We start from the raw sequence: 57,671 nt of genomic DNA, 5'->3' as shown, positions 1-57,671 counted from the left end.
TGCCAACAAGACACTCCCGATAATTAACACAATTAAACTCCGACGGCGGCGTTGTCGATTCAAATTAGTTTTCATCAGCCGTCATCTCCGATCGTAGACTTTCTTCATGGGCAGCGTGCAAAATGGCTTCCGATAGCCGCATAAATGGCATATAGATAGCCACGGACAACGCGAGACAGACTAACCCAATGACCAAGGCCACCCAGTTACCATCCGTCCCGATAAAAGCAATTAGTGGTCCGGGCGTCCCAATCGGTACCGGATAGACCATCGGCGGCATCCAATGCCAACTAATCGCCAGCGCCGCTACCGCCATATTAAGTAATGGCGCACAAATAAACGGTATCAAATAAATCGGATTATACAAAACGGGTAACCCAGTCAGCATTGGTCCATTGGCATTAAATAGCGCTGGTAACATGCTCCACCGGGCGACCACGTGATAATTATGATTATGACTAGCCACATAAATCGCAATTACTAGGGCCAGTAACATCCCCGTCCCGCCAAAGGTACCAAACGCATCGTATAACGTGTTAGCCGTAAACGGATACGGCACGTGATAGGCTGAATGTTGGCTCAAGGCGGTATTTAAATTAGTTGTCATCGCCGGACTATTGGTCACTAGCCGTTGTTGGTAAGGTCCCGCTAGCCCAAACAATTCTAACAAGAGAGTCAACGCCGCCATGCCAAACGTCAACCACAAGCTGTGGCTCGTCGTGGCAATTTTTTGAAACTGCGCCCAGGATTCTTCCGAGTAACTCATAACAGACAAGTAATGCATCCCAATACTAATAACTAACGCGGTGAGCATTGTCATCAGCATCGGTAACAACGAATGAAACGTCCGGTCCAAAATTTCAGCGGCATGCGTCTTTTGAACGATATTGGTTGGTTTACTAAATAGTTGAAAATACCAGCCGGTCAAACTACCGATAATGATCCCCCCGGTTAGTCCATTCGTTCCGAGTAAGAGCGCATTAAACAAGCCATTTTGTGCTTGGTCAGTATACTGATAAGCAATTAACAATAGCGCGATGGCGCCCGTTAATCCCGACAACTGGTCATCACGATGATGTAACTTGGCATGATACTTAGCCGCTCCAAACGCGGCAATAATAGCGACACTATCTAACGTTAAGTTCGTCAAATTATCAAACGGATAATGCAAATATCGATAGTACGGTACCCACTTTGATAAGTGAAAAATACTGGCTAAAAAACCGGTCTTCGTCAACACGGTTTGTTCAATAATGGCACTAAACGACCCGATTAAGACGAACGGGAAAGTTAACATCACCGTTCGCTGAATGACCCGATAAAAATTCGTCTGCCGCAGCCGTAAAAGTGTCGGCACCAGCCGGTTAATAATCTGTTGTTCGCTAAGCCCCATGTGAAAGCCTCCAATGAAAAAATCGCCTTTTTTTCATTATAAATCGTTTAACGCGTCACTGGCTATCTAAGACGTTTTTTTTCACTAAAAAGAGTTAGTAAATAAACCTCCAAAGGCTTTTTGCATCTCCGAATTTTTATGGCTGAAACGTGGTACAAACGGGGGCTTTCTAGGCGATGCTCGGTCGCAAAAAAAAACACCGTTCCAATGAACGGTGTCCTTAACAACTAATATAACCGAATCGAGCCACTGGTCGTCCGCCCAATAATTTTATACGGTGCAGTTTGACCGACTTGGCCGGTCTGATACCCATCCGCAGTATGGCCGGATACGCCATTTTTCGGCGCACTGACATGCCCACTGTGCGCTTCTAATTCATATTGGTAACTCGCATCTTCGGGAACGGCGACCTTAATCGTGCCGCTCTTGGCGTTCAAATTAATATTACCGTCAATCGCTGCAAAGCCTAACTTCAAGGCCCCAGTCTTAGCCGTCCAACTCCCCCCACCACGTAAGGCGTTACCTTGAATGGTGCCACTCGTGGCCGAAACGGTGAATTGGCCAGCTTGGACGCGTGATAACCGAATGCGGCCACTCTTCACGAGCATACCAAGCTGGTCGGTGACGCGGCCATCGTTATAAGCGAAATTACCAGAAGTAATATCGGCACTCATGGCTTGCGCTTGCACATTAGCCACACGACAATCACCACTGACAATCCGTAAATTAACCACTTGCAACTTAGTTAAACCGGCAACTAATAAGGCCCCAGAGCGATTTTCCACCGTCAAATTACCGGCGTACACACTCGGAATTAAGATCTGCACGTGGACGCGTAATGGAATCAAGAACGGAAACTTACCTTGATCAATCGCCAACGTATCGCCTTGTTGAGTAATTTGTGCATGATAAGTCGTATTATTGTGGTTCATATATTCGCGGACAATAATTTCGTCATTCGCACCACGAGTTGGCATGATTTTCACCCGTGCAGACCGATAGGCGACGGTGACATGTTGCAACGCGGCAACATCAAAATGTTGTTCATTGACTAAATTCAAACTGTCGTGGTATTCACCAGCTAAGTTTAACGTTGGAAAAGTCGGTTCAAAGTCCGGCATCGACACTGGTTTGCCGTTAATATTGATGCCGTCTTCATTAAAGACCACGTTGCCGAGTTTAAACCCATTGGCATCGGCCTTGATGGCGCCATGATTAATCGAAACACCGTCCGCGTTAGCTGTAAAGGCGTCGCCACCTTTTAAATAAACGCCAGACCGGTCAATTTTGAGGGTTTCACCATCGTCGACTTTAAAACTATCGTCATCCATCGAGACGCGGTGTTCATGTAAATGTTGGTCGTTCCCATTTTCCTGTTGAACTTGCGCGATTAACGCATTAATATCACCAAAATCACTGAAAGCTTCGGCCACCGCTGCTTCAGCGTCGAGGCCACTAGCATGTTTATCGTTAGCCGCTTCATTTAAGTCAGTCGCTAATTCCGTTTTCAACTCCGCTAAGGCGGGGGTATCGGGTTGGTTTTTAAAGTATGAGCTCAGCCGCATCGCAACGAGCTGTTCAATTTTTTCAGACATCGGCATCGATCCTTCCTAATATCAAATCATCAATGACATGTTTCGCAAAATTCCATTCTTGGATATTATGGTCCAAGGTCGCTTGGCCTTGGGGCGTAATTTGATAATACTTACGGCGCCCACCTTGCGTTTCACTGCCCCAATAACTAGCAATATCCCCATTTTTCTCTAACCGGCGAAAGACCGTATAGAGCGTGGCTTCATTGATATCATAAGCCGCATGACTCAGTTGCTTAATTGTTTTGGCAATCGCATAACCGTAACTGTCGCCTTGATTCAAAATGTTCAAGACGATGGTCGTCGTATGGCCGCGAATGGTTTCTTTGGAAATCTCCGGTTGCATGTTCCCACCTCACTAACTACTTTGTATCACACAGTACTTTGTGGTTGCTAATAATATAACACCGATTACTATGTGTGTCAAAGTAATATGTCTGACAACACAAAAAAAGTCGGTCACTGCGCCGCCGGGGCGTAAGTGACCAACTTTTTTTGATTAACTAACGGTTATCGCCAACGAATTTTACTTAAGATTCGATGACCCAACCCATTTTGTAAGACGATAAAGACGGGATAAGCACTCAGCATCAATGGCAAATAAACTAAGGCTAAATGCCAATTCAATAAATTGACCAGCGAGAAAATCGACCCGCCAAACAAGAACGTCACTGCAAACAGGCTGGCCATCACACTGACTAAACCAATCTTAAAGCGATTGAGCGGCCGGGCCGCAATCAATAAGGCATTCAGGCTAATAATCCCCGTCAACAAAACGCTCAATGTCGACGTTTGCGTGAAATCGAGGTTAAATTCCGTTCCTAATAAGTCGATGACTAAAATATACCCCACGACACAAATGGCGGCGGGCACGGCAATTTCCATAACTTGTTTCATAAAACGTCCGGTAATGCGCGTATAGTCTGGTTGCAACGCTAAGAAAAACGTTGGAATGCCGACCGTTAACGTCGAAATTGGCGTTAACTGAATTGGTTCGAACGGATAGCTGTGACTCATAAAGATGAAAATTAACGTCAAAGCGACTGAATACATCGTTTTGATTAAATACAAAGCCGCGACGCGTTCAATGTTATTGATGACACGCCGACCTTCATTCAATACTTGGATCATCGCATCAAAGTTGGAGTCCAACAAAACGAAGTCCGCCAAACTCTTAGTCGCTTCACTCCCGCTAGCCATCGCAATACTGCAATCGGCTTGGCGTAACGCCAACAAATCGTTGACCCCATCGCCGGTCATCGCCACGGTATGGTCGGCGCGTTGATAAGCTTTAATCAAGTGCTCTTTTTGTTGCGGCGTTACCCGACCAAAAACATTGTAAGTTGCGACCAAGTGGTCATAATCGGGTTGCGGCCCTACTTGACTCATATCAACTAATTTTTCAGCACCAGCAATCCCGGCACGTTGGGCAATGCTCGCGACCGTCACGGGATTGTCACCCGAAATCACCTTTAACGCGACATCTTGATTGGCAAAAAAGCCAAACGTCGCCTGCGCATTAGGGCGCAACTCGTCAGTAATCAAAATAAGCCCGAGTGCTTCCGGATTGGTCGGTTTGGGCGTTGTTAACTGGTCAACTTTAGCCATCAGCAAGACCCGATACCCTTGTTGTGCTAACCCTTGAATTTGTTGTTTCACCGCCGACGGGACGGTTTCAAAAATAAATTCTGGCGCGCCCATCACATAAGCGCCGTCAGCTAGCCGGGCGCCACTCCATTTACGGCTTGATGAAAAAGGTAATACTTCATCACTGGTCACATCCGGATGACCGAGACCATTCGCTAACGCTTGGGCAGTCTCGTTATCATCATTAATAGCGGCGGCCAACTGCGTTAATTGGGCCGTAACTTTCGTGGCGTCGTGTTGACCACATGGTTCAATCCTTTCAAACTTGAGTTGCCCACTCGTGATGGTCCCCGTTTTATCCAAACACAGCACATCGACGCGCGCCAACGCTTCAATCGCCGGCAATTCACGGACCAACACCCGATGCCGGCCTAATGTGAATGCTCCAGCAGCTAAGGCGACCGACGTCAACAATACCAGTCCTTCCGGAATCATCCCGACCATCGCCGCCACCGTGCCTAAGATGGCGCGCTGTTCACCTTGACCACGCATCAGCGTTGACACAAACAGGGCCAAGCCCAAAGGAATAATCGTAAAAGTTAAGATTTTAATGATTCGATTGATAATCGTTAATAACTGACTCGCCGTTCGTCGTTTGGTTTTCGCGGACTTAGCGAGTTGTTTAATAAAGCTACCATGACCGACTTGGGTGGCTTGCACCATGGCGTGACCGCCCAAAATGACACTCCCAGAAATCAGCGCATCACCGGTATTTTTCATAATTGGTTCGGATTCACCGGTAATTTGTGATTCATCGACTTCCAGCCCACTCGTTTCGCGAATTAACCCGTCCACCGGCAACTGATCACCGCGCGTAATCGTCATCACATCATCTTGAACGATTTCATCTTGAGCGACCGCCGTCGTTTGCCCAGCCCGAATCACGTTCGTCTTAGCGGCCGATAAGATCGTCAATTTGTCGACCTGACGTTTGGCACGAATTTCTTGAAAAATCCCAATCGCTGTATTCATGACCACGACGAACAAGAACAACATGTTTTTATAACTACCGGTCACAAACACCAACGCCGCTAAAATGATATTAATTAAGTTGAATAAAGTTAATAAGTTATCACGAAAAATTTGTTTAATACTCCGCGTCAATGGCGGTAAAGCTTCATTTTTTTGTCCGGCCGCCACGCGGTCTTGGACTTCTTCAGCACTAAGCCCCTGTTTAATTGGTGGTAAATAGCGTTCGGTCATCGTAGCGCCCCCATACTTCTAAACTTTAATTCCATTGTAATCGATTTGCGCTAATTGTTTCGATAATTTAGCTTGAAAATTAGGATTCCTTTATGAAAATTACATATTTGGCCAAATTCGCATCAAAAAAGACGTTTGGATTCAGTTTCCAAACGTCCACAATATTATTTATTCTCGAAACTGGCTAAAATCGTTGCATTCGTAATCATCCGCACATTTTCCGCCTCCGGATGCGCCGCTAACCAGTTTTCATGCCGGTTAACTAACTGCTCCGCATAGTTACGGGCCCACCGCCCATTGGCTTGCGCTTCCGCGGGTAAACTCGCGTACGCTGACATGACTTGACCGCGTAAGTAAGCCGCATCAAATTGCCAGTCACTTGCCAGCCGTTGCGCCACAATATCGGCGACGTCCGCTGGTGTATAGTCCGCAAAGTCGATGACATAGGGAATCCGCGAGCGTAAGCCGGGATTGGCAGCCAAAAAGTCATTCATCGGCGCGCCATAACCCGCAAAAATAACGATTAAATTATCGCGGTCATTTTCTAACGCTGGCAACAACGTTTCCAGCACTTGTTGGCCATAATCGGTCGTCCCAGTACTCGTTAATTGATAAGCTTCATCAATAAACAACACACCACCGTGGGCTTGTTGTAAAACAGTCTGCGTCTTTTCTTCCGTTTGACCTACGAAGTTTCCGACTAAGTCCGCGCGAGTCGCTTCGACGACGGTGGCTTTGCTAAGCAAGCCGAGGTTATAGAAAATCTGGCTAATTAGCCGCGCCACCGTGGTTTTACCGGTCCCGGGATTCCCCGTAAACACCATGTGATAGCTTTGCCCGCGCATATCCGGCAACTGCCCAGCTAACCGTTGCTGCAACTGACAGCGGGCCACCAAATCATGTACGAATTGTTTGACGGTCGTCAACCCCACTAACTGATCAAGCGCGGTCAACAACTGGGTTAAATCTTGAGCTTGCGTCGGCGCATCTTGACCAATCAATTGATCAATTTGCTGATTGGTAATTTGCGTCATATCAAAGTCCGCCGGGGCATTCGCAAAATCATCGGCCACCACTTGTAATAGTTGGTCGTTGAAATTACGAATCCAACGCCCATTACTATGGTCCGCCGCATGCGTGTATAATTTAGCGACATTTTCAGTATAATAATCCGCATCAAAATTAAATTGGTTCGTCTTTAATTGTTGCACCCCAATTTGCGCAATTTCCGCCGGAGCATAGTCTTCAAAGTTAAAGACATTGGGAATCCGCGACACGAGCCCCGGATTCATGTTCAACATATTTTGCATCTGCTTCGGATAACCAGCAAAAATAATCATTAAGTCTTGGCGATGGTCTTCCATAAATTTCAAAATGGTATCTAATGCTTCTTGCCCCCAGTTAGTCGAATCACCAGCTTCATACAGTGAATAAGCTTCATCGATAAATAAGACGCCGCCCAACGCTTTTTTCAAAACAGTTTCGGTTTTAGTGGCGGTGCCGCCGACATATTGGGCAACCAAATCTTGGCGCGAAACTTCGACAAACGTCGGCGCACTCAAAATACCTTGTTGATACATGATTTGTCCAACTAAGCGTGCCACCGTGGTTTTCCCGGTACCCGGATTGCCTAAATACAGCGAATGGTACGTTGAACTGACGGCATTTAGCCCCGATTGTACCCGTTGTTGGTTAAACTTCGTTAAATTGATAAATTTCTTAACTGACGCCTTCAACCCTGTCAAACCAATCATCCCGTCCAGCTCAGCTAACGCTGCTTTGTCAGTAACTGGCTGGTTGGGTGCCGTAGTCACGACGGGCTTAGGCGCAGTCGGTGCGGCACTGTCGGCTAGTTGGGCTTGTAACGTTGCTAACCAGTCCGCATCAACGCGATCATCGCTGGCTGGGGTTACGGGTGGCGTGACCGGTTGTTGAACGGGAGTAATCGGTGCCCCCTTAGTCTGAGCATTAGGCAACGTGACATCCTCATCAGCCGCTTTTACCACGTCAACCCGGTGGTCATCATCCAAATTCGTCCCCACCACGATCACCTGGCCACCATCGACCCGGACAATACTCTTCGTATTTTTAAACATCACATAGTCCGCAGTAAATAAACCTTCATGCCCGACAAATAAAGTTGGTAAATCGGCATTAACATCGGTAAAGACACAATTTTCGCCACACAAACTACTGTCATCATCCACAATTGTCGCCTGATTTAAAACAACGGTGTCATAATCCAGACTCGTTTGGCCGGTCACCATCAAATTTTGAATCGACGACTGGTTCAAGGACATTTGCGTCCCCGCGGTCGCCGACAGGCCAGTGCCATGGTGATAGTCGTGCATAATAAATGAATCGGTAATGGTTCCAATCGTGCCTTGTAACCACACCGATGGCTGATCAGACTGCTCATTGGCGACCCAAACATCTTTTAAATTAACAACCGATTGATAACCACCGACAATCGCACTTGTGGCGTGCAAATTCGTGATGGCTAAATTTTCTAAGTTCAAATGCCCGCCAGCAGCCACTTTAATCGCCATATCGAGAGTCACGTCCGTTAATTCACTCCCGGTGCCTTGCATCGTCAAGTTTTCCACGAATACATAATCCATATCCGTCAGTGAATAGTAACCCGGTGCTAGTTTCAAAAATGGCATTTCATCAGAATCGGCTTGAGCCGCCATTGCTTTGGCAATCGCATCGGCCAAGGACAATTGCCCTGGCCCGACATGATAGGTTTTCGTCATGTTCTTTCCCCGTTTCCCCGTCAGCTTCCCCGCTGCGATAAATAAGTATAATTATAGCATGCGACTAGCCTCAAAAAGCGGTTAAAAAAGCCGTTACCAGCAAATGGCAACGGCTAATCGTACATATTTGAATCAGCAATGCAATTTAGTTGTAACTTAGTAATGAAGTCCGCCTGACAAGTGGCGCTAGTTTAGCTGCATTTCGCCGGATTTATCCCACCGACATCTTTAGGTGCTTGCTTAAAGTCGATGATTAACGGCTAATTTTTGATGCGAACAACCACCATCAAAAATATTCAATCACAATTTCATATACTGACGTTATTTTGAAACCGAGCTGCGGCAATAACCACTACTAGTCTTTAGTCAAATGCGTCTGATCGATGGCTAATTGCATCGTCTTTGTGAACCGTTCGTCTAATTCTTCGTCATTCAACTTGAAAAAGCCGCCGACTTCTTGAATAATGAAGCCGAATAAAGCGGAACGGTATAACGTGTTTTCAACCCGGGAACTGTCGTCTAATTGCAATGGCTTGAACATGTCTTGGTACAATTGGACCATTGCTTTACGCGTCCGGGGAATCTTTAAGTTGTCATTTAAATCCAAAATGACCGGCGTTAAGCCGCGATGATTTTCACAAGCCGCCCGGAATTCCTGGGCGAAAGTCATCAGGGCTTCATCACCCGTCAAGTTCGCCATCTTTTCATTCATCCGGTCCGAAATACTTTGCACAAACTGAATGCCGACTTGATCTAACAAGTCACTTAAACTATCAACATAGTTGTAAATGGACTGTGGCCGCACATCTAAGACGAGCGCCAAGTCGCGGATTGTTAGACCATTAATCCCTTTCGTTTCAATCAGTTGGTTAGCGGTTGCTAAGACCTTCGCTTGCGTTAACGTTCTTCTTTTAACCATGTTAGTCCTCACTCTCGAATTGATTCGACTTTTATTATAACTCATTTCGAAAAAAATTTGGGTTAAACGTCGTTAAACAGTTTAATTTTTACATAAATAGGATTATAATGCTACTAAACTGATTGAAACAGTTTAAAACATTTCAGAATGAGGGGTCACAATGGTTGATACAAACGGTAAGCGTTACAGTCAGCTCTGGTTAACAATCACGTTAATCTTAGGGACATTTTGTACCGCCCTTACCACTAATATGTTGGTCACGTCATATCCGACGTTGATGACCAAGTTTTCAATTTCTAGTTCGACCGTCCAATGGTTAACGACCGGCGCATTATTGGTTATGGGAATTATGATTCCGGTAAGTGCGTGGTTATTAAATAATTTCAGTTTGCGGAGTGTTTATACGACCGCCCTGAGTTGTTTCCTAATCGGCTTAATCATTAGTTATACGGCACAAAATTTTCAGTTAATTCTTATTGGTCGCTTAGTTCAAGCGGTCGGGATTGGGATTACTTTTCCGACGATTCAGACGGTCTTGCTAGTTATTTATCCACCTGAAAAGCGCGGTGCGATGATGGGTCTCGGTGGTATCGTCATCGGTTTGGCACCGGCACTTGGACCGACCGTATCTGGTTGGATTTTGGATAATGCTAGTTGGCGCGACTTATTTGGCATGATGATTCCACCCGTGGTTATCGTTTTAATGATGTCCATAATCTTCGTGCGCCCCGTCATTCCGATGAAAAAATCGCCAATCGACGCCTGGGCTATTGCGTGGTCGACGATTGGGTTTGGGACCTTGCTTTATGGCTTCTCCTCCGTTGGTCAACACGGCTGGGGGTCCAGCATTGTCATTATTAGTATTATTGTTGGTTTAATTTTTATCGGGTTATTCGTTCGCCGCGAATGGCCACAAAAAGAACCGTTGCTCAATATTCGTTTGTTAAAAATCCCATCATTTACGATTGCTTCAATGATTACGGCGCTCGCTAATACTGCCATGATTGGGATTCAAGTCGTATTACCGATGTATTTGCAAGACGTCCGCGGTTTAAGCCCATTAAATTCTGGCTTAATGATTTTACCGGGAGCCCTCCTATATGGGGTCATCAGTTTAATTAGTGGGCGCGCCTATGACAAAATTGGTGGCCGACGGTTAGCCTTAATGGGAATGTTCTTACTCACTTTAGGCACATTGCCATTTACGATGCTCACCATCCACACGCCATACACTTATATCATTATGGAATACGTGGTCTTAATGAGCGGGGTCGCGCTGGTCGCGATGCCATTAACTGCCGCCAGTTCAGTTGACTTACATGGCTTGCAACTAAGTCACGGGACCGCCATTAACTCCACGATGCGCCAAATCATGACGTCGATGGGGACTGCCATTTTAGGGAGCGTCCTCACAAATGTAACTAACAGTGGCAAACCGGCCAAGGCGCTCTTAACTTCCGCGCCCCTCGCCTACCGTGACCAGACGTATAGTGCCGCCATTACCGGTTTCCATGCGGCGTTCTTAGTCGCCACGGAGCTCGGGATTATCGGGTTAATATTTGCTTGCATGGTCAAAAAAACGCAGAAAGCCGGTGACGTCCAATGATCTTAGTCATCTTAACAATTGGGTTAATCGTGTTTATCGTCGGCTTTTTAGCCTTAAACACCGCCTGGCAACGGTTAAGCGTTGGTACGCTCGGCCTCATCATCTTAGTCTTTGCGGCAGTCATGATGATTGGTAATGACAAGTGGCACTGGGGCATGCATCAAACTACCACCACTAAAACGGAAACGTTAACCTCCGCCGTCAAAAACAATTACGTTGATTTATTATTGTATGAACCCGTCAAAAAATCTAACACGGAAAAAGTTTATGTTTATCGCACGACTGACAGTAGTAAGCGTCAAAATACGGCGGTCAGTTTGAAGGCGCATAACACGGTTAAGACGGCCAACGTCACTCAGGCCAAGTTAACGATCAAAACGACGCGTTGGACATATGACAGCAGTGCTTGGCGTTGGTTGTATTCACACACTGGCAAGCACACGACGCTCGTCAAAACGGAGAACACCTTTACGATTCCAAAGAGCTGGGCCACATTAAGTGTGAGCCAAGCACAGTGGCTGCAAAAGCAAGCTAAGCTACTCAGTGTCAAAGCGAAAACCGAAATGACCGCCACCGTCACGGCCCAAGTCAAAAAAGCCCAGACCGCTGACCCGAACATGACTGCAGCGGAGGTCAAGGCGCTCACTAAATCCGTTGAACAAAAAGTAGCCGCCCAAGCGAAGCAAGCACAGCCCGCTTTAATTGCGAAGTTGGTTAAGCAAGCGCAGGCGCGGTCGATTCATTAATTATCAGCAACCATTCCAATAAAATAAGCGTTATGAGAATAATAATAGCTTCTCATAACGCTTATTTTGTGTGCTATTTTTCAAATTCAAATCATTGCGGTCTAAACTATTTTCGCCTACATTAGACACACAGAGAGGAGCTTTCCAAATGAACACTAATCATGAAACCGATGCGTTAACTGTGAACATTGATCCCCAACTAAAAACTAGCGCTGACCAAATTCTGACCCAAGTTGGCATTTCGTTAGACACGGCCATCAACTTGTTCTTACGCCAACTCGTAATTGAAGGCCAGCTACCATTTGTGCCGCAACCCAAGTCTTTTGATGAACTATCGACTGCTGAAATGAACGCCATCATTCAACAAGGTATGACCGAAATTGCTGCCGGAAAAACTTATTCAGTCGCTGAAATTAGAGCCCAACTCCATCAAGAAGATTAATTTAACACTATTAAAAACCAATCACGTTCTGACACTGTTATTTCTTTGTCCACATAGTGTCTATAAATTTAGTTCCAATTACCAATATGCTTCGCCGCTTATATCGTACCTTTCACATTTTTCAATACGCGATTTAAAATATCTTGAGGTACCCGTTCATAAAACTTAAAATGTCGCTCCACGTAATCCACTGATCTAATTTGTTCAACGTAGATTGTGCCATCAGTCATCGTTCGATCATCCAATTTTACATGCATCGGGTGCTCGTATTTTCCGTGTGATATGGGTAACACCCAAGCAAATGGTGACGTATCAGAAAGTACTTGTTGACTGATCACTAATGCTGGCCGCCAACCATGCTGTTCATGTCCTCGCGTCGGACTGAAATTTCCAATCACAATATCACCTTGATGTGGAATATACTTATGTCCCACGTTATTGTTTGCTACCATATTTCTTTACCGAAAGATTCGCCGTCCGACCAATCTTTTAAATCATCCGGTTTTTCATACGTTTCGGGTGTACCTTGATAAACCGCATATTTTTCAGCCAGAGTCGGTTCATTCATTGTCTCTAAAACAATCGCCGTCCGACCATGAATTTGTTGGGTACTGACTTGTAACATGTCACCAACTTCGATATCGGCTTCTTGCAATATCGCCTTATTCAGAATAATCCCATTGCTATTGTCCCAAGGACTGACGCGAGTAGTATTAATTTTAGTTTCCATGTGATTCCTCCTCATAAATGCAGGTATAGTATATACATTTGTTTAACCATCGTCAATAAAAGACGCCCTGCTCATTTCGCGATTCTTTCAGATTACAATTAGTGACACACGAACCACTAAAAAATAGGCCTACAAGTGCTGTATTCCGCCACTTGTAGGCCTATCAGTTATTATTGAATTGTACTATCAATACTTTAAATAATTTTCATTTTGATGATATCGATTGATTGTGAAATTCACCGCTTAGTCGCGTTCCAACACCGTCACGGATTCAATATGTGGCGTTTGTGGGAATTGGTCGACTGGTTGTACCGGTGCGCTAATGTGGTAGCCGTGTTCGCCGAAGCGTTGCACGTCCCGCACTAACGTTGAGGGGTTACAACTGATATAAACGACCCGCTTAGGCCCCATGGCAGCGGCACTTTCGATAAAGGCTTCATCTAAACCTTTACGTGGTGGATCAACGACAACGACATCCGGTTTGATACCGTCTTCCTGCCATTGCGCCATGACTTTTTCAGCGCTACCTAAGACAAAATTAGCATTCTTGATGTTATTCTTGTCGGCATTTTGCTTGGCATTATCCACGGCGGCCGGCACGATTTCCACACCATAAACTTGCTTAGCATGTTGCGCCATCGTGAGTGAAATCGTCCCGATACCGGAATAAGCATCAATCACCGTTTCATTCCCGGTCAAACCAGCTTGGTTAATGGCCATTTGGTATAACTTTTCAGTTTGTTGCGGGTTAACTTGGTAGAACGATTGCGCTGAAATCGCAAACGTTAAGCCGAGTAATTGATCATCGATAGTGCTCTTACCAGCTAACACGTTGTTATCTGGTCCTAAGATGACGTTGGTGCGCTTTTGGTTGACGTTTTGAATGATGCTGACAACTTCTGGTAAAGCGGCTTGAATCTCTTGTACGACGACATCCGCCATTGGCAAATGTTTCGTCCGTGTAACGATCACCACCATCATTTCATGGCTGTAGTAACCGCGCCGCACCATAATTGTCCGAATCGTCCCACTGTGATGGAATTCATCATAAGCAGCTTCATGGTATTTCCGTAAAATATCGCGAATCACCACGATGGCCTTGTCGATTTCAGGATCTTGGATGTAATAATCTTCAATTGGCATTAATTGATGACTATTCTTCTTGTAAAACCCGGTCGTTAATTGACCTTGCACTTGGCGTACCGGTACTTGCGCCTTATTACGGTATTGAGTTGGGTTATCCATCCCAATCGTTGGTAAAACTTCGACGTCATCCATATGCACTTTGGCAAATAATTCGGCGATTTGGTGTTGTTTGAACTTTAATTGTTCGCTATATTCTAAGTGTTGCAAAGGAGCAATCCCCGTTTGGCGGTAAACGCGGCCTTTGGGGTTAACCCGATGGGGACTCACTTGATGAATTTGTTCAACTTCACCGAACGCGAAGTTTTTCGTCGTCTTGGTGACCTTAACGGCAATCTTTTCTTCTGGGAGCGCGTTTTCGATAAAAATTGGGTAATTATCGACTTTGGCAACACCCATCCCTTGATAAGTTAAGTCCATGATATCAACATCTAAGACTTCGCCTTTATGAACTGGTAAATCTACTTTCATTAAAAATCCTCTATTTACTTTCTTTGACTAATTCACTAAAATAACCGCTCACCATTGTAGCGGTAAACGGTTATTAAAGCAAGCTATACAGTTTTATCGTTCTCGTCATCAGTATCCGGTAATTGGTCGACCGCCGACACAAATTGGCGTTCGGCGTCTTGCACTTCCGGATCCGTATCGGTAATGGCGGCTTCCGGAATGCGATCCGTATCCGCAAACATTTCGATATGTTGTTTCAAGTTTCTAAACGTCATGGGCGCATCGCCACCATATTCGCCATCGATGTTAATCATCAAGCGGTCCGCATCGGACTTAGCGACGACTTTGTGGGTCTTGGCATAGATGATGCTGGGGTCATTGATGTGTTTACCGCCGTTTAAGACTAAGGTCATCAAATGCAAGATTTTAGCTAGATTTCCTGTCTTCACGATAATCATCGTAAACTTGCCATCATCCAACGACGCGTCTGGTACTAATTGTTCGAAGCCCCCAACTGAATTCGTCAAGGCTAAGAAGAACATCGAAGCTTTACCCGTAAAATGCCCGCCATCATACTTCAAATCCATTTCAACCGGTTTAACCCGGGGTAACAATTCGGCCCCTTTAGCTAAATAAGCCGCATAGCCGAAAATTGATTTTAATTGTGATGGCACATCATACGTTAATTCCGTCAACAGCCCGCCAGCCGCAATATTAATAAAATATTGTTCGCCAGCTTGACCAATGTCCATTTTAACGGTTTGATTTTTCAAAACGACTTTCGCCGCTGCGACCGGATCATTGCGTGGCACCCGTAGTGCCCGAGCATAATCATTGGTCGTCCCAGCTGGGATAATGGCCATCTTGGGCCGCCGTTTCAAACCGGCAATCCCATTAACTACTTGATTGATGGTCCCATCACCACCAGCTGCTACAATCAATTCAAACCCATCTTTGGCACACCGCCGCGCCTCATCTGCAGCCGAATTAGGCGCTGGGGTGGTGGCATAGGCACTAGTTTCGTACCCTGCTTTTTCAAAAATGCCAAGAATTTCGACCAAGTCGTGGGCCAAAGCCTCACGACCGGAAGTCGGGTTATAAATAAGTCGTGCCCGTTTACGCATGTTACTTTTTCCTCCGCGTCTAACGGTAATTCGTGCATGGTGCTCGGTTACTTTAGTTGGCCGACATGCTGATTTCGGCGATTGATTTGTTAATTGCCGAAACGTGCTTTGGTGGGGCAGCGGCCTGCGGTTACCAGGGTTGCTACCGGATGCCAAAACCGCATCAGGCAGCAACCCCGGTAATCCTCAGCAGCTGTTCGCCCCACCACGCACTCTTTAAATTACCGTGCTTGTAATGATGTCATCAATAATTTGTTAACCACTTTCGGGTTAGCTTGGCCGTGCGTTTGCTTCATGATTTGACCAACCAAGAAACCAACGGCGCGGTCCTTCCCGTTTTTGAAGTCTTCAATTGATTGTTGGTTGTTGTCTAAGACGCCATCAATAATTGGTTGTAACTTCGCTGGGTCGGATAATTGGACTAAGCCCTTATCGTTGACCCATTGCACAGGTTCAGTCCCCTTCATGATTGCTTTGAAGACTTTCTTCGCGATTTTACTTGAAATCGTTTCATCAGAAATCATCTTAATCATGCTGGCTAAGTTCTTAGGCGTCAAGTCGGTGGCTAATAAACCGACTTTGTTTTCGTTCAAGTAGGCGTTAACGTCCCCTTGTAAGTAGTTCGACGCTAACTTAGGATCAGCGCCTTCTGCAACCGTCGCATCAAAGAAGTCGGCCATTTCCATCGTTTGGGTCAAGACGCCCGCATCATATGGGGTCAAACCGAATTCGTTGATGTAACGTTTGCGACGGGAACCGGGCATTTCCGGAATCGTGGCCTTAACGTCGTTGATCCAGTCGTCTGAGATTTCAACCACTGGGACATCTGGTTCTGGGAAGTAGCGGTAATCGTCGCTACCTTCCTTGACCCGCATCAAGATTGTCTTCCCGGTCGTTTCATCAAAACGACGGGTTTCTTGTTGCACTTGGCCACCTGACATCAACACTTGTTGTTGCCGTTGTTCTTCATATTCCAAAGATTTACGGACATAGTTGAAGGAGTTCAAGTTCTTCATTTCGGTCTTAACACCGTACTTGTCAGAACCGGCTGGGCGAATCGAAATGTTAACGTCGACCCGCATCGAACCTTCTTCCATCTTAACGTCAGACACACCCGTAAATTGGATACGTTGACGTAACGCTTCACAGTAAGCATAAGCTTCAGCTGGTGAGGCAATGTCTGGTTTTGAGACAATTTCAATTAACGGCGTCCCTTGCCGGTTTAAATCGACATAGGAATAGTCGCTTTCATGGGTGTTTTTCCCCGCATCTTCTTCGATGTGGAGTTCTTCAATCCCAATTTTCTTAGTCTGACCATCCACTTCAATTTCCAACCAGCCATCATGGCCAATTGGCGTTTCATGTTGCGTAATTTGATAAGCTTTCGGGTTATCCGGATAGAAGTAGTTCTTCCGGTCAAAACTCATCACATGCGCAATGTCCGCATGTAACGCGGTAGCGGCTTTAATCCCAGCTTCGACCACGCCTTTATTGGCAGATGGTAAAACCCCTGGATACCCCCAGTCAATCACGTTCGTGTTGGCATTTGGTTCCGCACCAAATTGTACCGGTGACGGACTAAAGATTTTCGAATTCGTTTTTAATTCAACGTGGACTTCAAGCCCAATGGTCGTCACAAAATTCATTAGTTCGCACCTCCTAAATCTGGGGTTGCTTGATGAAAGTCGGTCGCTTGTTCAAAGGCGTAACCGGCTTTATAAATGGTACTTTCATCAAAGGACTTCCCAATTAATTGCAACCCAACTGGCATGCCATCCGCAAACCCAGCTGGAATGGACATCCCTGGCAACCCAGCTAAGTTCACTGGAATCGTCAAGACATCGTTCATATACATCGTAACTGGGTCCGAGATTTCGTCACCAATCTTGAATGCTGGCGTTGGTGCCGTTGGTCCAATAATTAAGTCATAATCTTCAAAGACCTTATTGAAATCATTAATAATCAATGTCCGAACTTGCCCAGCTTTACGGAAGTAAGCATCGTAATAACCAGCCGAAAGGGCAAACGTCCCTAACATGATCCGGCGCTTAACTTCATCACCAAACCCTTCGGAACGGCTGCGCACATAAACGTCTTCCAAGTTCTTAACGTCTTGGGCCCGGAAACCGTAACGAATCCCATCAAACCGTTGTAAGTTTGAAGAAGCTTCCGAACTGGCGATGATGTAATAAGCAGAAACGCCGAGTTTGCTATGTGGCAAGCTGACTTCTTCAACGGTCGCTCCTAAATCTTCAAACTGCTTAACGGCCGCCGTAATGATTTCACGGACTTTAGGGTCAATCCCATCATCCATGTATTCTTTTGGCAAGGCAATCTTCATGCCCTTGATGTCGCCAGTTAAACCAGCAGTGAAGTCAGGTACTTCGCGTTTGGAAGAAGTCCCATCATTGACATCATTACCAGCAATCAAGTTCAACGCGGCGGCATTATCCTTAACCGTGCGCGTCATCGGGCCGATTTGGTCCAATGATGACCCAAAGGCAATTAAGCCCCACCGCGAAACGCGGCCATAGGTTGGCTTCATGCCGACAATCCCGTTAAAAGAAGCTGGTTGGCGAATCGAACCACCGGTATCGGAACCAAAAGCTACGGGTACTTGACCAGAAGCAACCGCGGCCGCCGAACCACCGGAAGAACCACCGGGCACCCGACTAACGTCCCAAGGGTTTTTAGTAACTTTAAACGCGGAGTTTTCCGTCGAACCACCCATGGCAAATTCATCCATGTTGGTCTTCCCAACGATGACCAAGTCATTTTGGTTCATCTTGTCCACAACCGTGGCATTATATACTGGCACGAAATTTTCCAGCATTTTCGAAGCAGCCGTCGTGGTTAAGTCTTTGGTCACGATGTTATCTTTGACCCCCACAGGAATCCCAGCCAATAAGTTATCGGCATTGATGCCTTTAGCGTCAATGGCTGCTGCCGTTTTAAGCGCCGCGTCTTCGTTTAAGCCGAGAAAGGCGTCCACTTTAGCATCGGTCTTGCTCATATTTTCAAAGGTGGCTTTGGCTAATTCCGCAGCACTAATCTTCTTAGCGACTAAATCAGCATGTAAGCTGGTCAAATCTTGGTTGAAAAAGTCCATTATTCGCCGTCCCCACTTTCATCAATAATTGCTGGCACTTTAATTAAGCCATTCGCCGTTTCAGGGGCGTTAGCTAACAATGCTTCACGATCGTTACTCTTGACCGCCACATCGTCACGTAAAGCGTTGCGTCGATCACTCACTTGGGAGGTCACGGGCACATCCGTCGTATCCACGGCATCTAATTCTTCGAACATCCCAATAATCTTTTCGAGTTGTCCGGTAAACATGTCGAGTTGGTCCGGCGTGAATTCAAGCTTAGCCAGTCCCGCCACATGCGCAACTTGGTCAGCAGTAATCCGTTCTTCAGCCATCAAATCTCCTTCTTTCTATCAAACTAACTTAAATATTATTTTACTCGTATTAACGGGGTAATAACAGTATTTTTCCGTTTTCCCACGAAAGCCAGATGTTGAAAACGATTTATCGTTCAGCATCTGGCTATTTGGCGTTTGCTTAGCAAACTATGATTCTAATTTAGTCGTCACCTTGGTCGCTAAAGACGTGCGTGTAATACGAACTGCCTTTCGCCGTCCGCGCTAAGAAACTTTGAATCGTTCCGTCGGCGCCTTTGACCGTGATTTCAACTGGGACCCCTGATGGCAAGTAGCGTTTAGCCGCGGTTGCCAAGTATTGGGTAAAGCTAATAATTTCGGTTTCACTATAGAACTTAGTCGTAATGTTAACGCTCAATTTCTTCAAAGACTTGTTTTGATAATGCGCATTGGCCGTTACCCCTGACAAGTTCGGGAAGAAGTTTTGAACGTGGGACTTGAATGAACTAAAGTCCGATTCGTCATTACTGTTGGCACCGGAGTTCTTGGATTCCGATGTCGCTGGGAAGACATAACTTTGCCAGTTCAAGGACTTCCAGTCAGAACTAGAGAAGGACGTTGAACCATTCTTAGAAACGGCATAAGCAATCATGTTCCCACCAACTAAGCTATCGTTAGATGATTGTTTGTATAATGCTAAAACGATTGGCACATTCTTCAAAGCTGACTTTTGACGCATCCGTTGTAAGACGGTATTGGCCATCTTCTTCCCTTCAGCCGTCAAGGTCGTCGTTGAGATATCCGTTTCATACGTGGCCCCATAAGTAACTTTCGTATAATAATCCACGGAGTTCAAGCCTAACCCAACAGTCACCCCACCAAGCGATAATTTGCTACCGCTTTGAATCATATAGTCTTGTTCTTCCAATTGTTGTAAGTAAATCGGATTCCGGGTCGTACTCCCAGTCTTCCCATTACTTTGCGGATTCAAACCAGTCTTATTCGATTTCGAATAACGACCTAACCAGTTTTCCACCGTTGACGTACTCAAATATTGGCCTTCTTGGAACACGTACTTGCTCGTGGAGAAGACTTTTTGTGAGACATCCAATAATTGGGTTTCAAAACTCTTCAAGTTCATGACGTTATCATTTTGGGAAACATTGACCCCACGTGATTTGCTCGTCCGATAACGGCCGTTTTTAATGACCCCTTGATAAAATTCTGAATCAGTTGAACCCGTTGTGGTCGTCGTCTTCGACCCAGTCGTCGTCGTGGTGCTCGAACTACTTGACCCAAATGACGAACTCTTTAAGTTACCGCACGCGGCTAAAGCAATGGCCGTGACGGCAACTAAACCAATCGTGCGTATGCGTTTTAAATTCACGCTTGTGCATCCTCCCTCATTGTCGTGCTGAACCGGGCTTCATCCCATACTTCAATGTCCAGCTGTTGTGCTTTTTGCAACTTACTACCAGCATCGGCCCCCGCCACTACGAGGTCCGTTTTTTTCGAAACACTCCCCGTAACCGTGGCACCGTGGTTTTGTAACCATTCGGTGGCCGCGGGGCGCGTGAAGCTTTGCAACTTACCCGTTAAAACAACGCGTTTACCGGCAAAGAAGCTATCACTATCCATGGTGGCCGCTTCACTGGGTCCTTGATACGTTGTATTAACTTGAACGGCTTGCAATTCCTTGATCAACGTTTGCACGTCGTCACTGGCAAAATATTGCACGACCGCATTGGCAATAATATCGCCCATCGAATCAATCGCCGCGATTTCACTTTGATCCGCAGCCATTAAGGCTTCAATGGTGCCAAAATGCTGGGCAATCAGGCGCGCGACTTTGGCGCCGACGTGCCGGATTCCGAGACCGAACAATAAACGTTCAAGTGAATTATTGCGACTACGGTCGATTGCTGTCAAGAGATTTTCAGCAGATTTATCTTTTATTTTATCTAATGCTAATAATTGTTCAGTGGTCAGCCGATATAAATCAGCCACATCACTCACCAAATGATTGGCATATAATTGCGCAATCAATTTCGGACCTAAGCCGTCAATATTCATGGCGTTCCGCGAGGCAAAATGGACTAAGCCTTCTTGCACTTGCGCCGGACACTTCGGATTAATACACCGCAAGGCCACTTCGTCTTCTAAATGCACTAAGTCGGCGCCACAAGAAGGACAAGTGGTCGGAATCGGTAACACTTCCGCATCCGCGGGCCGTTTTTTCAAATCAACCGCTGAAATTTCGGGAATAATATCACCCGCCTTATGCAACAAGACGGTATCGCCAATCCGCACATCTTTAGCCGCCACATAATCTGGATTATGCAAGGATGCCCGCGCGACGGTCGTTCCGGCTAATTGGACCGGATCCATGACCGCCGTTGGGGTGACGACCCCCGTGCGGCCCACCGTCCATTCAACTTCCCGTAAAACGGTCGGTTGTTCATCCGGTGGGAACTTGAAGGCAATTGCCCAGCGCGGTACTTTGACTGTCGCCCCGAGGTCTCGTTGCATCGGTAATGAGTTGGCTTTAATAACGATACCATCAATCCCGTATGCTAAGTCAGACCGTTTAGCCGCGTACTTATCGATGTAGTCATACACGTCTTGCATCGAATGGGCCACTTGGAAATCCGGATTGATATTAAACCCTAAGTCCGCGAATTCTTCGAGCATTTCACTTTGGGTCCGGGCCGTCAGTGGTTCGTAGTCGGCCACGTTATACATGAACGTGCTCAATTGGCGTTCTTCCGTGACTTTCGGATCAAGTTGCCGTAACGAACCGGCTGCCGCATTCCGAGGATTAGCAAACACGCTTTCCCCAGCGGCTTCGCGTCGTTCGTTTAAGGCTGCAAACGCGGCTTTGGGCATATAGCACTCACCACGAACCTCGACAGTCAACGGCTTCGTCAATTGATGGGGAATCGACTTAATGGTTTCGATATTTTTAGTAATATCTTCCCCAACCGTCCCGTTCCCCCGGGTTGAGCCTTGCACTAACTGACCGTTTTCATAACGTAACGATAAGGCGAGGCCATCAATCTTCAATTCACAGTTATAGTCGACCGTTTCGGCCTCAATGTTGCCTAACAATCGGTCATTAAATTCTTGTAATTCTGCTTGCGAGAAGACGTCACCCAACGACAACATCGGAATCGGATGTTGCACTTTCGTAAAACCGGCTTTGACCGTCCCACCGACTAGTTGGGTGGGTGAATCTGGCGTTACGATTGCTGGAAAGGCCGTTTCTAAGGCTACTAAGCGCGCGTATTGACGGTCGTAGATATCATCTTCCACATTTGGCGCATCATTATCGTAATAATCTTGCCGCCACTGGTTTAGCGTTGGCCGCAATTGGGCCGCTTCGCTAGCGGCTTGTTGCGCTGATAATTCTGAAATCGGCTGATCAGCCATGACCAAATTCCTCCTCTAACCGTTTAGTCGGTTACTTTTTCAATCGGGGCAAATGCCGCTAATAACCGCTTAATACCTTCTGATTTGAACGCAATATCTAATTCTGCATCTTCGCCGGCACCGGTGACTTTAACGACCGTCCCCGTGCCCCACTTGCGATGCTTAACTTTATCACCAATCGACCAGCTATTTTTATCCGCACCGGTCCCACTCGCCTTTTTGACCGTGGCGCGCGTCCCGATTGGATTTTTCTTGTAACGCGGGGTCATCGCACTTTGAGTCCGACGATCAAATGGCGTACTTGGACCACCGGCAGCTTGACCATCCAAAGTGTTTTCGTTCTTAATCAAACTTTGGTCAATTTCTTCAACGAAGCGTGACGCTGGGTTGTTTTGCCGCCGACCGTATAACATCCGCGAATACGCATTAGTGAGATACAGCTTCTTTTCGGCCCGCGTAATCCCAACATAGGCTAAGCGACGTTCTTCTTCAAGTTCATCTTCATCCATCATCGCCCGCGACAATGGGAAGATGCCGTCTTCCATCCCAATCATGAAGACCACTGGGAATTCCAATCCTTTGGCGGCATGCAGCGTCATCAACGTGACCGCTTGCGGTTCTTCTTCGACGTTATCGACGTCGGAAACTAACGCTAAGTCGGCCAAAAAATCGACATACTTGTCACTGTCTTCTTCTTCGGGTTCATAACTATCATCGAATTGTTTGGTAACCGATAAGAATTCCTCGATGTTTTCAATCCGCGCCTGCGCTTCTAGAGCCTGCGTTTGCTTGGCGTTCTTCAAGGCCTTCATATAACCGGTGCGATTCAAGATTTCTTGCGTCAAATCGGTCACGGATAAGTATTCCCGCATCGCCCGTAATTCATTAATCGTGGCAGCGAATTGACTCAAGCCACCCTTAGCACGCGTGGAAATGCCGTTAGCCATATCAACATTGGTCGCAGCTTCCAACATGGAATACCCCGCTTCATCAGCGAAGGCCCGTAACTTATCGACACTAGTTTGACCGATGCCTCGTTTGGGTTCATTGACGACCCGTTCAAAGTTCATCGAGTCTTGGTCATTAACGATTAACGTTAAGTAAGCCAAAACATCTCGAATTTCTTTACGGTCGTAGAACTTGTTACCACCGACCATCGTGTAAGGCACGTTAGCCTTCACGAGTGATTCTTCCATAACCCGGGATTGGGCGTTGGTCCGATACAAGATGGCAAAGTCACCGTAATTGAAGTTGTTTTGTTGCATCTCTTCTTGAATCTTGGCGATAACGAAATGGGTTTCATCACTTTCACTTTGACCACGATAATACGAAATCTTTTCGCCTTCGTTATTTTCCGTCCATAACTTTTTCGGACGGCGGATCGAGTTGTTATCAATCACTTTGTTAGCAGCTGCCAAGATGGTCTTAGTCGAGCGGTAGTTTTGTTCCAACATGACCGTATCAGCTTGCGGATAATCTTTTTCAAAGTCCAAGATGTTTTCCATATTGGCACCCCGCCAGCCATAAATTGACTGGTCAGCATCCCCGACAACACATAAGTTCTTATATTGGTCAGCCAATAAATTAACTAAGGTGTATTGGGCGTTATTAGTATCTTGATATTCATCCACATGAATGTAGTGGAATTTATTTTGATACCAAGCTAACGTTTCCGGGTCTTTTTTGAACAATTGAATCGTCAACATGATCAAGTCATCAAAATCAACGGCTTGGTCTGCGGCGAGTTCACGTTGATATTGGGTGTATACGTCAGCCACAACACTTTCAAACGGGCTAGCCGCCGACTCTTTATACATTGCTGGCGTCTGCAAATCATTCTTCGCATTCGAGATGGCGGATAAGAGTGACCGGGGATCGAACTTTTTCGAATCAATATTTTGTTCGTTCAAGATCCGTTTAACTAACGTCCGTTGTTCACTCGTCCCGGCAATCGTAAAGGCCCGGTTATAACCAATCTTTTCAATGTCGCGTCGTAAAATCCGGACACACAACGCATGGAACGTCGAGACCCACACATCGCGGGCATCTTCGCCCAATAAGTTGCCAACCCGTTCACGCATTTCGCGCGCAGCCTTGTTCGTAAACGTGATTGCTAACACGTTCCAGGGATTAACCCCTTTTTCTTCAATCAAATATGCTACCCGGTGCGTCAAAACTCGGGTCTTCCCAGAGCCGGCCCCGGCCATAATTAGTAGCGGTCCTTCTGTGTCTAATACGGCTTCTTGTTGCTTGTCATTCATTCCTGCCAGTAGGCTTTCCTTCGACACGCTGTTCGCCACCCTTTCTAAAATCAGTCACTCAATATTATAGCAAATTTCATAGTTGGTTTCACGCCGGTTAGCTTGCGAAACCACCGGCCTGACACCCCATTTTAATTGCGCCACCACCCGTCATCCGAGTGGGTCGTTATCATTTTACCAAAAAGCCATCGCAAACACACGTTCGCATCGTTAAAAGTGGAAAATTTTTGCTAAGTTTTTATTAACTAAAATGGCCTCACAAAAATAGCCGCGGGACAGCACGGTCGCCACGACTATTTGCACTTATTTAAAATTATTTCGTGATTTTGACACTAGTTTGCGTCACTATCCGGGTTGTCCTCAATTGGGGCAACCGGATTGAGCCGCCAAAGCGCCGTATCATCAATCTGATCCAAGGCTTCTTTGACTGTATCAGCTTCAACCAACACGTGGCCGGCGATCGGTGCTTTTTCCGCTTGGAGCATCGTGCGGTGATAGAAGTTAAAGTACCAGTTCGGCTTGAGTTGCCATTGCGTCTTGACGCCCGTCACTTGAGCCGGCGTAAAGTAGACCGCGACAACGGGCAGCAATTGCTTAACGGGGGTCAACGGTAAGCCCGCAATCGCCCGCAAGTGTTGTTCTGCCATACTAATATTCGTGGCCCGGTCAAAGACATACCCGGCTTGATGCATCGCGGGGACAATCCGTTTAACATACAAGTTACCACTCTGGGTCAAGAAGAAGGCGACTTCAAAGACCCCGGTATAAATTAAATTATCACTAATTTGTTTCGTAATTCGTAAAATTTCATCACTAACCGCTTGGTCGATTTGCGCTGGGGCAATCGTCGCCATTAATTCATGATTGCGATACCGATTTTCGACGATTGGAAAAAATTCCGTAGCGTTGTCATTTTTAGCGACGATTACGGATAATTCCTTATCGAATGGAATTAACGATTCGAGTAAGTAGGTCCCCCAGTCTAACAAATCAGCCGCTTTGACGATATCCGTCTGCGTCTTGATTTCTAACTGACGATTTTGGCCGAGACCTTTTTGAATTGGCTTCAAAATACTTGGGTAACCAATCGAACCGATTGATTGATAGACATCATCCAAACTCACAATGGTCGCGGAAGGCGCCACGTTTAAGTTGAGTTGGCTAAAGAAGGCCCGTTCGAGGGAACGGTCTTGCATAATTTCTAAGGCGTCGGCGCCTTGCGGGACCCGCGTCTTGCTTGCAATAAAGTTCACGACTGACGCGTCGATCGTTTCTGATTCATAAGTCACGACGTCACAGCGTTCCGCAAAATTTTGTAACTGTTGTTGATCATTGAGGGCTCCGACAACACGAAAATCTGCCAGTTCCATGGTCTCCGTATTTTCGTTATCACCGTAAACCCCGACATTAATGCCAGCATTGCGCGCGGCAATTACTAAGGCGACCCCATTAGTACTGTTACCAATGATGCCGAGAGTACCACCTGGATTTAAAACCGAGTTGTCCACATCCGTCCCTACTTTCTTGTCAATAATAAAAATTAAACGATTTTCCGGATTACTTATCCGATAATAATCATACGTTGTGCACGACTTGCATGCAAGTGTGACTTACTTTTTACGCCGCGCATTCCGGCGCTTAACATGTTTTATCCAAAAACCACCAGAAATATAGCGTGGTTCGTAAGCAATGACGAACGCGTTCGGCGCTTCGGTTTTTATCAAATCATATAAGTGCCGTTCGTTTTTACGGGGGGCTAAAATTTCTAGCTCCAGGCGTTCGCCTTCCAAACCATAGGCCACATGTTGCGTGACCCCAAACCCATTGCTCCGCAAAACGCCTGGTAAGGTCGACTTCGGATCCGGCAAAATCACCGAGATCATCGTATAACCTAGCGCCATCTTATCTTCTAAGACCATCCCAACGTACACACCGACCCCATAACCAAGCGCGTAAACTACTAGATTAATGGGCTTATCTAACCGATTTAATACTAGCGACAGCCCGAGCACATAGATGGTTATTTCCACGACACTTGTAATTGCCGCAAAATACCGATACCCACGCATCACTAATAAAAAGCGCAACGTATTTAATGTAATATAGGCAAAATTAATCACAAATATGAGAACTAACATCTTAATTTGCATGGCCCCGCCAGCTTTCTTTTTTAGTCCGTTTGTTCTGACGCAAAGTGGACCCGGTCATCGTCAAATGAGGTGATTTGTGCCAAGGATTCTAGCCGGACACCACGGTCGGCAATTAATTGGTGACCCGTCTGGAAGACTTTTTCAATCACAATACCGACACCCGCAATTTCACATTTTGCTTGGTCAGCGATGTCGAATAAGCCTTGCACTGCTTGGCCATTCGCCAAAAAGTCGTCGATAATTAATACTTTATCATCTGCATCCAAAAATTTCTTGGAAATCGAAATATGATTGGACGTTTTTTTTGTGTAAGAATAAACTTCCGCAGTATATAAGTCGTCAATTAACGTCACCGACTTGTGTTTACGAGCAAAAACCACGGGAACGTGGAGCTGTAACCCGGTCATCACCGCGGGGGCAATCCCGGATGATTCGACCGTCAAAATCTTAGTCACGCCGGTTTCACGGAATAAATGCGCAAATTCTGACCCCATGGCAAACATTAAATCGGGGTCAATTTGATGGTTTAAAAAGCCATCGACCTTCAATACTTCGCCAGGTAAGACCCGACCATCTTTTAAAATACGTTCTTCAAGTTCTCGCATAGTGTCCTCCTGATAATTGCTTCGTTAACATCCAAATACTTACTTTCTATCATACCGTTGTAAGTCATATTTTTGAATGATATTAATTAATTTTTGCGCATAACTTGGATCTGTCGCATATCCAGCGGCCTGCAACGCCTTAGCGGCCGTTCGATAATTTTTGGCCGCAATCACGGCCGCATAATGGTTACTATCCCAAGTAGTGCCATTTGCTAGCGTTTTAGCATGCCCGACAATTGAGGCCTGCCACGAGTCGTAAACGACAAAGCGTTGTTTCACTTTTTGATATTTACCATCGTAATATTCACTCGTCAGCATCATTTTGCCACGTTGATTGGCACTCGCTTTCACACCAAACAAATTATTATTTTGGCGCGCATTGGCACTTTGGCCCCAGTCTGATTCCAAAATCGCCTGACTTAACGTAATGCTCGCTAACACGTGATATTTGGTCTGCATTTGCTGGGCGGCGGGGGCCACTTTTTTGATAAACCCGCTATGCGTATTGACCGTGGTCGGTGGGACGGCTTTGGCAGTCCGGGGCCAGTTGCGTTGGATGACCCACACTAAGCCCGCCATTAAAGCGAACACGACGACCACATTGAGCCATTGAATACGCCCATTGCGCGTCATGAACCCTTTACTTACCGCTTTTTTACGCCGCGTCCGGCGCCGCTTTTTGGCCATGGAATCCCCACTTTCCTAATCGAGTTGCTCTTATTCTACCGACTTTTTGCCTAAAATAAAACGGTAAGAACCATCATTTTCCACAACTTTTTGCTAAAATAAAAATAGTTCCGCTATTTAGCGTTAAAAGGAGTGTTTTTGCATGACGAAACCTAATCGTTGGGCAATTGTCGGTCTCGGCAATATCGCCCATAGCTTTGTTAAATATTTTGACCAACCTGATGGTGAAATTTATGCCGTCTGCTCACGCTCACAAGCTAAGGCCGATGCCTTTGCGAAAGAACATGATATTCCAAAAGCCTATGGTGATTTAGACACCATGCTAGCTGATCCTGAAATCAACATCGTCTATGTGGCCACGCCACACAACTTCCACTTGGACACGATTGTCCCCGCGTTACGCGCCGGCAAACACGTTTTAAGTGAAAAGGCGATTACGATGTCCAGTACTGAATTAAATATCGCTCGTGAGGAAGCGCGGGCGCGGCATTTGGTATTGGCCGAAGCCATGACCCTGTATCACATGCCGTTATATGCCAAGCTCCATGAATTGGCAGCCGAACGTGAATTAGGCGACTTGAAGATGGTCCAGGCGAGTTTTGGGAGTTTCAAAGAACCCGATGCTACGAACCGCTTCTTCAATCCTAAATTAGCTGGTGGCGCCTTACTTGATATTGGCGTTTACGCGCTGGCCTTTGTTCGCGAATTTTTGACCGCCAAACCTTACATCACCGGCACCACGATGCATCGCTTCGCAAGTGGCGTGGATGAAGCTGAAACGATTACGTTACGCAATGCGAACGATGAATTGGCCACCGTCGCCTTGACGTTCCGCGCTAAAATGCCCAAACAAGGGATTGTGGCTTACGAAAACGGCTACTTCACCATTGACACGTACCCCCGCGCTGACCAAGCGCTATTCACCGACAGCGCCGGTCACACCGAGATTATCAAGGCCGGTGACGCTAAGAACGCTATGAACTATGAAATTGCCGATATGCAACAAATGGTCGCCGGTCAATTGCCGAATACGAGCATCGTCAAAACCGCCGATGTTATGGATGTCATGACGGCCGCCCGGCAACAATGGGACTATCGCTATCCCTTCGAAAATTAACTAACCAGGCTGAGTTAATCAGGCTGGCAACCTAAAAAGCAGCTGCTCCCAATTGAGGGAACCAGCTGCTTTTTTAATTTCGCTATGGCCCTAATGAAATACTAGTCCTAAGCCCATGAAAACGATAAACGACAAACAAATGATTGTAGCGTTTTTGATAGCTAAGATGAAAGTCTCCCGTTTAACTTGTTTTTGTAAAAATAGGTGGGTATTTTTTAGCACTGGAATCACACTGATTAACGTCAACAAGCTGAATTTTGGTAAGACCCCCAACCAAACCGCGACCATTAAACAAACGTAACCGGCAATGTAGCTCCAGGCAAAGACTTGTAACATCACTGGTTTACCTAAATAATATAAAATCGTGTGGCGTCCCAATGCGATATCTTCGTCCATGTCACAAATATTGTTGGCTAGCATAATGTTGGCAATCGCGAAGATGGCCAATCCCGAGGCAATTAACACTTCGCCAGTATTTTGCCACGTGATGGGCACCCGGTCGAAAGTGTTGATGTACACCGAAATCCAAAAGATCATAAACCCCATCGTAAAACCGGAGAAGAATTCGCCAAATGGCCCACTGGAAATGGGTTTGGGTCCGCCGGCATAAAAATAGCCAACCGCATACGAGTAGATTCCCATCCATAGTAATGGTAACCCCGTTTTCGTGACTAACCACAAACCAATCACCAGCGAAACGCCGGCCAAGCCAAACGTCAACAACCGTGCTTGGCTGATTGAAATTTGGTTGACGCCGACGACATTGGTTTCTTCCAAAAATTCTTGGTTATCGTGATTGCGCGGCGCGTGAATAAAATCTTGGTAATTATCATTGGCATTAGTCGCCATGTGAAATAAAGATGACGCAATAAAGAACAATAGCAAATAACCTAAATGTAATTGGTGATAATTATAGACCGCGTACAAACTACCGAGCACAAACGGCAAGACACTCGCAATCAACGACTTGATTTCCACAAATTCCAGAAAAACTTTCGGTTTCAAAAAATAACTCCCCCTTTTTGTTTGACAAGCTTTCGAGTTATTTGTACCTTTAAATTAATTGTATTTTAGTTTTCGCCAGCCTGCAAGTTGAACCACTGCACAATTGGCTGGGTTCACTAAAATGATTTTAGGCATAACGGGGTGAAATGCGATGATTCAAACGATTTGGCAACCAGATACACCGGTCCACGCGCAATTGGCAGCGCTTAAACCATACTTAATGGCCAACGTCAAAATAGATAACGCGGCCATCAATGACCGGGTCCATCAGCTGTTAGCGGCCGGTGGCAAGTTTTTACGCCCCGGTTTCTTCTACTTGTTTAGCCAATTCGGGGCAGAACAAGATCCAGTGCGCTTACAGGCGGGGGCGGCCGCGATGGAACTTTTGCACGTCGCGACTTTGATTCATGATGACGTCATTGACGAAGCTAAGGAACGCCGCCACGTCACGACGATTCATCAAGATTACGGCCAACGCAACGCGATTTACGCTGGCGACTTGTTATTTACGTGTTACTTCGACCAAGTCTTAATTGCGGCGAAAACGCCGGCTGACGTGAAAGTCAACACCGCGGCGATGCGCGCAATTTTGCAAGGCGAACTCGATCAAATGGCCCACAACTTTAAACCCACGACGACTTTAAGTGACTACTTAAATGTCGCTGCGGGCAAAACCGCCTGCTTGTTCAGTTTAAGCTGTGAGCAAGGCGCCCATTTAGCCGGAGCTTCCGCCGAAATCGCGAAGTTAGCGCGGCAAATTGGCAATCGGATGGGTTTAGCTTATCAGATGTTAGACGACATTCTCGACTATACCGGTGACGAAGAAATCACCCATAAGCCGGTCTTGACCGACTTAAAGGATGGCGTTTATTCATTACCACTGATTTATGCACTCCAAAGCGACCCCACCTTAGCCAAGCTATTACCGATGCCCGGTATGGTGATTTCTAACGCGGAGTTGCTCAACATCCGCGACCAAGTCATTGCCTTAGGCGGCGTGACCAAAGCCCAACAACTAGCCACTGATTACACGCAACAAGCCTTAACCCTCATCAACCGGCTCCCAGCCGGCAGCACGCAACAAACGTTACGCAGCTTAGTGACCCAATTATTAGTTCGCAATCATTAATTATTTTCAGCCCGCGGTGCGCTACTGCGGGCTTTTTTGTGGTTGTTACCGCAGTTGGTTGACTGTAATTCCATCGTCCAGGGACAATTCCATTACGGTCAACCAACTGCTTAATTCAGCTTAAGTACAACTGAATGCCCAGCAAAAAATGAACTAATGCTGCTTATCAGATTATTAACTAGCATTAGTTTATCTTCCCCGAATGTAGGAAAGTTGCAAATTCCACTAATATTTATGCGTTATAAACATTCAGTGCAGCATAACCAATATTAATATTTCACAAACTAGGATGGCTTAACCGTTGGCAACTACGCCCCCACCAATGGTACAACACAGCGAGTAACCTGAAATTACCCGTAACAACAAAATCGACTCCGCTACAACGTACAACGATACGTAGCGGAGCCGATTTTTATAACCGTTAATTTAGTTGTGGGTCAATAGTAATGTAAACCACCGATATCTTGGAAAATTCCATCTCAGAATTGGCTATTGAGACAATGCAATGAGCACCTTACCTAACATCTAGCAAAAATGATAGTACCAAGAAATTGGCATCATCCCATTTTGATTAAAGCACCAGTTTAGTTGGGCGTCAGCGGCAACAGTTAACAACTAATCTTCTTGTCCTTGGTCCAAATCGTATAACCGTTTGAACCGCGGCGCCGTGGCGTAGAGGTCTTGCGGCGTGCCGGCCATGTCGAATTGACCGTCTTCTAGGAAGCGGACTTGGTCGACGTTGTTGATGCCGGCCAAATGGTGCGTGACCCAGAGGATCGTCTTGTCGTTTAGAACGCGGAAGACCGTTTGTAACAGGTGTGCTTCCGTAATGGGGTCCAAACTAACAGTGGGTTCGTCCAAAATAATAATGGGTGCATCTTGTAACAAAATGCGGGCTAACGCAATCCGTTGGCGCTCACCACCAGAAAAACGCGCGCCACCTTCTTCAACGACCGTTTCATAACCATCCGGCAATGCCGTGATTAACGGTTCCAGTTCAACGGCCTTTAACGCTGCTTTGACTTGGTCGTCGGTGGCTTCTTCGTTCCCCATCCGGACATTATTCATAATCGACGTATTAAACAAGTATGGTTGTTGGTCCAGAACGCCGAATAACTGGGCCCGTTCATTTTGTAACCGGCTGACGGGCACGTCATTTAACTGGACCGTACCGTTAGTTGGCTGTAAGTCACCGAGAATGAGTTTTAACAGCGTACTCTTCCCCGTTCCCGATGGTCCTAATAATGCGAGCTTTTCGCCAGCTTGCAAGGTCAAATTCAATTGCTTAAAGATTTGGCGACTCGTGTCGGTATATTGGAAATCCAAATCAGCGACCCGCAGCACGTTAAAGTCTTCGGTCAACACCGTTTGGTCCGTTTCATCGGTCGGCGTCGTATCGAGGTCATTGACACGTTTGATAGAACGTTGGTAACTAGGCCATTCACTGACCCCTTGGCTGACGGACTGAAACGCATCAACTAATGGAAAAACCGATAAGACAAAGGCCGCAATCCAGTTGGCACTAGCTTTGTCACTCGTCCAATAAAAGCTACTCCATACGAGTAACGCCAAACAAATCACGCCAAAGATAATTTGAATGGTAAAATCACGCCACCACTGAAATTGATGGTCGCGCCGGCGCAACTTGGCAATTGCGTCGATTGGCTGGTCTTGACGGTCGGTGAAGTCTTTTTGCCGACCGGAAATTAACCAATCCCCTAAACCCATGACGGCATCGGTCAGCTGGGTATAAAACGTCTGTTGAATTTGCCGACTTTGCGTTTCACGCGCGCCGTTAATCAACACCGACCACAGTGGCATTACAATCACCACTAAGCCTAGCATCAATAACATCAACAGCCCAAACCACCAACTAAAGTAACCGAGCGCCAGGATAATAATCAAGTACATCAGTAACGCTATAACTGTGGGAAAAACCGTCCGCAAATACAAGTTTTCAATATGGTCGATATCATCGGCTAAAATGCTTAAGACATCCCCCGTTTGAAAATTTTGCCGAATCGCGACCGCGTGTTTTTCCACTGCTTGATACAGTTTCTTCCGAAAATCAGAAACGATGCGTAAGACCCAGTTGTGACTCGTAATCCGTTCCGCATATCGGAATGCTGGGCGGCCAATCCCAAAGGCTCGCGTCAGGACAATCGGTACGTAAATCATCAAAATGTTGTAAGGATGCCGGGCGGCTTTACTAATCAAATAGCCGGAGTTAAACATCAACGCTGACCCACAGAAAAAGGTCATCAAGCCTAAAAACAAGGTCAACGCGAGTAACTTTTTATATTTACGCAAGTAAGGCATGACCCAAGTATCGTGTTTAAATGTGCCAAAAAAGTCTTTCATTAGATTGCACCTACCATTTCATCACGTAACCGAACGTAGGCACCATTGTGGGCTGCCAGTTCGGCCGGCGTGCCTTGTTCCACGATTTGACCGTGGTCCATCACGAGCACGTAATCCATCTGATTGATCCAGTGGAGCCGGTGGGTCGCAAAGAAGACTAAGTGATCATCTAAAACGGGCAAAATCGTTTGTTTCAATTCGGCTTCCGTTTCGATATCCAAATGAGCGGTCGGTTCGTCGAATAATAAGATTTTCCGCGAGTCATCCAGAAAGGCCCGCGCTAACGCGATTCGTTGCGCTTGGCCCCCGGATACGCCGCGGGACCCTTCCCCAATCTTCGTATTCAAGCCATCCGGTAACGTCTGAATCCAGGCCGTTAAACCAGCTTTTTCAGCAGCTTGGCCAATCGCACTCAAGCCCGCCTCAGGTTGATAAAACGCGATATTTTCCGCTAAGGTCGCATGGAACAAGTACGGATTTTGCGGAATATAAAAGTAACTTTGTTGCCACGCCTGTTGGCTCAAATGTGAGACGGTTTGACCATTGACCGCAATCGTCCCATCGTCCACGGCCGGCGACAAAAAGCCCCCTAGCAAGTTAATTAGGGTGGATTTACCAGAACCAGAGGCCCCGATAATGCCAATCCGTTGGTACCCGTGCGCCGTAATATTTAAGTCTTTAAGCGCAAGCTGATTGCCATCATAACTGAAATTAACGTTGGTCAGTTGTAAGTCACTATCGGCTCGCCAGTTGAGCGGTTGTTCACCTAATTGTAGTCGCTCCGTTGGTACCGGCAGCGCTAACATTTTTTGGACATCGGCAAACGCATTTTTACCATTTAAAGTCGCATGGTAATCATTGGCAAATGTCCGCAACGGTAAGAAGTAATCTGGTGAAAGCACTAAAATCACTAATGCCGGTAATAATCCAATCGTCCCGTCAACTAAGCCGAAGCCAAGAAAAACCGCAACCACGGCAATCGACAAAGTCGTAAAGAAGTCCAGAGCAAATGTCGAGAGCATCGCGATCTTAATGACTGCCATCGTTTGTTTACGATAACCTTCGCTGACTTGATAAACATTTTCAGCGTAGCGTTTACTCAGTCCTAATTGCTTCAACGTCGGTAAGCCCCGTAACGTATCGACAAAATGATTGGACATGCGTTGATAACCCACATATTGCCGGTCAGCCTTAGCTTGCGCCGCATAGCCTAAAATAATCATGAAAACGATGATTAAAGGAAAAATAGCTAATAAGAATAACGCTTCGCGCCACCGCAAAAATGCGATATAAATTAAAATGACCCACGGAATAACCATCATATCAATGACTTTAATGACGACGAACATGAGGTAAGTCTGAACTTTATCGATACCTTCTAAGGCCGTCGTTACGACATTCCCGGTCCCGGTCTTGGCGACATAACTGGGCCCGAGTTGATACAACTTTTGCATCACTTGGCGGCGCATATCGCCCGATGTTTTTTCGACGATCGGATACATCAACCGATTCTTGACGACGACTAATAGTTGCCGCCCTACCCAGGCTAAGGCAAACAACAACATTGGTCGCACAATCGTGTTTAACGCGTGTAAATGCCATAACCCGACAATGGCGACCGATAAATAATATGCTTGGGCAATAATACACAAGCCTTCAATGACTGCTAAAATGCTCAGCCAAACGGCCAATTTACGCATGCCCGGTAATTTGAATAAAGCCGGATCAAACATGCAACCGTCCCCTCCCTGTTAAAAATTAAACTAAAACGGGCCGTGACTCTGGCACTCGGCCAAGTCACGACCCGTTTTGTGCTATTAAATTTATTGTACCACCACGTTAACTAATTAGGGGTGGTAACGTGTCTTTTTTACGACGCCAAGCGTTTGTAAAAGACCCAATAGCTCCAAATGAAGTAGATTAACATAATTGGTAAGACGGATAACGAAATGACCGTCATCAAATGTAACGTGTATGGTGAATTGGACGCATTCTTAATTAAGATGCTGTTAGCCGCATTGTTGGCCACCATAACCCGTGGGAACAAGCCATTGAACAACAAGACGACGACATCGATTAAGGACAAGCCACTGCTAATGAATGAGAGCCATTCATGATTACCATAGACGCCCCAAGTTGCCAAAACAGTTAAGACTACTAAGGCAACGACCAAAATTGTGGTCGAAACTGGTTTCTTGGTGAAGAAATCCGTGTTGAAGAACAACAAGATAGCAAAGACGACTTCGCCGGCAAACAAGACCCAATATAATGGTTTCGCCCATTGTAAGGCGCGGGCCCGTAACGTTCCGGTGGTCTTTAGACGAATAAAGTTCAAGCCGTGTAAGTAGCAGAGTAACGTCACTGCAACCCCACCAACGATTGAGAACAAGTTAACGTAATCCGTGAAATGTGCCGTCATATCGCCGTTCGCGTTAATCGGCATCCCTTTGACCATGGCGGTAAACATCATTCCAAATAAGAACGCGGCGAAGAAACTCCCTAAGGCAGCCGCCCATTCCCAGAAGTTACGACCACTTTCGCTTTCCATCCGACTACGGAATTCAAACGAGACGCCCCGCATAATCAAGGCCACTAAGATCAATAACAAGATGAGATAAAAACCAGAGAACAAGCTCGCGTACCACATTGGAAACGAGGCGAACATCGCGCCACCAGCCGTGATTAACCACACTTCATTGGCATCCCAGTGCGGGCCAATCGTATGAATCACAACATCGCGTTCTTGCCGCGTTTGCGCCAAACTCTTGATGGTCATCCCCACCCCGAAGTCAAAGCCTTCGAGGAAGAAGAAACCGCTAAATAACACGCCAACTAACACAAACCATAAAAATTGTAAGTTACTCATGACTGAACGCCCCCTTACCGTAAGGGTCATATGGTGCATCGTCGGTGGCTTGTAATAAGTCGTCCGGACCATGATGCAAGGCACGCCGTGATAAGACAATCATGACGACCCCTAAACCACTGAATAAGCAGAAGTAAACAATATTTGAAATGAGTAACGACGCGACACTGACGTTTGGTGAAACGGCATCGGCAATCGTTAATAACCCATAAACGACCCATGGGTAACGGCCTAATTCAGTAATGAACCAGCCGGCAGTATTAGCAGCAAATGGCAGGAAGGTACAAATCCCTAAGACCCATAAGAACCACCGTTGTCGGATAATCAAATCAGAACTAGCCCGGTTGAAGATCAACCCTACAATGGCAATCAAGGCGAACAGGCCACCAGAAATTGCCATGACCCGGAAACTCCAGAACAAGGTCTTAGCTGGGACGTAGTAATTCATATCTTTACAAAACTTCTTATCGTATTTGGCATGTAATTCTTTGTTCAAGGTATTTTGACCCTTAACGTTCCCTGATAACTTGTGATAACTCAAAATATCCAAGACGTATGGGACATCAATGGACCAATTGCTCTTGTGATTCTTCGTATCCATACTCTCAATCACCGACCAAGCCGCCGGTGAACCGGAGTCTTTGTATAACCCTTCAGTCGCGGCAAACTTCATTGGTTGTTCTTTAATGATGTAACGCGTTTGTAAGTCCCCCATGCCAACAACACCGATGGTTGCTAATAAACCAACAATCAAGCTAACTTTGAGTGACTTTCGGAAGAACTGCACATTGCGTTTTTTGAGTAACGCGAAAGCCGCCATCCCGGCAACAACAAACGAACCAGTCACAAACGCCCCAAACAAAACGTGTGGTAATTCGTACCACAGTTGTGGGTTTTTAATGACAGCGCTAAAACTCGTCATTTGTGCGCGACCCGTTTTGGCATTAATCATAAAGCCCACTGGGTTTTGCATGAAACTGTTAGCGGCTAAGATCCACATCGCCGAAATCATCGTCCCAATGGAAGTTAACCAGATGAACGCACAGTGGATACCGGCGTTAAACCGGTCCCAACCGAACATCCATAACCCAATAAATGTGGATTCCATAAAGAAGGCAACTAAGGCTTCAATCGCCAATGGTGCCCCGAAAATGTCACCCATGAAGCGTGAATAATCAGACCAATTCATCCCAAATTGGAATTCTTGAATAATCCCTGTCACGACCCCCACTGCGAAGCTAAGTAGGAAAATCCGGCCCCAAAACTGCGCCATATGTTTATACATGACATCTTTTTTGATGACATAGTTCGTTTCCATAATTGCAACAACGAAAGCTAAACCGATTGATAATGGCACAAAGAAGAAATGAAACACTGTGGTCATCGCAAATTGGAACCGCGCCAAGGATAAAATACTTAATCCGAGATTCATAAATGGTCCCCCCTTTTTTATTAAACTGTTTAATGACCCCCGTAAGCGCCACCAATAATTCATCTTTATCATATCAACTGATAAGTGAAAATTCAATCAATCTCAACTTTTATTCCTAAAATAGTCAAACACCCTAATTTTCAAGGCCGATTTCTAACTGTTTTACCAGTTTGTAAAGTGACATTAAGGTTAAATAGATTGATATAGTTTCCGATTTATTTCGTCAGCATGCCCATTACTGCACAATCAAGCCGCTATTAAAAAAGGGCTTACTTATTGATTCCATCAAGGTTAGTTACCGGTCAGGTCCGTTTAACTTATTTTATATTATAAACCAATACCCCCGTACTTTGATTCCTTCACAATTTAGTCACAATTATATTAGTAAAAGCTACTAAACCATTTTGTACATGGTATATTCATAATGCAAAATAGAATAAATTATTAAGAGGAGTAAGTAAATGCGAAAAAATCAACCGGGGAAGCCAGAAATTGGTCGATATAAGATGTTTAAGTCGGGTAAACACTGGGTTTATGCGGGGATCACACTCGCCAGTGTTTCCACCTCACTTTTATTAACCACGAATGCGCAAGCCGACACGGTCACATCAACCGCGCCAACTTCCACCACCGCTGTGGTTGCCGCGAACGTGGCAACCGGAACACCAACGCAAGCCGCTAGTGCCACTAGTACTACTTCGGAAAGCAGCAATGTTTCGAGTCCAGCTGCCAATAGCAACAATACCAGTGACAATACATCGAACCAATCTACTGACGGCACCACTAATAACCAGGACACTGCTAGCGATACGAATACTAATACTAATACCAGCACGAGTACCGCGACTGCCGAAAGTGCCAGCGACAATCAAACGACGCCCGCTACCACGACGACTGACCAAACCACTGGTAAGCAAACCGCTACTAGTGATGCAGCCAACAATAACGCGGCTGTGACGTCTGACACCGACACAACGGTCAAGGATTCGACCAATGCTGCATCAGATACCACTAATGATAACAACACCGCCACGACCGATACGACGACAACCACCGATACCACCAACGTGACGCCTGATACGACGACGCCTGCGGTTGATACTGCAGGGGATGCCGCCAATGCTGACGCGGCTGCCACTGAAAACACGACCAACGAAAGTGCTGCGCAACCAGCAACTACGACCGATACGACCGGCTTAGCCGATGATTTAACGGCGAACGATAACCAACAAGCGGCTACCCCAGTCGCTGAAGCCTTGGACGTTACGGCCACTAGTGCAGCAACTGATCCGGTTGCTGCTTCCAACGCGGCCCTCTCTGCCGTGGCATCATTAGTTTCCGAATTGACGGGGGTTCAAATTAGCGACCACGGTCCCATTTATACGACTGATGATTCCACTTTGGATAATCAAGGCACCATCACCGTTGAAAAAACGGGCCCTTACGCCATTACTTGGAAGTCCGTTTCATCAACGAATCAAACTTCTACTAAGACGGTCACCATTGATTTAGCTGACTTTGTCGCCCTTTACAAAGCGGCAACTGACGGTACGGCATCGCAAGCCATCATTAACAAAGCTAAAGAAAAATTAGCGACTGCCATTAATAACCTCAAAGAGTTACCTTCAACGATTGCTAGCAAGGTTGTCGGTAGCTTGTTATATCAAATGATCTTTACCGGTTCGGGTTCCGAAGCTTTATCCGAATTCCGGACCATGTTGGACCCGACCCGCTACTCAGTTTCTGACTTCTGGGAAGGTCTCGATCCCGTCGCTTATGCCGCCGACCGTGAAGCCGCACAAACCTACTATCCCGAAGCCGTCACTTGGTGGAACAACGTCACCAAAGAAACTTGGGAACTCCCCGAATATAATGATGCCACTAAACTCGTCCGGGCCACTTATATCCAAAATGGTAATTCAACCAAGACCGTCGTTATTGGTCAAGGTTGGACCCAAAAGCCTGACTGGATCGGTTATGTTTCGAAGATTTGGTACGACATGGGTTACAACATTTTGATGCCAAGTCAACGGGGCCAATTCTTAAGTGATGGCAACGACATGACTTTTGGCTACCAAGATAAGTACGATTGGTTAAACTGGGTCAAGATGGTTGATGCCCGTAACGGTGCCAACAGTGAAGTCGTCTTCTACGGCCAATCACTTGGCGCTGATACCGTGATTGAGGCTGCTTCGGTACCAGGATTATCCAAATCGGTTAAAGCCGTCATTGCGGATGCTGGCTATTCAACGTTACAAGAACTGGGTAGCTCGCTGTATGCGAAAGCCGTCGCAGCGGTTTCAGCTAAATTAGTCGCATTAGGCTTACCTTCATTAACGGACAGCTTGCCACTCTTACCATTTGATAAAGTCTATGCCGCCGTTAACAGCTTATTAGAATCGAAACAAGGTTTTGGTTTAGATGATGTTTCTGGGGTCGCCGCTGCCGCGGGTGTTCAAGTCCCATTGATGTTAATCCATACCGAAGATGACCAATTTATTCCATATACCCAATCATTGGAATTGGCCGCAGCTAATAAGTCAGCTTTACAAACGGTCTGGTTATTGCCTGGACAAGTTGGTGGCCATGCATCTGCTAACGATGCCATCTTACAATACACCGCTCACATCAAAGCCTTCTTAGCCGAAGCTTTAGCCGCTGCGGGCGTCGAAGTGCCAACTACCGATGGTGGCAATACGACCACGACAACTGGTGATACCACCACAACTGATAGCTCAAGCGCTACCGCTGAAAGTGGTAACGCTACAAGCGATACCACCACTAACGGTAGCAGTAGTACTACAACAACTGGCAACAATGGCAATCAAACGGCAACCAATGATGATTTAACGACCGTTGATGGCAGCAAAGCTACCGATGTTGATACTGGTGAAACAACTACGAATACCACTGGTAAGACTAGTTCAACTACTAAGAGCAGCACGAATACGGCTACTGGAACAAGCGCTACTAATAATTCAGCAAACGCTACATCCACAGTGGTTACAACTGCTGATGATTTGATTGATAGCAACAACGATGCGTTAGTAACTGATGACCAAAGTGGTTCCGTGGTTACTGCTAGCTTGTTAACCGACCACACGACTGCGGATGATTTAATTGCCCCAGTTAGTGCCCGTTATCAAACTAGTACTAATGATTTGTTAGCTGCGACTAATACGGCTGACGTTGACACCGCCAAAGCAAGCGTCAGTGCTGTCACCGATACGAACACAACTAAGCCGACTGCTGCTAAAGCCGCGACAACTGCCCAAGTATTACCACAAACAACTGAAAAATCACAATCATGGTTCGCTGCTTTAGGTGCCAGCTTGATGGCCTTAGTAACCGGTGCTTGGGTCAGCCTACGTCGTCGTTTCAACAAAAACGCTTAAGACTTTGCGAACACCTGATTTCATGGTATATTTACGACAGCTTCAGAGAAGAGGTCGGCCCATGGAGATTGGTAGTCACGTTCAATTCGTTTTAGAAGATAAAACTTACATCGGTGAAATTGCGAAAGTTTACGTGAATTCGTATTTAATTACTTTCAAGTCTGACGATCCGGCGATTGTTGATAAATATCACAATAAAGTCATCATCAGTCAGAAGCAAGTTCAAGCCGTTAAATAGTAAAAAGCCCGCCAACGAAAATTTCGTTGACGGGCTTTTTATCATTTTATTTATTTTTACGTTGAAAACGCAGGAGTGGCATCCCAATTAACGGTACTAATATTCCCGCTAAAATAGCTTCAGGAACCCCGTTAATACCAACAATCGTCAGCAAGTATGGCATCAATTTCGTCAAGTCGACTTTATAGAACCCGGCCGCCCGATCGGCATACAATGTCCCAATCAAACCGAGCACCAAAATCGTATTCGTTAACGACCCAGCAATACCGGCCAACGTTAAGCCTAACATCTGTTTACCACGGCGTTGCCACCAGATAAACGTCCAACCCGCCACGACCCCAATCAGGACCCGGGGCACCACTGAGACGAGCGGATTCGTAAACACATACGGTGCCAAGGCACTGGTCGGCGCGACAAACGCCCGAATCCAGTCAATCACACCCCACATACCACCAACTAACGCCCCATCTTTAGGCCCGAGCACCACGGCCGCCACAATCACGGTAACGTGAATCGTCGTCAAACTCAACCCAGAAATCGGAATATAACCAAAAAACGGCACGACATTTTGGACGATAATAATCGCCATCAAGACCGCCAGCACACTAATATGATAGGCGTTGGACCGTCGTTGCATCCGCGCCACCTCCACTCTTCTTCACCTTTTTTGAATAATCCATTATACCATTGTGCCGTTCGCGTGTGCTACTTTAATACGTCTTAGATTGTTTTTTAATTGCCGTGCCCTCCGGCGGAAAAATGGTTCTTTTTTTAAGTTAATCGTTGCCTCTCAAATACTAATGGTACGCCAAGCATATTTTGGACGTTACGCCATTTATATCAGCTACTATTTTTATAAACTTTGATAACTGATTTTTGCAATAACCAATATTAAGAAAGTTTGAAAAACGTTGCGACATGGTGGGCACAACGTTGCTTCGAGTCACCCAGGTTACCCACACTTATAATACAACGGCTCACATTACGATTTTCTCATTGTAATGATATTTATCAACTAGTTAATCCAGTACTAATATTCCGACTAATCAGCACAACACGATCTCGAAAATTGCCATTTTTTCATCGAACACCTTAGCATAAGGCTGGCTCTAGAGAGGGCCTTCCAAATATCGGTGAATCTCGATTAACTGAGTTTTTCCCTATTATCCATATAAACTGGCACAGCTTAAAAAACACTTTAACGGCAATCCTATTTTTACAATCAATTGACCGAGCTTAGCCATATCACTGATATACCAATTAATCACGCCTTTCACGATTTCATTAAAACGGGGCCGCGTTTACTCATCACGAGATCAATTCAGTTGTGAGTCAGCAGCAATGGAAGTTGCCGTGCAAGTGGCGTTAGTGCGGCATGCTTTTGGCCGGACTTACGCCACCGACATCTTTGAAGATTGGCGGGCTGGGCCGAGCTTCAAAGTGAGGTTCGAGACAGCTTTTTGGCTCGAACCGGTCGCCACGGCTACTGGAATTGCTGCTGAATCACAACGGCAAGCCTACCCAATCAACCAAAAAAGCCACCGTCAAAAGCGACGGTGGCGAAACGTTATTCAGCTTCGTGTTCTTTAAGGCCTTGGCGAATGCGGGAATGGCGGTAGCTGTATAGGAAGTAAATGACAATTCCGATGGCTAGCCAAATCCCGAACATGTGCCACGTGAAGGCTTGTAAGTTGAGCATCAAGTAGATGCAGGCTAAGAACGACACGATTGGTAATACTGGATAAAATGGGACTTTAAACGAGCTGTTAATTTGTTGTAAGGTTTCATGTTTACGTAAGAAGATGACCCCGATGGAGACCATGGCAAAGGCGAACAACGTCCCAATATTAACGAGTTCCGCGATTTTATCTAACGGAATGACCGCGGCAAAGATGCTGGCGATAATTCCAAAAATCCATGTACTCTTAACGGGGACTTTCGTTGATGGATTCAACGTCCGGAACGCTTTTGGTAGTAAGCCGTCCCGACTGATGGCAAATAACAACCGCGTCCCACCGTATAACATCACGATTAAGACAGTTGTCATCCCGACCACGGCCCCTAAGGAGACAATCCCCGCGGCCCAGTTTTGATTGATGACGGCTAAGGCATAAGCAACCGGGTCCCCAACGTTTAATTTCGTGTAAGGCACGACCCCGACTAAGACCCAGGCCATCGCCACGTACAAGATTGACGCTACGACTAACGACCCGATAATCCCAATCGGCATGTCGCGCTTAGGATTTTTAACTTCTTCTGAAGCGGTGGAAACGGCATCGAACCCGATATAGGCATAAAACGCCAGTGACGCCCCTTTGACTAACCCGTGCACCCCATTTGGCATGAACGGATGGAAGTTGGCTGGTTTGACGAAGAAGATGGCCACCGCGATAAATAACACGATGACTAAAATTTTGACAATCACCATAATCGTATTGACCCGGGCGGATTCTTGCACGCCGCCGACTAATAATAACGAGATCGCCAAGACGACGATAAACGCAATCAAGTTAAACCCGGCATGCGGTTGACCGGAAGTCCCGGCGGCCGCTTGGAAAAACGCGGGCAACTTGATGCCAAAACCACTGATTAGATTTTGGAAATACGACGACCAACTCACGGCCACCGATGAGACGGCAAATAAATATTCTGAAATTAAAGACCACCCTAAAATCCAGGCTAAAAATTCACCAAAGACGGTGTAAACATACGTATAGGCACTCCCTGCTAATGGGATCGTTGATGAAAACTCCGCGTAACATAAGGCCGCTAACGAACAAACCACTGCCGCGATGACAAATGACAACATGGCGGCGGGTCCGGCGTACTTAGCCGCGATAATCCCCGGCGTTATAAAGATCCCCGAGCCGACAATGGCCCCAACCCCCATCATAGTTAAGCTAAAGGCGTTTAAGGTTTTCGCCAAACCGCCTTTATTAAAGTTGGCTGGATTGACCGGCTTTTTGATCAATAATCGCCGTGATGCTTTCATACAGTTGCCTCCTAATCGAATTCTTATTAATATAACGTTGTTAATTTTATTGATTTTCACATAAATAGTCAAGTAAAACCATGTTTTTCTTTAAGAATTCTCATAAAAACACCTACATAAAGCTATTTTGACCGTTTAGTTATTTTGAACAAATTAATCTATTTCACAATATTCACATATTAAAAAAATCACGCTGGCGATTAGGTCAGCGTGATTATTTCATCATTCTATCATAATTTTAGATATATTGAATCAAAGTCATCAAGATTGGTACCACGACGATGAACAAGACCGTCGACGTCGTAACCACGTTGGTGGCGTATTTAACATCCCCATGCGCTTCATTAGCTAAGATTGGTAATACGGCTAACATTGGCGTTGCTGATTGCACAATCAAGGTTTGTGACGCTAAGGTTGGGAAGGTAGCGCCCATGTTACCAGCAACCATCAAGACTAAGATCATGACGATTGGTGACAAGATGAAGCGACCTAACAAGGCGACAATCGTGTCGCGGTCGAAGCGAATACTCTTCAAACCAGCGTCGGATAACACAATCCCAATATAAATCAATGATAATGGGGTTACTAAGTTCCCAACATACGTTAAGGTTGAATCCACAAACTTAACATCTAAGACTGGAATGTTTAAAAGTAAGACGATCAAGGCCACAATGAACCCAACTAATGGCATTGGGATAACTTTCTTCCAGTCAATCTTGTTATGCGTCTTTTCCTTAGGCTTCGTTGGATCGTCGTTGGAAATCAAGAAGACCCCAAATGCCCAAGTTGAAACGGTGTTAACAATATAATAAACCAAGAAGTAAGTCATCGCTTTGTCACCAAACAACGCTTCGTTCAAAGGTAACCCAATGAAGATCGTGTTGGCGTTAACCACGGCGTTGATAAAGATCCCTTTACGGCCAGGCTTCACCTTCATTAACTTAACTAACGAAAAGGCGATTAAATAGCCGATGATAACGGCTAAGAATGCATACCCCAAGTAGCCCGAAAATGACGCTAATTGACTACGTTTTAAGTTACTTAAGACGGAGACGAAGATTGATGCCGGCAAGGCGATGTTCTTGATGAATTTGGAGATGGTCCCACCAAAGGCGTCGTCGAACCAGCCTGTTTGCCGTAAAATATAACCTAATGCCATGATCAAAACGACCACTAAGACGCTTTGAATCGAATTCCATAAAACACTCATGAGTTTTTATCCCCACTTCCTACAATTTTAGTTCTCTCTTATTTTGGAGCTCTTTTCTTCTCTTATGCGACCACTAATTACTTAATCGTCTTGTATTCTGGGAACCACTTCATGTCAGCAACAGCTTTTTTAGCATCGCTGATTGGTTCTTTGTTAAGCTTTTGATCGATAACACTTTGGGCCACGATTTCAGCTAATGTTTGTGAAAATTCAGTTAATTTGGAAACTGGTGGTAATACGGCCGCACCAGGCTTGCTCGTATCCACAATCCCACCTAAAGCATGGCAAGCAGCGGATAACGTTTCGCTGTTCAAGACTTTGGCGGTTGAGGCGATTAACCCGAAACCTAAGCCGGGGTACATTAAGGCGTTGTTCCCTTGACCGATTTGGTAAGTGACACCTTTGTATTCAACGTCGTCAGCGGGAATCCCAGTCGCAACTAAGGCGCGACCATCCGTCCACTTGATCAAATCTTCCGCTTTAGCTTCGGCTAATTTGGTTGGGTTTGACAATGGGAAGATAATTGGCCGATCAGTGTGCGCTGCCATTTCCTTGATGATGCTTTCCGTAAATGTCCCTGGTTGCGTTGACGTCCCAATCATAACCGTTGGGTGAACGGCTTTAACGACTGCTTCCAAGTTCGTTAATTCGTCAGCATTGCTGAATTCGCTACGTTGACGGGTAAAGTTCTTTTGGGCTGGCGTTAAGTCTTCGGTATCGTCAAAGAGTAACCCTTGCTTGTCGACCGCATAGAAGTGTTGCTTAGCTTCTTCTTCAGTCAAACCAGCTTGCATGAGTTCATCCATGATTTGGTTGGCAATCCCCATGCCGGCAGTCCCAGCACCGAATGATAAGATTTTTTGGTCCTTGATGCTTTCCTTAGAAATGTTCAAAGCACCTAAGATACCAGCTAAAACAACCATCCCAGTTCCTTGGATGTCATCGTTGAAAGTGGCAATCTTGTCTTTGTACTTGTCTAAGATAACTTGGGCGTTTGAACGGCCAAAGTCTTCCCAATGTAATAATGATTCTGGGAATAATTTTTGTTCAGCTTCGACGAATTTGTCGATGACATCGTAGTATTGGTCGCCGTAAACCCGCTTGTGACGGTTCCCCAAGTACAATGGATCATCGAGTAATTTTTGGTTGTTCGTCCCAGCATCAATACTTACTGGTAACACTTGTGAAGGGTCAATCCCGGCCGCCGCCGTGTAGACCATCAACTTACCAACGGCGATATCAACACCGTTGACACCCCAGTCACCCATGCCTAAGATACCTTCAGCATCGGTAACGACGACCAAACGAATGTCGCGGCCGCTAGCAGCGTTTTTTAAAGTTGCTTCGATGTCTTCAGGCGCATCGACGGAAACGAAAGCTGCATTTTGGGGATCCAAGAAAATTTCATTATATTGTTCGATTGAATCAGCGACCACTGGATCATACACGATTGGCATGAATTCAACGACGTGTTCGTCCATCAAGTGATAGAACAAGGTCCGGTTTTCGTTGAACAAGTTCATCAAGAAGATTCGCTTTTCTAAACGGGTCGCCTTGCTTTGGAATTGCGCGTAGGCTTGGGTGGTTTGTTCGTCAATGGTTTGCACATTGCTTGGTAACGTCCCAGTTAAGCCCAGGGCTTGGCGTTCAGCTTTAGTGAACGCAGTGCCTTTGTTTAAAAATGGGTTATTTAAAATAGTATCAGCATTTTGAGTCATAATTAATTCCTCCATTTTTTTATCTTAGTTAAGTGAACAAATCAAAATTATTATTAACCGTGGCGCAGGTAACAGGCTAACTTATTTTGATTTGATTGGTCAAAGCTTTGCGCTTATCAATTTACATACGTCAGTCTAGACCCCGTAAAATCTTATAGTCAAATGTATGTTAAGATATAAATATAATTTATAAGGTCGGTACAAAGCCTGATTTAATGGGAGAAAAAATGAATACAAAAGATTTAGAATATTTTAAACAATTAATTTTACAAAAAAACTTTTCAAAAGTTGCTAAATTTTTTAATGTCAGCCAACCGACAATCACCACGGCGATTAAACGCTTAGAGGCAGAATTCGGTGCCAAATTGATTATCCGTGACCGTGTTCACAACGTTTTGACGGTGACGCCGAGTGGTACCCAACTCGCCGAGCACGCCGAAATCATTTTGCGGGAGCTAGAAATTTCGCATCAAGAAATTAATAACTTAACTGAACAACAAATTGTTTTGGGGTTGCCACCGATTATCGAAAATCACTATTTTCCAATGGTGGCGGCTAAATTATCGGCAACGGGGTTATTGCCCAACATCACCACGGTCGAAGGCGGGTCTATTTGGCTCCGCGATGCGGTGCGGGATGGCCGTGTTGACATGACTTTGCTCGGTTCCGTCGACCCCCTCTCCTATCGGTCACTGCTTGCAGAAGAGTTCGACCGGCAACCATTTAGCATTTTTGTCTCAAAAGATCATCCATTAGCGAAGCGGAAACGCATTTACTTCAGTGAACTGCGCCACGAGAATTTCGTCTTCTTCACAAGCAACTTCGTGCACAACACCGCTTTTAATCGTTTAACGCGCCGCAATCACTTCCGCCCCAATATCGTTTTCCGCTCAAACGATACACACGTTTTGATGAAATTAATCGCCCAAAACATTGGCGTCGGCTTTTTGACCAATGTCGTCGATCATTACCGTAGCGATGTCGTGCGCTTAGAATTACTTGATGATGAACAACCGGAATTCATTACGAGCATCGTTTATCGCACGTCACACATTTTGACGCCGGCCCAAATTAAATTATTGGACGTCTTACACTCGACGTTAGAAAGCGACGCCGATTAAAGCTATGTTTATAGTAGAAACGTACTCGAGGAGGAACTAAAAATGGATAATGAAACTTTAAAAACCTACTTAGCTGACAACTCACAAGTCGTCAGTATCTTTATGGATAAAGCCACCGAATTTTTACAAAAAAAGAACATGGAACGGCTGCCGGCTCGGCGGTATAATGATGCCGAAATTAATCGCCAAGCTGACAAAATGCTCGACGAAGTCATTGACAATATTCACGGCAAAATCGCCCCCCACACCCGCGAGCAAACCCCCACCGCTTGGGCCCAATTTTTAAGTGAAAATGAAGTTTTAGATGACTTGGAATTGTCGATGAGTGAATTGACGTTTGAACAAGAAGACTAAGCGGCTTGAATAACTGAATGCTAGGAGGCACTAATGGCACAACCACTAACTTATCCGATTATCGTCACAGAGTACCATGATGCAGACGGGCATTACTTTGTGGGGACTTCGCCCAATATTCACGGGATGGTTACGCAAGCCGATACCTTGGCTGAGATGCGGGTGGCAGCCATTGATGCTATTGGGACCATGCTGGATGGCGAGCTATATCCAGTCCCGCAAGATTCTAGTGATTGGGATTTGGATGCCAATCAGCAAATTATTAAAGTCACGATTGATATGGACGCCTTTCTCGCTGGTGACTATCCATACTAATTATTGTATATCTACTTCAAAAACTGATTGCAATTTAGCTCGCAGCCTGCATAATAACAAAATCGTGCTTCATGACAGTCAAGAAGATTGTCATGAAGCACGATTTTTATTATTCCTAAGAGCAAGTAATTGATACTATGCGCATCGTACCATCCACTCTCAAACATCATTCAAATTTAAATAGCCAATTTAGCTTATGACTTTGCTAAGCCATCATGAATCTTATCTAAGTTCCATTTCATCATCGTGTAGTACGTGTCCCCTGGTTTCCCCTTGGCCGCTAACGAATCGGTAAAGATGGTGGCGCCAATTGGGACGCCGGTTTCATGTGACAATTTTTGCATCGACTTTGGTGAGACCGAAGATTCCACGAAAAGATGCTTAACACTCGAAGCATTGACCGCTTTAACTGCGTGTCGCATTTGTTCCGGGGTCCCTTGAGATTCCGTGTTCACTTCCCAAATGTAGGCTGCCTTAACATGATAAGCTGCGGAGAAGTATTTGAACGCCCCTTCCGATGTCACTAACAAACGTTGGTCACTCGGAATTTTACTGAATTTTGTTTGGGCTTCTTCATGCAACTTCGTTAACTTCGCCACGTACTTATCCGTATTGCGTTGATACGTTTCCGCGTTGGCTGGGTCTTTTTTCTGCAGAACTTTGTTGATGTTTTGCACGTATTGAATCCCATTAGCTAGGTCTAACCACGCATGCGGATCTTCTTCTTCCACATTCGTCGTTAAATATTTCACTTTAACGCCATCACTGGTGGCAAAGACCTCTTTACCAAAATTCTTTTTCGATGACTTAACTAACTTTTTGAACCAGCCATTACCACCGGTTTCCAAGTTCAACCCGTTGTAAAAAACGACATCGGCTTCGGCAGTTGCCGAAATATCAGCGGGACGTGGTTCGTATTCATGCGGGTCGGTCCCGCGTTGAACAATACTGTAATTTTCAACTTTGTCGCCGCCAACATTTTTGACCATATCGTCGATAATTGAATTGGTGCTGACGACCCGAATTTTACCGGTCGTGTTCGCTGAAGAACTCGCGGATGCTTGTTGGCGCTGCTTTAAAAACATCGCCACACCACTAATCATCAAAACTACCGCGACGACCGCAATGAGGTTCTTTTTCATGCGATCACCCGCTTCTTCTTGGCGTTAGTTCCGTGCCATAGCCGTGGAAACAACGCTTGTTTGGGTGAAATCACGAATGAAATCCCAAAGAATACCGCCGCTACTAAGACGATGGCCGGACCGGATGCCCAGTTCAACGTGTAACTGAAGTACAAGCCGACCACTGAAGCCACCGCCCCGATTGACGCTGACAAGACGAGCATCGTCGCCAAGCGGTCCGTCCATAAGAACGCGGTCGCAGCAGGCGTAATCAGCATCGCGACCACTAAGATAATCCCAACGGTTTGTAAAGCAGAGACCGTCACTAACGTCAAGACAAACATCAACGCATAGTGTAAGATGTGGACTTTTAAGCCATACGTTTGCGCGTAGGTTGCATCAAACGACGTAATCAATAGTTCTTTATAGAAGAACACTACGAATAAGATGACTAACCCTAAGATGACGGTCGTCGTCATAATATCAGTATCACTAACGGCTAAAATGTTCCCGAATAAGATATGATGCAAGTTGGTCGAACTTTCGGCCAATGAAATTAGGATAAAACCTAAAGCGTAAAAGGCACTAAAAACAATCCCAATGGACGTATCCGTTTTAATCTTACTGTGACTGACCACAAAACCAATCAGGCCAGCTGCTAAGATTCCGAAAATGGAGGCCCCAATTAACACGTTGATGCCGAGCATATAGGCGACCGCCACCCCGGGTAAGACCGCATGTGAAATGGCGTCGCCCATCATCGACATCCCCCGTAAAATAATAAAGCTCCCAATAATGCCGGACATTACCCCGACCATAATCGCCGCAATTAAGGCACTTTGTAAGAAATCGTACTGGCCTAAGGCGTGAATGAAATTCATAATACTCGTCATTTTTTTGATCCTCCTGCTGGGCTAAATAATACGGCCGAAAGATCTGCACTAAAGGTGCGTTCAATATTATCAGCGGTATAAACGTCATCGACCGGACCATAATCAATAATCCCGTGATTTAAAATCACTAAGTCGTCAAAATAATGGGAGACTTTGTTCAAGTCATGATGCACGACAATAATCGTCTTGCCCGCATCACGCCACTGTTTCAAAATCGCCATAATGGCGGTTTCACTTTGTAAGTCAATCCCAACAAACGGTTCATCCAAAATAATGACTTGGGCTTCTTGCACGATCGCCCGTGCCACGAAGACCCGTTGTAATTGCCCACCCGAAAGTTGGCCAATTTGCCGATCTGCAAATTCCGCTAAATCCACTTGTTCTAAGGCCGCCCGACTCGCATCGCGCGCCGCTTTGCCTGGTTGACGGAACAAGCCTAACTTGCCGTAGGTCCCGGTCATAACAACTTCGAAAACACTAATTGGAAATGATAAATCCAAATCTTTGCGCTGTTCAACATACGCAATTTGTTTTTGCAGTTGCTTTAAGTCGTGACCATCTGATAAAACTGTTCCTGATTGCGCCTTAATCAAGCCAAGCATGGCTTTAATTAAAGTTGATTTTCCTGCACCGTTGGGGCCAATGATTCCAGTAATCTTGCCAGCGTTAAAATTAACGGCAACATCAGTAAAGACTGGTGTGTCATCGTAAGCCACGGTGAGGTTTTTTACTGTTAGCATAAAAACGTCCTCCGTTTAATCTTGGTTACCTATCATCGACCCCATTGTATCGGATAATTAACAGCTATGCAAATATTTGTTAGGTAAAGTTAACTTTTTGATTCTATAAGATAATATTGTTAATAAAACCGTTAACATCGTTGATATAAAAGAATATATGCTTCGATAAATTATTGATAATTAGTGTCAATTTAAATATGTCGTGACACCCCTTGGTAGTACTGAGATTCACCCGATTACATCATGATTACCGACACTATTTTTTGCGTTCAAAAAAGACGCTAACCAACCCGTTTCAGTTTGGCTTCGATATAAATATCATGGTCACGTTAAAAAATTATTATTTTGGCAATCAACCGTGGTCCGCCACTAAGTCAGCCATCTTCAAGGTCAACGATTACTAGTGTAGTTTTTCACTTTCTTCCTATTATATGGACAAAAAAATCGCCCATGAGTGTTCTCATGGCCGATTTTTTTGTCTGGTCGCCACCGCTAGCCGTTTTCACAGCTAGTTCAAGCGGGAACCATCACTATTTAGTTTGTGAATTAATAATCATGTTTAATTATGCGGCGCGCCCCACTGGTAGTCGTCCCCCAACTGCACTACTCCCGCCACCATTTGCAGCCGAGCATTGGTTGCCGGGATACCCTGCCAAGTTGACGCGCAACTGGTGTTATCGCTAAGTGCACCGCTTAGCCATGTGCTGGTCATAATTGGATTGGAGCCAATACCGCCATACTGACCCAGGTTAATGCTAACAACCGCCAAATTGTAAAAATTAACCTAACAATTTCTTCCTAACACTTTCTATTGGTTTCACTTAGACCTATAATAAAATTAAATGAATAACCGCCACCGGTAGCGATTTTGTTAATGAGTCACTAACATTTTGTAACCGTTAACAATTATAACGGGTCGATCCCGTTGATTTACTTGGTCGATTTGTCCTAATCCAGTTGTTTATTTGACATTGCTTTGTTGAGGTGTTGGCTTTTGAAATATTACCACAGTCCCAAATCACTCACGATTCCAGCGCTAACTAACTACGGTTGGCCGCTGGCACGGGCGATGCAGACGAATAAAGACTATTCGCACATGATGATTATTGAATGCCTCGGGCCACTGACGTTACTAGTGGATCAGCAGACCCTCTGGTTACATCGCCACGATATCGTCTTAGTGCGACGCTGTAAATACGTTGCCGTTCAAGCGAGTGATGACAATCACTTGCGCTATACTGAACTCATCTTACCGACCCCCGAGGCGGCCGATTTCGCCATTATGAACTCGGACCCCTTGCTGGCGGACTTAATGCATGAAGAAACGAAACAATCACGTTACTTAGTTTTTCAACAATTACCGACCCAACTAGTCCACCTGTACTTAACGGCCCTAGCAGCCACGCAAAAGCCGCTGCCGGATGCAAATTTACAATTTGAAAGTAATCAGCTGGTGGGATTGATTTATACCGAACTCTTGCGGCATCACCGCCAAACCTTGAATTTGACCGTATCCCAGTTGACGGAACGGGCCTTACAAGGTGACGATGCGCGCATTACCCAAGCTGGTGACATTTTAAAATTTATGCACGCGCACTTACAGCGGGTGACGTTAACATTAGTGGCGACCCACTTTGGCTATTCGACGGCTTATTTTTCGCGGTTATGCCAACAGTTGTTTCACGAATCATTCTCACACAAAGTCGCTGATTTGCGCTTAGAACTTGCTTGTCGCTTGCTCAGTCATACTGATAAGACCGTTGCTGAAATTGCGACCGAAGTTGGTTGGGCCAACTTGCCCAATTTCTATACCCGTTTCAAAAAAATGAAAGGGATTTCGCCAACGCGTTATCGTCATTTGAATCGACCCCTTTAAATAACCGCCATTATTTAAAGTCGCAACCACCGCATCCCGAACAAGTTGCGGGTTAGCAATGATTCATAAACGCAATACGATTTATTACGAAAGTATATCAACAAACTTTTTTCAAAAAGTTTTTAAATTAAAACTAACTATATTAGCGCGAAATTTTAACGGTAAATTAATAAATTAAGCGCTTGCATAAACTTTTTGATGGGACTATGATGACTTCTGTTGAGCGACAGAGATTCTAGTTGTTCAATCTTAATATTATAAATTTATATAAACGACATTATTGGCACCTAAAAACTAAAGCGCTTTCGGCGTGGACGTACTGATATGTCAGAATTTTAGGAGTGATCGTGATGAGTAAAATTAAAGCAGTTACCGCTGGTTTAAAGGTTATTGAAGCCTGGGGCGTAAAGAACATTTATGGTTTACCAGGTGGGTCATTTGATGATGGGATGCAAGCAATTTATGAACGGCGCGAAACGTTGAACTTCGTGCAAGTTCGCCACGAAGAAGCAGGCGCCTTAGCTGCCGCCGCTGAAGGTAAGTTGACTGGTAAAGTCGGCGTGACTTTCGGTTCAGCCGGCCCCGGTGCCGTGCATTTGTTAAACGGCTTGTATGATGCCAAGCATGACCACACGCCATTACTCGCCATCGTTGCGCAAGTGCCAACTAAACGCATGAACTTGGACTTCTTCCAAGCTATGGATGAAGAACCAATCTTCGATGATGTTTCCGTTTGGAACCGGACCGCAATGAGTGCCAAAGCTATCCCTGGCATGATCGACGAAGGGATTCGCCAAGCTTACAAGTACCGTGGCGTGGCCGTGATTACCATTCCTAAGGACTTGGGCTGGACCGAAATTGACGACAACTTCGTCCCAACCGCTGACAACAAGCCTGAAGTCATCTATCCAACCCCTGATGATGCAAAAATCAGCGCTGCTTGGGATTTAATTAAAGATGCGAAAGCCCCACTCGTTTACTTTGGCCAAGGTGCTAAAGATGCTGGTGCGGAATTAAGCGAACTAGCTAAGAAATTCAAGATGCCATTGGTTTCTTCCATGCTTGGGAAAGGGATCGTTCCCGACGAAGACGACAATTACTTAGGGGTTACCGGCCGGGTCGGCTCAAAACCCGCTGTGGAAGCCGGCTTCTCCCCTGACGTCGTCCTTTGGATTGGGAATGACTCCCCATTCAGTATTTTCTTAATCAAACATGGCGCTAAAGTCATTCAAATTGATGCGGATACTGAAAAGTTAGGCAAACGTCATCCAGTCGACGTCGCCATTTTAGCCGATGCCAAAACTGCTTTGAAAGCCTTGATTGCTAAGGGTTCTGATTTACCGGAAACCCCATTCTATCAAGCAACGATGGCTAACTTAAAAAACTGGCGCGATTGGACCAACAGTTTCAACAACGATACGTCGACCCCATTACGTCCCGAACCCGTCTTTGACCAAATTAACAAATTGGCCAGTGATAAAGCAGTTTACGCCTTGGATGTTGGTAACGTTGATATCAACTTCACCCGGTTGATGAAGTTACATGACGATCAAAAATGGACCACTTCCGGCCAATACGCAACGATGGGCTATGGCGTTCCCGCTTCCATCGCGGCTAAATTCGCCTTCCCAGAACGAGACGTTTACAGCTTGAGTGGTGACGGTGGCTTTGCAATGTTAGGCGAAGAAATCTTGACACAAGTGAAATACAACTTGCACATCACTAACATCGTCTTCAGTAACGAAACATTAGGTTACATCGAAGCTGAACAAACCGACGACAGCCATCAACCATTGTCAGGGGTTGATTTGATTGACACCGACTGGGCCCAAGTAGCCACTGGGATGGGTGCGACTGGGATTACGGTTCGGACCTTTGATGAATTAAAGGCGGCCTTGAAGCAAGCTCAAGCTGCTGATGGTCCCGTTGTTATTGACATCAAGTCAACACACGACATGCCATTTACCACTGAACACATGGACTTGAACCCAGCGCATGCCACTAAAGAAGCCGTTGCGGCCTTCACCGCCAAGTATCAAGCCGACGCGTTGAAACCATACAGTTATTTCGTAGAACAAGTGAATAAAAATTCAAAATAGTTTTTGAAAATTAGTTATGGTCCGTGTGCCGATCATAACTAGTAACGCCGCGCAATGCTAATCATTGCGCGGCGTTTGTGGTATTTACTACTATTTTAGGATTTCCTGCCCGACATCGCCGTGCCAATCGTACTCATGGTTTGACTGCTTAGCGAGTTCGGCTTCGTAATCAAAGTTACGGAAGCGGTCGCTTAAGCGCGAGGCGGTGGCAGCTTTTTCGATAATCAACTGTTGACCTACGACGCGTAAAGATACCGTAGTAGCCGCTTCAGTTTCGACCCCAATTTGTCGCAACATACTTGCTGGTAGTTCCAGGCAATATTCGGTACCACAACGTTTAAGTTTAGTTTGCATGCTAACTCCTCGATTCACTTATTTAAGTCGGGCTCAGTATATCGTGACCGGTCTTGGTCATGCTAGTAAATACGATTATAAATTAGCTAATAAAAAAGTCCCAGCAACCAGCCAGGACTTGCAAAATTCATTAAATTAAGACGGTAACGGTCGCAGCACCTAAAATTAAGACCAACCCTAAAATCGTGACTTGCATTTCGCGCATCGTTTTCTTTTGACCTAAGAACCAAATACCAGTCAATGTAGCTAAGACTGCCGACGTTTGTGACAGGATGAACCCCGTCGCTAACCCATTCATATTTGGTTGCGCCGAGATCAAATAGGTCAAGGCGGCAAAGGCAAAGAACAATCCCGAAAAGACATGCTTGTACGAGATACTTTCTGTTAAGGCGGACTTTTCACCGCGGAAGCTCAAGAAGACGGCATAGACGACACTAGCTAATAACATCCCAATCGCTTGTGGTAAGAAGGCATGCATCCCATCAATCGTCGTCGCTTGTGGTGCCGCGGAATAGGCCCAATAACCAATCTCACCAACTGCTAACCAGATAACGGCCTGGCGTAATAACCGGCTGTTACCAGCGTCTTTCTTCTCTGACCACACCGTTAAAGTAGCGCCGATAATGACGAATAACAAGGCCAAGCCGCCCATAATTTTAGCCATCATCCCGGGCCAGTTACCTAACGCAATTACGCCCCATAAGGAAGCCCCTAATAATTGAAAGGCCGTCGTGATTGGCACGGCCCGTGATGAACCGACCTTCGCGAAAACTTTGAAGGTCACGATTTGTGCACTTGCCCAGCCAATCCCAGAAATGATTGAAAAGAGTAAGTTCGTTCCGGTGGGTAGCTTTAATCCATTGATCATTGCAAAAATAATGGCAAAAATTAACGTTCCCAGGGTTGAGCCTAAAATTTGATTAACCGGGCGGCCCCCAATTTTGGAAGCAATCGTCGGGTACAAGCCCCACCCGATTAGTGGGCCAAGCCCAATTAATAATGCGGTTGCGTTCATGGTAGATTGCAAATTTAATCCGAATTTTTGGACAAATTGTTCAGCATAACCTG

48 protein-coding genes (1 of these 48 running past the window's edge) are annotated in these 57,671 nt (G+C 45.7%); 13 read left to right on the top strand and 35 right to left on the bottom strand.

What is annotated here, in order from left to right; translation table 11 throughout:
• From DY78_RS03535 to DY78_RS03505, 7 genes are all read right to left on the bottom strand, one after another.
• Positions 1-75, bottom strand: partial view of an alpha/beta hydrolase gene (locus tag DY78_RS03535; protein WP_024624148.1) — the beginning only. 810 nt of this gene lie to the left of the window's left edge; 75 of the gene's 885 nt are visible here — the first part of the coding sequence; it begins with the start codon at positions 73-75; its stop codon lies off the left edge, out of view.
• Positions 65-1,393, bottom strand: coding sequence for a PTS transporter subunit EIIC (locus DY78_RS03530; protein ID WP_024624147.1), 1,329 nt, complete (start codon positions 1,391-1,393; stop codon positions 65-67). The genes DY78_RS03535 and DY78_RS03530 overlap by 11 nt, the downstream gene beginning before the upstream one ends.
• Before the next feature lie 227 nt (positions 1,394-1,620).
• Positions 1,621-2,988 (bottom strand): DUF4097 family beta strand repeat-containing protein, encoded by a 1,368-nt coding sequence (locus DY78_RS03525; RefSeq protein WP_024624146.1) that lies wholly within the window; start codon positions 2,986-2,988, stop codon positions 1,621-1,623.
• Positions 2,981-3,331, bottom strand: a complete 351-nt coding sequence (locus tag DY78_RS03520) for a PadR family transcriptional regulator (protein WP_024624145.1) — start codon at positions 3,329-3,331, stop codon at positions 2,981-2,983. The genes DY78_RS03525 and DY78_RS03520 overlap by 8 nt, the downstream gene beginning before the upstream one ends.
• 164 nt (positions 3,332-3,495) lie before the next feature.
• A complete protein-coding gene (locus tag DY78_RS03515; protein WP_024624144.1) occupies positions 3,496-5,835 on the bottom strand; it encodes a cation-translocating P-type ATPase in 2,340 nt (779 codons plus the stop codon).
• Between the two features lie 164 nt (positions 5,836-5,999).
• Positions 6,000-8,591 carry an AAA family ATPase gene (locus DY78_RS03510; RefSeq protein ID WP_024624143.1) on the bottom strand — a complete coding sequence of 864 codons (2,592 nt, stop codon included), beginning with the start codon at positions 8,589-8,591 and terminating at the stop codon, positions 6,000-6,002.
• Between the two features lie 355 nt (positions 8,592-8,946).
• Positions 8,947-9,510, bottom strand: a complete 564-nt coding sequence (locus DY78_RS03505) for a TetR/AcrR family transcriptional regulator (RefSeq protein ID WP_024624142.1) — start codon at positions 9,508-9,510, stop codon at positions 8,947-8,949.
• Between the two features lie 160 nt (positions 9,511-9,670).
• On the opposite strand from DY78_RS03505, the gene DY78_RS03500 reads away from it, so the two are divergent.
• From DY78_RS03500 to DY78_RS03490, 3 genes are all read left to right on the top strand, one after another.
• The gene (locus DY78_RS03500; protein ID WP_024624141.1) at positions 9,671-11,116 is read left to right on the top strand and encodes an MDR family MFS transporter; all 1,446 of its coding nucleotides are present in this window, start codon (positions 9,671-9,673) and stop codon (positions 11,114-11,116) included.
• A complete protein-coding gene (locus tag DY78_RS03495; protein ID WP_024624140.1) occupies positions 11,113-11,862 on the top strand; it encodes a DUF4811 domain-containing protein in 750 nt (249 codons plus the stop codon). Before DY78_RS03500 ends, DY78_RS03495 begins: the two co-directional genes overlap by 4 nt.
• A 148-nt stretch (positions 11,863-12,010) precedes the next feature.
• Positions 12,011-12,304, top strand: coding sequence for a type II toxin-antitoxin system RelB/DinJ family antitoxin (locus DY78_RS03490; protein ID WP_024624139.1), 294 nt, complete (start codon positions 12,011-12,013; stop codon positions 12,302-12,304).
• Between the two features lie 98 nt (positions 12,305-12,402).
• Here the strand turns inward: DY78_RS03490 and DY78_RS03485 are convergent, their stop codons facing one another.
• From DY78_RS03485 to DY78_RS03420, 14 genes are all read right to left on the bottom strand, one after another.
• On the bottom strand, positions 12,403-12,756 hold the full coding sequence (locus DY78_RS03485; RefSeq protein WP_024624138.1) for a type II toxin-antitoxin system PemK/MazF family toxin: 354 nt from the start codon (positions 12,754-12,756) through the stop codon (positions 12,403-12,405).
• A complete protein-coding gene (locus DY78_RS03480) occupies positions 12,750-13,034 on the bottom strand; it encodes an AbrB/MazE/SpoVT family DNA-binding domain-containing protein (protein ID WP_024624137.1) in 285 nt (94 codons plus the stop codon). The genes DY78_RS03485 and DY78_RS03480 overlap by 7 nt, the downstream gene beginning before the upstream one ends.
• Positions 13,035-13,277: 243 nt before the next feature.
• Positions 13,278-14,648: a 23S rRNA (uracil(1939)-C(5))-methyltransferase RlmD gene (gene rlmD, locus DY78_RS03475; RefSeq protein ID WP_024624136.1), complete on the bottom strand. Its 1,371-nt coding sequence runs from the start codon at positions 14,646-14,648 to the stop codon at positions 13,278-13,280.
• Positions 14,649-14,731: 83 nt separating this feature from the next.
• Positions 14,732-15,751, bottom strand: coding sequence for a diacylglycerol kinase (locus DY78_RS03470; RefSeq protein ID WP_024624135.1), 1,020 nt, complete (start codon positions 15,749-15,751; stop codon positions 14,732-14,734).
• A 221-nt stretch (positions 15,752-15,972) separates the two neighbouring features.
• The gene (gene gatB / locus DY78_RS03465; protein WP_024624134.1) at positions 15,973-17,397 is read right to left on the bottom strand and encodes an Asp-tRNA(Asn)/Glu-tRNA(Gln) amidotransferase subunit GatB; all 1,425 of its coding nucleotides are present in this window, start codon (positions 17,395-17,397) and stop codon (positions 15,973-15,975) included.
• On the bottom strand, positions 17,397-18,860 hold the full coding sequence (gene gatA / locus DY78_RS03460) for an Asp-tRNA(Asn)/Glu-tRNA(Gln) amidotransferase subunit GatA (protein ID WP_024624133.1): 1,464 nt from the start codon (positions 18,858-18,860) through the stop codon (positions 17,397-17,399). The genes gatB and gatA overlap by 1 nt, the downstream gene beginning before the upstream one ends.
• Complete coding sequence (gene gatC, locus DY78_RS03455; protein WP_024624132.1) at positions 18,860-19,174, bottom strand: Asp-tRNA(Asn)/Glu-tRNA(Gln) amidotransferase subunit GatC; 315 nt, start codon at positions 19,172-19,174, stop codon at positions 18,860-18,862. The genes gatA and gatC overlap by 1 nt, the downstream gene beginning before the upstream one ends.
• Before the next feature lie 163 nt (positions 19,175-19,337).
• Positions 19,338-20,522 carry a CamS family sex pheromone protein gene (locus DY78_RS03450; protein WP_024624131.1) on the bottom strand — a complete coding sequence of 395 codons (1,185 nt, stop codon included), beginning with the start codon at positions 20,520-20,522 and terminating at the stop codon, positions 19,338-19,340.
• On the bottom strand, positions 20,519-22,564 hold the full coding sequence (gene ligA, locus DY78_RS03445; protein ID WP_024624130.1) for an NAD-dependent DNA ligase LigA: 2,046 nt from the start codon (positions 22,562-22,564) through the stop codon (positions 20,519-20,521). The genes DY78_RS03450 and ligA overlap by 4 nt, the downstream gene beginning before the upstream one ends.
• A 23-nt stretch (positions 22,565-22,587) precedes the next feature.
• Complete coding sequence (gene pcrA, locus DY78_RS03440) at positions 22,588-24,852, bottom strand: DNA helicase PcrA (RefSeq protein WP_024624129.1); 2,265 nt, start codon at positions 24,850-24,852, stop codon at positions 22,588-22,590.
• A gap of 305 nt (positions 24,853-25,157) precedes the next feature.
• Positions 25,158-26,333 (bottom strand): 5-(carboxyamino)imidazole ribonucleotide synthase, encoded by a 1,176-nt coding sequence (locus DY78_RS03435; protein WP_024624128.1) that lies wholly within the window; start codon positions 26,331-26,333, stop codon positions 25,158-25,160.
• 102 nt (positions 26,334-26,435) lie between these two features.
• Positions 26,436-26,975 (bottom strand): DUF2179 domain-containing protein, encoded by a 540-nt coding sequence (locus tag DY78_RS03430; RefSeq protein ID WP_024624127.1) that lies wholly within the window; start codon positions 26,973-26,975, stop codon positions 26,436-26,438.
• A gap of 20 nt (positions 26,976-26,995) precedes the next feature.
• Complete coding sequence (locus tag DY78_RS03425) at positions 26,996-27,580, bottom strand: xanthine phosphoribosyltransferase (protein WP_024624126.1); 585 nt, start codon at positions 27,578-27,580, stop codon at positions 26,996-26,998.
• Positions 27,581-27,619: 39 nt separating this feature from the next.
• Positions 27,620-28,267, bottom strand: coding sequence for a glycoside hydrolase family 73 protein (locus DY78_RS03420; protein ID WP_024624125.1), 648 nt, complete (start codon positions 28,265-28,267; stop codon positions 27,620-27,622).
• A gap of 142 nt (positions 28,268-28,409) precedes the next feature.
• On the opposite strand from DY78_RS03420, the gene DY78_RS03415 reads away from it, so the two are divergent.
• Positions 28,410-29,384, top strand: a complete 975-nt coding sequence (locus tag DY78_RS03415; RefSeq protein ID WP_024624124.1) for a Gfo/Idh/MocA family protein — start codon at positions 28,410-28,412, stop codon at positions 29,382-29,384.
• A 90-nt stretch (positions 29,385-29,474) separates the two neighbouring features.
• Here DY78_RS03415 and DY78_RS03410 read toward each other — a convergent pair whose 3' ends face one another.
• Entirely contained in the window at positions 29,475-30,389 is a 915-nt protein-coding gene (locus tag DY78_RS03410) for a prenyltransferase (protein ID WP_024624123.1), read from the bottom strand.
• A gap of 151 nt (positions 30,390-30,540) precedes the next feature.
• Here DY78_RS03410 and DY78_RS03405 point away from each other — a divergent pair, with 151 nt between their 5' ends.
• Entirely contained in the window at positions 30,541-31,518 is a 978-nt protein-coding gene (locus DY78_RS03405) for a polyprenyl synthetase family protein (RefSeq protein ID WP_024624122.1), read from the top strand.
• A 615-nt stretch (positions 31,519-32,133) separates the two neighbouring features.
• Here the strand turns inward: DY78_RS03405 and cydC are convergent.
• The 4 genes from cydC to DY78_RS03385 form a co-directional block, all read right to left on the bottom strand.
• Entirely contained in the window at positions 32,134-33,879 is a 1,746-nt protein-coding gene (gene cydC / locus DY78_RS03400; protein ID WP_024624121.1) for a thiol reductant ABC exporter subunit CydC, read from the bottom strand.
• Positions 33,879-35,612, bottom strand: a complete 1,734-nt coding sequence (cydD, locus tag DY78_RS03395) for a thiol reductant ABC exporter subunit CydD (RefSeq protein WP_024624120.1) — start codon at positions 35,610-35,612, stop codon at positions 33,879-33,881. The genes cydC and cydD overlap by 1 nt, the downstream gene beginning before the upstream one ends.
• Before the next feature lie 137 nt (positions 35,613-35,749).
• On the bottom strand, positions 35,750-36,745 hold the full coding sequence (gene cydB / locus DY78_RS03390) for a cytochrome d ubiquinol oxidase subunit II (RefSeq protein ID WP_024624119.1): 996 nt from the start codon (positions 36,743-36,745) through the stop codon (positions 35,750-35,752).
• Positions 36,738-38,177: a cytochrome ubiquinol oxidase subunit I gene (locus DY78_RS03385; RefSeq protein ID WP_024624118.1), complete on the bottom strand. Its 1,440-nt coding sequence runs from the start codon at positions 38,175-38,177 to the stop codon at positions 36,738-36,740. Before DY78_RS03385 ends, cydB begins: the two co-directional genes overlap by 8 nt.
• A gap of 461 nt (positions 38,178-38,638) precedes the next feature.
• Here DY78_RS03385 and DY78_RS03380 point away from each other — a divergent pair, with 461 nt between their 5' ends.
• Positions 38,639-41,572, top strand: a complete 2,934-nt coding sequence (locus DY78_RS03380) for a KxYKxGKxW signal peptide domain-containing protein (RefSeq protein ID WP_024624117.1) — start codon at positions 38,639-38,641, stop codon at positions 41,570-41,572.
• A gap of 61 nt (positions 41,573-41,633) precedes the next feature.
• A complete protein-coding gene (locus tag DY78_RS15985) occupies positions 41,634-41,810 on the top strand; it encodes a hypothetical protein (protein WP_156093408.1) in 177 nt (58 codons plus the stop codon).
• A gap of 46 nt (positions 41,811-41,856) precedes the next feature.
• Here the strand turns inward: DY78_RS15985 and DY78_RS03375 are convergent, their stop codons facing one another.
• The gene (locus DY78_RS03375) at positions 41,857-42,447 is read right to left on the bottom strand and encodes an ECF transporter S component (protein ID WP_024624116.1); all 591 of its coding nucleotides are present in this window, start codon (positions 42,445-42,447) and stop codon (positions 41,857-41,859) included.
• Between the two features lie 704 nt (positions 42,448-43,151).
• Here DY78_RS03375 and DY78_RS03370 point away from each other — a divergent pair.
• Complete coding sequence (locus tag DY78_RS03370) at positions 43,152-43,400, top strand: hypothetical protein (RefSeq protein ID WP_033613683.1); 249 nt, start codon at positions 43,152-43,154, stop codon at positions 43,398-43,400.
• On the opposite strand, the gene DY78_RS03365 is transcribed toward DY78_RS03370, so the two are convergent.
• From DY78_RS03365 to DY78_RS03355, 3 genes are all read right to left on the bottom strand, one after another.
• On the bottom strand, positions 43,378-44,802 hold the full coding sequence (locus DY78_RS03365; RefSeq protein WP_024624115.1) for an amino acid permease: 1,425 nt from the start codon (positions 44,800-44,802) through the stop codon (positions 43,378-43,380). The two genes, DY78_RS03370 and DY78_RS03365, sit on opposite strands and share 23 nt — an antisense overlap.
• Before the next feature lie 238 nt (positions 44,803-45,040).
• Entirely contained in the window at positions 45,041-46,012 is a 972-nt protein-coding gene (locus DY78_RS03360) for an AEC family transporter (protein WP_024624114.1), read from the bottom strand.
• Positions 46,013-46,089: 77 nt separating this feature from the next.
• A complete protein-coding gene (locus DY78_RS03355; protein WP_268872495.1) occupies positions 46,090-47,745 on the bottom strand; it encodes a malolactic enzyme in 1,656 nt (551 codons plus the stop codon).
• Between the two features lie 212 nt (positions 47,746-47,957).
• Between DY78_RS03355 and DY78_RS03350 the strand changes: the two genes are divergently transcribed.
• The 3 genes from DY78_RS03350 to DY78_RS03340 are packed head-to-tail and all read left to right on the top strand — an operon-like array spanning position 47,958 to position 49,520.
• Positions 47,958-48,851, top strand: coding sequence for a LysR family transcriptional regulator (locus DY78_RS03350; protein ID WP_024624112.1), 894 nt, complete (start codon positions 47,958-47,960; stop codon positions 48,849-48,851).
• A gap of 42 nt (positions 48,852-48,893) precedes the next feature.
• The gene (locus DY78_RS03345) at positions 48,894-49,205 is read left to right on the top strand and encodes a DUF1129 domain-containing protein (protein WP_024624111.1); all 312 of its coding nucleotides are present in this window, start codon (positions 48,894-48,896) and stop codon (positions 49,203-49,205) included.
• A 33-nt stretch (positions 49,206-49,238) separates the two neighbouring features.
• A complete protein-coding gene (locus DY78_RS03340; RefSeq protein WP_024624110.1) occupies positions 49,239-49,520 on the top strand; it encodes a type II toxin-antitoxin system HicB family antitoxin in 282 nt (93 codons plus the stop codon).
• A 194-nt stretch (positions 49,521-49,714) separates the two neighbouring features.
• Here DY78_RS03340 and DY78_RS03335 read toward each other — a convergent pair whose 3' ends face one another.
• From DY78_RS03335 to DY78_RS03325, 3 genes are read right to left on the bottom strand one after another with little or no spacing between them, the layout of a single operon-like run.
• Positions 49,715-50,662 carry a metal ABC transporter substrate-binding protein gene (locus DY78_RS03335; protein WP_024624109.1) on the bottom strand — a complete coding sequence of 316 codons (948 nt, stop codon included), beginning with the start codon at positions 50,660-50,662 and terminating at the stop codon, positions 49,715-49,717.
• A complete protein-coding gene (locus DY78_RS03330) occupies positions 50,659-51,534 on the bottom strand; it encodes a metal ABC transporter permease (protein ID WP_024624108.1) in 876 nt (291 codons plus the stop codon). The genes DY78_RS03335 and DY78_RS03330 overlap by 4 nt, the downstream gene beginning before the upstream one ends.
• Positions 51,531-52,274, bottom strand: a complete 744-nt coding sequence (locus DY78_RS03325) for a metal ABC transporter ATP-binding protein (RefSeq protein ID WP_024624107.1) — start codon at positions 52,272-52,274, stop codon at positions 51,531-51,533. The genes DY78_RS03330 and DY78_RS03325 overlap by 4 nt, the downstream gene beginning before the upstream one ends.
• A 994-nt stretch (positions 52,275-53,268) precedes the next feature.
• On the opposite strand from DY78_RS03325, the gene DY78_RS03320 reads away from it, so the two are divergent.
• Together DY78_RS03320 and spxB are read left to right on the top strand one after the other, a co-directional pair.
• Positions 53,269-54,150: a helix-turn-helix transcriptional regulator gene (locus tag DY78_RS03320; RefSeq protein WP_024624106.1), complete on the top strand. Its 882-nt coding sequence runs from the start codon at positions 53,269-53,271 to the stop codon at positions 54,148-54,150.
• Positions 54,151-54,500: 350 nt separating this feature from the next.
• Positions 54,501-56,249 carry a pyruvate oxidase gene (gene spxB / locus DY78_RS03315; protein ID WP_024624105.1) on the top strand — a complete coding sequence of 583 codons (1,749 nt, stop codon included), beginning with the start codon at positions 54,501-54,503 and terminating at the stop codon, positions 56,247-56,249.
• 90 nt (positions 56,250-56,339) lie between these two features.
• Here the strand turns inward: spxB and DY78_RS03310 are convergent, their stop codons facing one another.
• Positions 56,340-56,603, bottom strand: a complete 264-nt coding sequence (locus DY78_RS03310) for an AbrB/MazE/SpoVT family DNA-binding domain-containing protein (RefSeq protein WP_024624104.1) — start codon at positions 56,601-56,603, stop codon at positions 56,340-56,342.
• A 130-nt stretch (positions 56,604-56,733) separates the two neighbouring features.
• Positions 56,734-57,618 carry a ribose/proton symporter RbsU gene (gene rbsU, locus DY78_RS03305; protein WP_024624103.1) on the bottom strand — a complete coding sequence of 295 codons (885 nt, stop codon included), beginning with the start codon at positions 57,616-57,618 and terminating at the stop codon, positions 56,734-56,736.
• Positions 57,619-57,671 lie beyond the last annotated feature (53 nt).

The organism is Lactiplantibacillus fabifermentans DSM 21115 (assembly GCF_000498955.2).
Classification (GTDB): Bacteria; Bacillota; Bacilli; order Lactobacillales; family Lactobacillaceae; genus Lactiplantibacillus; species Lactiplantibacillus fabifermentans.
Note: the sequence above shows the minus strand (reverse complement) of the source record. Positions and strands in the feature narration are given on the sequence as shown.

Excerpts from the sequence above, each read along its gene's own strand:
- DY78_RS03530 (WP_024624147.1), bottom strand. The coding sequence starts at position 1,393 with ATGGGGCTTAGCGAACAACAGATTATTAACCGGCTGGTGCCGACACTT.
- DY78_RS03525 (WP_024624146.1), bottom strand. The coding sequence starts at position 2,988 with ATGTCTGAAAAAATTGAACAGCTCGTTGCGATGCGGCTGAGCTCATAC.
- DY78_RS03520 (WP_024624145.1), bottom strand. The coding sequence starts at position 3,331 with ATGCAACCGGAGATTTCCAAAGAAACCATTCGCGGCCATACGACGACC.
- DY78_RS03515 (WP_024624144.1), bottom strand. The coding sequence starts at position 5,835 with ATGACCGAACGCTATTTACCACCAATTAAACAGGGGCTTAGTGCTGAA.
- DY78_RS03510 (WP_024624143.1), bottom strand. The coding sequence starts at position 8,591 with ATGACGAAAACCTATCATGTCGGGCCAGGGCAATTGTCCTTGGCCGAT.
- DY78_RS03505 (WP_024624142.1), bottom strand. The coding sequence starts at position 9,510 with ATGGTTAAAAGAAGAACGTTAACGCAAGCGAAGGTCTTAGCAACCGCT.
- DY78_RS03500 (WP_024624141.1), top strand. The coding sequence starts at position 9,671 with ATGGTTGATACAAACGGTAAGCGTTACAGTCAGCTCTGGTTAACAATC.
- DY78_RS03495 (WP_024624140.1), top strand. The coding sequence starts at position 11,113 with ATGATCTTAGTCATCTTAACAATTGGGTTAATCGTGTTTATCGTCGGC.
- DY78_RS03490 (WP_024624139.1), top strand. The coding sequence starts at position 12,011 with ATGAACACTAATCATGAAACCGATGCGTTAACTGTGAACATTGATCCC.
- DY78_RS03485 (WP_024624138.1), bottom strand. The coding sequence starts at position 12,756 with ATGGTAGCAAACAATAACGTGGGACATAAGTATATTCCACATCAAGGT.
- DY78_RS03480 (WP_024624137.1), bottom strand. The coding sequence starts at position 13,034 with ATGGAAACTAAAATTAATACTACTCGCGTCAGTCCTTGGGACAATAGC.
- rlmD (WP_024624136.1), bottom strand. The coding sequence starts at position 14,648 with ATGAAAGTAGATTTACCAGTTCATAAAGGCGAAGTCTTAGATGTTGAT.
- DY78_RS03470 (WP_024624135.1), bottom strand. The coding sequence starts at position 15,751 with ATGCGTAAACGGGCACGACTTATTTATAACCCGACTTCCGGTCGTGAG.
- gatB (WP_024624134.1), bottom strand. The coding sequence starts at position 17,397 with ATGAATTTTGTGACGACCATTGGGCTTGAAGTCCACGTTGAATTAAAA.
- gatA (WP_024624133.1), bottom strand. The coding sequence starts at position 18,860 with ATGGACTTTTTCAACCAAGATTTGACCAGCTTACATGCTGATTTAGTC.
- gatC (WP_024624132.1), bottom strand. The coding sequence starts at position 19,174 with ATGGCTGAAGAACGGATTACTGCTGACCAAGTTGCGCATGTGGCGGGA.
- ligA (WP_024624130.1), bottom strand. The coding sequence starts at position 22,564 with ATGGCTGATCAGCCGATTTCAGAATTATCAGCGCAACAAGCCGCTAGC.
- DY78_RS03430 (WP_024624127.1), bottom strand. The coding sequence starts at position 26,975 with ATGCAAATTAAGATGTTAGTTCTCATATTTGTGATTAATTTTGCCTAT.
- DY78_RS03425 (WP_024624126.1), bottom strand. The coding sequence starts at position 27,580 with ATGCGAGAACTTGAAGAACGTATTTTAAAAGATGGTCGGGTCTTACCT.
- DY78_RS03420 (WP_024624125.1), bottom strand. The coding sequence starts at position 28,267 with ATGGCCAAAAAGCGGCGCCGGACGCGGCGTAAAAAAGCGGTAAGTAAA.
- DY78_RS03415 (WP_024624124.1), top strand. The coding sequence starts at position 28,410 with ATGACGAAACCTAATCGTTGGGCAATTGTCGGTCTCGGCAATATCGCC.
- DY78_RS03405 (WP_024624122.1), top strand. The coding sequence starts at position 30,541 with ATGATTCAAACGATTTGGCAACCAGATACACCGGTCCACGCGCAATTG.
- cydC (WP_024624121.1), bottom strand. The coding sequence starts at position 33,879 with ATGAAAGACTTTTTTGGCACATTTAAACACGATACTTGGGTCATGCCT.
- cydD (WP_024624120.1), bottom strand. The coding sequence starts at position 35,612 with ATGTTTGATCCGGCTTTATTCAAATTACCGGGCATGCGTAAATTGGCC.
- cydB (WP_024624119.1), bottom strand. The coding sequence starts at position 36,745 with ATGAGTAACTTACAATTTTTATGGTTTGTGTTAGTTGGCGTGTTATTT.
- DY78_RS03385 (WP_024624118.1), bottom strand. The coding sequence starts at position 38,177 with ATGAATCTCGGATTAAGTATTTTATCCTTGGCGCGGTTCCAATTTGCG.
- DY78_RS03380 (WP_024624117.1), top strand. The coding sequence starts at position 38,639 with ATGCGAAAAAATCAACCGGGGAAGCCAGAAATTGGTCGATATAAGATG.
- DY78_RS15985 (WP_156093408.1), top strand. The coding sequence starts at position 41,634 with ATGGAGATTGGTAGTCACGTTCAATTCGTTTTAGAAGATAAAACTTAC.
- DY78_RS03375 (WP_024624116.1), bottom strand. The coding sequence starts at position 42,447 with ATGCAACGACGGTCCAACGCCTATCATATTAGTGTGCTGGCGGTCTTG.
- DY78_RS03370 (WP_033613683.1), top strand. The coding sequence starts at position 43,152 with ATGGAAGTTGCCGTGCAAGTGGCGTTAGTGCGGCATGCTTTTGGCCGG.
- DY78_RS03365 (WP_024624115.1), bottom strand. The coding sequence starts at position 44,802 with ATGAAAGCATCACGGCGATTATTGATCAAAAAGCCGGTCAATCCAGCC.
- DY78_RS03360 (WP_024624114.1), bottom strand. The coding sequence starts at position 46,012 with ATGAGTGTTTTATGGAATTCGATTCAAAGCGTCTTAGTGGTCGTTTTG.
- DY78_RS03355 (WP_268872495.1), bottom strand. The coding sequence starts at position 47,745 with ATGGAGGAATTAATTATGACTCAAAATGCTGATACTATTTTAAATAAC.
- DY78_RS03350 (WP_024624112.1), top strand. The coding sequence starts at position 47,958 with ATGAATACAAAAGATTTAGAATATTTTAAACAATTAATTTTACAAAAA.
- DY78_RS03345 (WP_024624111.1), top strand. The coding sequence starts at position 48,894 with ATGGATAATGAAACTTTAAAAACCTACTTAGCTGACAACTCACAAGTC.
- DY78_RS03340 (WP_024624110.1), top strand. The coding sequence starts at position 49,239 with ATGGCACAACCACTAACTTATCCGATTATCGTCACAGAGTACCATGAT.
- DY78_RS03335 (WP_024624109.1), bottom strand. The coding sequence starts at position 50,662 with ATGAAAAAGAACCTCATTGCGGTCGTCGCGGTAGTTTTGATGATTAGT.
- DY78_RS03330 (WP_024624108.1), bottom strand. The coding sequence starts at position 51,534 with ATGACGAGTATTATGAATTTCATTCACGCCTTAGGCCAGTACGATTTC.
- DY78_RS03325 (WP_024624107.1), bottom strand. The coding sequence starts at position 52,274 with ATGCTAACAGTAAAAAACCTCACCGTGGCTTACGATGACACACCAGTC.
- spxB (WP_024624105.1), top strand. The coding sequence starts at position 54,501 with ATGAGTAAAATTAAAGCAGTTACCGCTGGTTTAAAGGTTATTGAAGCC.
- DY78_RS03310 (WP_024624104.1), bottom strand. The coding sequence starts at position 56,603 with ATGCAAACTAAACTTAAACGTTGTGGTACCGAATATTGCCTGGAACTA.
- rbsU (WP_024624103.1), bottom strand. The coding sequence starts at position 57,618 with ATGAACGCAACCGCATTATTAATTGGGCTTGGCCCACTAATCGGGTGG.